This window comes from Streptomyces flaveolus (genome assembly GCF_044765825.1).
Lineage (GTDB): Bacteria > Actinomycetota > Actinomycetes > Streptomycetales > Streptomycetaceae > Streptomyces > Streptomyces flaveolus.
In genome coordinates, this window is record NZ_JBIWKU010000010.1 from 115,344 (window position 1) to 173,014 (window position 57,671).

Consider the following 57,671-nt stretch of genomic DNA (forward strand, 5'->3'; position numbering starts at 1 on the left):
CCGACGGCGAACAGGTTCTTCGTGCCGCGCACGCCCTGCTCGCGGCCCCTCAGGAAGCTGGTGGCGGCGGCCCGCACGGTGCCGATCGCCTCCTCGACGCCCTTCTGGGAGTCCGCGTCCCAGATGGCGATGTTGCCGGCCGGGAAGCCGTAGTTCTGTGCGGTGCGCTTGGCCAGGGAGTTCGGGACGAGGATCGCGGAGGTCCAGTGGCCCGGCAGTCCGCTCATCTTCGCCGCGATCCTGTCGAGCCAGGGGCCGAGGATGGTCATGTCACCGTCGTGCCGCCGGTCGCCGCCGGAGGCGTTCTCCTCGCCGTCCGTCACCACGATCTGGAGGAAGCTGTGCTCGCCGTACTCCTCCCAGATGTGTCCCAGGTCGTCCAGGGACTTGAGGGACGCCTCGATCAGGGCCGTGGCGCCGTTGTTGACCTTGTACAGGCCCCGCATGGACGGCAGGTGCTTCACGTCCATGTCCCAGACCAGGTTCTCCACCCGGTGGTCGAAGGAGTAGAGGCTGATCCGGGTCTCATGGCCGAGGCTGTCCGACTCGGCCTTCAGGCCGGCCACGAACTCGTCGACGACGCGGATGAGTTGGCTCTGGTGCTGACGCATGGAACCCGAACAGTCCACGACCAGCGCGACGTGATTCACCTTGTGCTGGATCCTGTTGGCGGACATGGTTCTGCTCCTTCTCCGAGGCTCCCCGACTGATGCTCGAACACTAGGGGGAGGCACTGACAACGCCGTCTGACACACGATCACCCGCCTCCCACCCGGCCGCCCGTCCGCCGCCGGGCGCGTCACGCGAGTGGCCGCGGCCTATTACGGGCGTGGAAAATGCGCCCGGAAATTCCTCGCCGACGCACCGCATCTGCGATGGAATGCGCCCGATAGCCCTCGTAAATGCGAGGCTGAGTTCTGCGGAGCGGGTGTCCGGTGACCACGGGCCGGACGTGCCCGGCCGTCCCGCGAAGGGCGGCTCGCGCCCTGTGCGGGACCGCGGCGGAAGCCGGCCGGCAGTCGGGCCTTGACCGACAGGCCCGCGGCACCGTATTTTCGACCGGACCGACTCGTGAGCTGCTGGAAGGAGGCGAAGTCGGATGTCGATCATCTCCGACCTGCATCGCCTCGCGCAGCGGACCGTCTGGGTCCCGGGTCGCGTCGCACACGGCTGCTGAACAGCCGATTCTTCCCGGCGTGCCGGATTCACGGCCCCGGTGCCTTCTGATCTCTTCACCCGCCCCCGGCGCGCCCTCGCGCGCTGATTTCCGGACGGGATTCTCACGCTTCAGCTGCGCCACCGAAAGAGAAAGCCCCTGAAATGGCGACGAGCATAATCTGTACGACCGCGCTCCGAAATGAGGATGTGCCATGGTAGAGGCACGGATCACGGTCAACGGGAAGAGCACACCGATTTCCCCGGCCGCACCCCGGACAACGGTCCTGGATTTCCTGCGCGAGCGTGGCCTCACCGGGACCAAGGAAGGCTGCGCCGAGGGCGAATGCGGCGCGTGTTCGGTCCTGGTGGCGCGCCCCGGGGTGAACAAGCCCACCGACTGGGTGGCGGTCAACGCCTGCCTGGTTCCGGTCGCGTCCCTCGACGGTCAGGAGATCGTCACCTCCGAGGGCCTCGCCACCCCCGGTGAACCCGGTACGCCGCCCGCGCTGCACCCGGTGCAGGAGGAGATGGCGGTCCGCGGCGGCTCGCAGTGCGGTTACTGCACGCCGGGGTTCGTGTGCAGCATGGCCGCCGAGTACTACCGGCCCGACCGCTGCGCACACGCGGACACGGACGCCGACGCGGCCGGCGGCACCGACGCCGAGCACGGCCCGAACGGTTTCGACCTGCACTCGCTGAGCGGAAACCTGTGCCGCTGCACCGGTTACCGCCCGATTCGCGATGCCGCATTCGCCGTCGGTGCCCCCACCGAGGACGACCCGCTGGCGCGGCGCCGCGAGCAGTCCCCGCCCGAGCCGGTCGCCACCGAATACACGCAGGGCGACAGCGCGTTCGTGCGGCCGGGCACCCTGGCCGAGGCGGTCCGGCTGCTGCGCGAGCGGCCCGACGCGGTGGTGGTCGCCGGCAGCACCGACTGGGGCGTCGAGGTGAACATCCGCTCCCGCCGCGCGGACTGCGTGGTCGCCATCGACCGGCTGCCCGAACTGCGGGAACTGCGCGTCGAGTCCGATCACATCGAGATCGGGGCGGCGCAGACGCTCACCGAGATCGAACGGCGCCTCGACGGCGACGTGCCTCTGCTGGCGGAGCTGTTCCCGCAGTTCGCGTCCCGGCTGATCCGCAACAGCGCGACCCTCGGCGGCAACCTGGGTACCGGCTCCCCCATCGGTGACAGCCCGCCGGTGCTGCTCGCGCTGGAGGCGTCGCTGGTGCTCGCCGACGCCGACGGTGAGCGGGAGGTCCCGCTGGCCGACTACTTCACCGGTTACCGGCAGAGCGTGCGCCGTCCCGGCGAGCTGATCCGCGCGGTGCGTATCCCGCTGCCGCTGTCGCCCGTCACGGCCTTCCACAAGATCGCCAAGCGGCGCTTCGACGACATCTCCAGCGTGGCGGTCGCGTTCGCGCTCGACATCGAGGACGGCGTCGTCCGCAAGGCACGCATCGGCCTGGGCGGCGTGGCCGCCACCCCGATCCGCGCCCTCGCCACCGAGGCGGCCCTGGAGGGCAAGCCGTGGGTGACGGAGACCGTCGAGGCCGCGGCGCAGGTGCTGCGGGCCCAGGGCACGCCGATGAACGACCACCGCGCCAGCGCCGACTACCGCGCCGCGATGCTCGGCCAGAGCCTGCTGAAGCTGTACGCACAGACCCGTGAGGCGGTGTCGTCATGAGCCATCTGTCCGAGCGACCCGAGAAGCCCGTCGTCGGCGTCTCCATGCCGCACGAGAGCGCCGGCCTGCACGTCACCGGCACCGCGCTCTACACCGACGACCTGGTCCAGCGCACCAAGGACGTGCTGCACGCCTACCCGGTCCAGGTCATGAAGGCCCACGGCCAGATCCTCGCGCTCCGCACCGAGCCGGCGCTCGCCGTGCCCGGTGTGGTGCGCGTGCTGACCAAGGCCGACGTGCCCGGTGTCAACGACGCCGGCATGAAGCACGACGAGCCGCTGTTCCCCGACGAGGTCATGTTCCACGGCCACGCAGTGGCCTGGGTGCTCGGCGAGACCCTGGAGGCGGCCCGGCTCGGGGCGGCGGCCGTCGAGGTGGAACTCGACGAACTGCCCTCCCTGGTCACGCTCCAGGACGCCATCGCGGCGGGCAGCTACCACGGCGCCCAGCCCGTGATGGAGGCCGGCGACATCGACGCCGGTTTCGCCGACTCGGCGCACGTGTTCACCGGGGAGTTCCAGTTCTCCGGCCAGGAGCACTTCTACCTGGAGACGCACGCGGCGCTGGCCCAGGTCGACGAGAACGGGCAGGTGTTCATCCAGAGCAGCACCCAGCACCCGTCGGAGACCCAGGAGATCGTCGCGCACGTGCTCGGCGTGCCCTCCCACGAGGTCACCGTGCAGTGCCTGCGCATGGGCGGCGGCTTCGGCGGCAAGGAGATGCAGCCGCACGGGTTCGCGGCCATCGCCGCGCTCGGCGCCAAGCTCACCGGCCGGCCGGTGAGGTTCCGGCTCAACCGGACGCAGGACCTGACCATGTCCGGCAAGCGGCACGGCTTCCACGCCACGTGGAAGATCGGCTTCGACGCGGACGGCCGTATCCAGGCCCTGGACGCCACCCTGGTCGCCGACGGCGGCTGGAGCCTGGACCTGTCCGAGCCGGTGCTGGCCCGCGCGCTGTGCCACATCGACAACACCTACTGGATTCCCCACGCGCGCGTCGCCGGTCGCATCGCCAGGACCCACACGGTCTCCAACACCGCCTTCCGCGGCTTCGGCGGGCCGCAGGGCATGCTGGTGATCGAGGACATCCTGGGCCGCTGCGCGCCGCTGCTCGGCCTGGACCCCATGGAGCTGCGGGAGCGCAACTTCTACCAGCCGGGCCAGGGCCAGACGACGCCGTACGGACAGCCGGTCACTCAGCCCGACCGGATCTCCACCGTCTGGCAGCAGGTGCTGGACAAGGCCGGCATCGCCGACCGCAAGCGCGAGATCGCCGCCTTCAACGCCGCGCACCCGCACACCAAGCGGGCGCTGGCGGTCACCGGCATCAAGTTCGGCATCTCGTTCAACCTCACCGCCTTCAACCAGGGCGGCGCGCTGGTGCTGATCTACAAGGACGGCTCGGTCCTGATCAACCACGGCGGCACCGAGATGGGCCAGGGCCTGCACACCAAGATGCTGCAGGTGGCCGCGACCACGCTGGGCATCCCGCTGCACAAGGTGCGCCTCGCCCCGACGCGCACCGACAAGGTGCCCAACACCTCCGCCACCGCCGCCAGTTCCGGGGCGGACCTCAACGGCGGCGCGGTGAAGAACGCGTGCGAGCAGCTGCGCGAGCGGCTGCTCCAGGTGGCCGCCTCCCAGCTGGGGGCGAACGCCTCGGACGTACGCATCGTCGAGGGCGTCGCGCGCGCCCTGGGCAGCGACAAGGAGCTGGCCTGGGACGATCTGGTGCACACCGCGTACTTCCAGCGGGTGCAGCTGTCGGCGGCCGGCTTCTACCGGACCGAGGGGCTGCACTGGGACGCGAAGACGTTCCGGGGCTCGCCGTTCAAGTACTTCGCCCACGGCGCCGCCGCGACCGAGGTGGAGGTGGACGGCTTCACCGGCGCGTACCGCATCCGGCGGGTGGACATCGTGCACGATGTCGGCGACAGCCTGTCCCCGATGATCGACATCGGTCAGGTCGAGGGCGGATTCGTGCAGGGCGCGGGCTGGCTGACGCTGGAGGACCTGCGCTGGGACACCAGCGACGGCCCGAACCGCGGCCGGCTGCTGACCCAGGCGGCGAGCACGTACAAGCTGCCGAGCTTCTCGGAGATGCCCGAGGAGTTCAACGTCACGCTGCTGGAGAACGCCACCGAAGAGGGCGCGGTGTTCGGGTCCAAGGCGGTGGGTGAGCCTCCGCTGATGCTGGCGTTCTCGGTGCGCGAGGCGCTGCGGCAGGCCGCCGCGGCGTTCGGGCCGGCCGGTATCAGCCTGGAGCTCGCCTCCCCGGCGACTCCGGAGGCCGTGTACTGGGCGATCGAGGCCGCCCGCAAGGGGGGCGCCCGGGTCGACGGCGATGCCCGTGAGGGCAGCGAGGTCTCCACCGGCACCAGTGCCCTGAGCAATGCCTGACATGACCTGGGTGGCCGCGGTCGCGCGGTTGCGAGCCCGCCGGGAAGCCGGCGTGCTCGTGACCGTCGCGGCCGTGCGCGGTCACGCCCCGCGCAAGGCCGGCGCCAAGCTCGTCGTGGGTCCGTCCGAGACGTGGGGTTCGATCGGCGGCGGCAACATCGAGGCGGTCGCGATCGACCGGGCCCGTGAGCTGATCGGCAAGCACGACGCGGAGCCGGAGCTGATGGAGTTCAAGCTCAACGACAAGGTCACCAACCGGCACGGCGTCCAATGCTGTGGCGGCGCCGTCACCGTCCTGCTCGAACCGCTGCCGGTGGTACCGGCGGTGGCGGTGTTCGGCGTCGGTCACGTCGGGCTGGAGCTGGCCCGCATCCTGGCCCGCCACCACCTCGATCTGCACCTGATCGACACCCGCCCCGACATGCTCACCGACGAACGGCTCGGTGTGCTGGCGGACGCGGTGGCGCAGATCCACGTGCACCACACGCCGCTGCTTCCGGAGGAGGTGCTCGAGGAGCTGGCGCCGGGCACCCACGTCCTGATCATGACGCACGACCACGCGGAGGACGCCGCGCTGGCCGACGCCGCCCTGCGCACCGCCGGTCTCGGCTCGATCGGCTTGATCGGCTCGGCCGCCAAGTGGACGCGGTTCCGGCACCGCCTGGCCACCGAGGGCGGCCACGACGCCGCCACCATCGACCGGATCAAGACCCCGATCGGACTGGCCGAGATCACCGGCAAGGAGCCCGCCACGATCGCGGTGAGCGTCGCTGCGGACCTGCTCCGGACCTTCGAACAGGACGGCCGCTGAGCGGTTCCGGTGATCGGTGCCGGCCGGCCCGGACCTCGAGTCAAGCAACAGGGACGACGGCGGACCGGCCTTGTAGGAGTCTACGAAGTGCCGGTCCCTGCCTGCGGGGTTTTCATGTTTTCCACCCCTAGCTGACGCCCCATCGCTGGCTGTGTACTCCTCACACAGCCGCTCTTCGCATGCCGATGAATTGTGAAGCCCGAGAGATGCGGCGGTGCCCCGCATGGGGCGGAGCATCCGGGGAAGCCCCCACCGTGTCCGAGAAGGAGTGACCGTGACCGCGCACACCCAAGAAGCGAGCATCCAGGACCTCAAGCGCGCCTGGATGGAAGAGGCGATCAGCCTGGCCACCAACAGCGTGAGGAACGGCGGCGGCCCGTTCGGCGCACTGGTCGCCAAGGAGGGGAAGGTCGTCGCGCTCGGGAACAACCAGGTCACCGCGACCCTGGACCCGACGGCGCACGCCGAGGTGAGCGCGCTGCGTGCCGCCTGCAAGGAGCTGAACACCTTCTCGCTCGAGGGCTGCGTGCTGATCACCTCGTGCGAGCCGTGTCCGATGTGCCTGTCCTCCGCGCTGTGGGCGCGCGTCGACGGGATCGTCTACTCCGCCGACCGGCACGACGCCGCGGTGGCCGGCTTCGACGACCGCAAGTTCTACGACCTGTTCGACAAGAAGCCGCAGTCGATGTGGCCGACGCGCGTCGAGCACCTGGACCTGCCGAACCGTACGGCCCCGTTCGACGCGTGGCTGGCCAAGTCCGACCGCGTCGACTACTGACCCGGCGTCAACGGCAGCCCGTCCGCGCGCCCGGGCAGCGGTGACCCCGCACATCACCGCCGCCCGCGCCGACGAACCCCTCCCCCTCCGCCGCCGCCCCACGTGACCAGCGCGCTGCCGGCCTGATCCTCGCCTTCACCGGCACCGGATCGACCACGAGGAGAAGCGGCTGCGCGCCGAGTGCGTCGAGATCACCATGCAGCTGCGCGAAGAGCCCTGGGGCGAACGCCTCGTCCAGGTCACCGACCCCAACGGCGTGATCGTCCAGTTCGTCGAGTGGATCGCACCGTCCTGACCCCGGTATCCGCCGACGCAACGCCCGCCCGGGCTTCCGGGCGGGCGATCGTCACGTGGTCGGCTACGGTGAGAACAACGACGTCCCGACCATCGACATCATCTCCGCCGAGATCGACTTCGTCGGCCACCTCGTCGGCTCCTGCAACGACCTGTGCGAGCGGCTCACCCCGTGCCCCCGCACCGAACGACGAAGGAAGCAGACCCTTGATTTTCATCACCGTGAAGTTCCGTGTCCTTCCCGAGCACGCCGACCGGTGGCCGGAGGTGGTGGAGGATTTCACCCGCGCGACGCGCGCCGAGCCGGGATGCCTGTGGTTCGACTGGTCCCGCAGCCTCGAGGACCCGGCGGAGTACGTTCTGGTGGAAGCCTTCCGGGACGACGAGGCCGGTGCGGCGCACGTGGGCTCGGCACACTTCAAGGCGGCGCAGCAGACATTGCCGCCCCACCTCGCCGAGACCCCCAGGATCGTCAACGTGAAGGTGCCCCAGGACGACTGGTCGCTGCTCGGCGAGATGGCCGTCGACGAAGGCTGACGCGGGGCACGGCATCACCGAAGGGGCGGAAACCGGCCGTACGGGCTTCCGCCCCTTCCGCCTGTCCATCCAGGCGGCGTACTTCCACCCTCGTGTGCCGAACCAGGGTGAGGCCGTGCTCTCACTTCCGGTCGGGGCCCAGCCAGGACGTGGCGGCCGGCAGCAGGCAGCGCACGCCCGGTTCGAGGGTCGGCTCGGGGACCGGCGCGAGCAGCGGCGAGCGGTTGTGGGGGATCTCCGGCGGGATGCCGTCCGTCAGGAGGTCGGCGCCGGCGAAGGCGCCCGGGCCGAGTCCGCCGAACGTCCAGTACACCGACGGCGCGCCGAGCGCCGTTCCGAAGGCACCGAAGTCCTCGCTGCTGGACACGGTCTCGGAGCCGACGGCCGCGGAAGGCTGAAGGGGGCAGAGCGAAGGCACTGCGGCCCGCGCTGGTCCGTGGCGCACCGCATGCAGCAGGCGGCCCCTCCCCCGGAGAGGAGGGGCCGCCTGATCATGGTCGTCTCCGCATACGCCGACGGCTACGCGGGATCCAGCACCGGCCGGTCGGGGAGCCCGCCGTTCTTCTCGCAGCCCAGCTCCTTGGCCATGGCCAAGGAGAAGGAATGGGCCACGGTCGCGTAGGCGTCCTTCAACGCCTCGACGTTGTCCTCGTCCTCCGTCGGCATGCCCCAGCGCTCCACGCCGATGTCGACGAGGGCCTCATTCATCCTGTTGGGGAATTTGTCACTCCGGCACGCGAACAGGACCGACGCCCTGTTCGCCGCGGCCAGGGTGCGCTCCCCCATCTTCAGCACGGTGAAATCCGGGGCCGGAGTTCCCGTCGAGTTGCCGTCATCCAGCCGCCAGGTGACCCGGACCGCGAAATCCGGCGTACCGTCGGCCGTGTAGATGCGGCAGACGTCGTCGCGTCCCCCGGTGGGGGCCGGAAAAGCCGCGACAAGGTCCGTCGCGGCCTGCGCGACGGTGGACTTCTCCCCCGTCGCCCCGAACCGCGACGACCCCATGATCACCTTCAGCGCCTTGGACGCCTGGGCGGACACGGCATCGCCACCGCACAGTTGCGTCCCCGCCACAGCCTTGTCGGCCGCCTCCTCGTCTCCGTCCCCACCACAACCGGCGACCCCGAGACACAACGAGCCGGCCACGGCCGTGGCAAGGAGTCCGAAGCGCACCGGCCTACGACTGATCACTATCCGCATCCTCACGTCTCCTCGGCCGCCGGCCTCAGCCGGTCTCCGGGTCGTTGCCCTGCTGGTTCTCCCGGTCGTTGCCGACCCCGTAGCCGATCAGCATCGATTCGCGCAGGTCCTGCCCGAACTTGCTGTTGGGGTCCACGCCGTTGTGCCGCAGGAACTCCTCCATCGGCGCCTCGGCCATGCCCTCGCCGGCGGAGTAGATCTTGGTCTTCTCCTCCCTGGTGAGCTCCTCCAGCTTCTCCTTGTGCTCGTCCACCGAGTTGTCGGAGATGTCGCCGACCATCTGGCCGATGAGCTGTTCGGCCGCACCACTGGCGGTGTCGGTCGCCAGCGGGATGAGCACCGCGGCCGTGCCCACGGCCGCGGTCGCGGGCAGGAAGGCGACGCCCGCCGCGATGCCCGCCGCGGCCCCGAACTCGACCCAGCCCGCCCGCTTGGCGACCGCCTTCTCGTAGTCCTCGTGGGTCTTGAGGTTGGTCGCCTCCACCTGGTCGGCCCGGGACTGGTCGAGCATGCCCTGCACCTCGGCGCCCACGCGCACGGTCGCCCTGGCGGCGCCCTCGTCGTCGATCTTTCCGTTCGGGCCCACGGTCTCTTCCAGCGCGCTGCGGGTGTAGACCTGCTCCGCGGTCGAGACCGTCGCGTAGGCGTCCGGGTGCTGACCCAGGGTGCTGAGGAAGCCCCGGACGACGCTCCGCCCGTTCCCGTCCGCGGTGTCCGCGAAGTCGAGGTGCCCGTCCGGGTTCTTGCCCGGCGCGAACACGCTGTCCGGATCGTTCTTGTCCAGCGCCCAGTTGATGTCGTCGATGTAGCCGGCGCCCATGACGCCCAGGCTGTCGGCCATCGCCTCGTGGTGCTCCTTGAGGAGCCCCGGGTCCGCGGCGTACTTCTCCATGACCTTCTGCATGACCGCGGCGTTGTCCTCGTCCCGCACCACGCCGGCGTCCGGGTGCCCGGCCGGGTAGCCGAGGGTCGCTGCCTCCAGGGCATGGCCGAGGGCGTCGGGCATCTGGTCGAGCGACGCCTTGAGCTCCTTCTCGTCGAGCGAGTTGACGTCGGGGAAGGACTCCCACTTCTCGTTGCCGAAGAAGTCGAGGTAGTTGTCGATCGCCTCGCCGTCCTTGTTCTTTCCGAGGTCGGCCGTGGCGCCGTGGTTGACCGTGCCGTCCTCGTTGTACGCGGTCGGGGGGTCGGTGAAGAACTTCTTCGCCGCTTCCGGACTGTTGCCGAGCGCTTCCAGCATGGCGGTGGCCGGGTCGTAGCCGGCTCCGTTCACGCCGGAGGGGTTGAACGGGTTCTTGAACGGACTGTTCACCACCTTGTTGTCGGCGAACATGTACGGGTCCTTCTGATGCAGCTGCGCCACGTGTTCGGCGATCGGGTTGAGGAACTTCGCGTCGTAGTTCCCGTACCGCATGATCCCGCCGAGCAACTGGTATCCGAACGGCCCGCCGTAGTCGTGCTTGGCCAGCGGAATGCGCTCCGTACCCAACTTGCGCAGCTCCGGACCCCACTTGTCGGTGAATTCCTTGTCGTGGGAGGCGGTGGCCAGGTTGAGGCCCAGGTTCTTCTGGAGCTCCTGGACGTCCTTGAGGCGCTCCTTGTCGACCTTGCCGTACTCGTACGTGTCCGTGGAGAGCTGGCCGAAGAACGCGAGCGACTTCTCGGGGCCGAGCTTCTCGTAGAAGCTCTTGGAGAAGTCCACCGACGAACTGTTGTCCCTCAGCAGCTCGTTGAGCTGCTGAAGTTCCGTGTGCGTGATGTCCCGGCCCTTGGCCGCCAGGGCGGCGGCGCGGGCGGCCTCCTCCTGGTCCAGCTTCGTGTACGTCGGAGCGCTGAAGTCCTTGCGGTCGGTGACGTTGGCCTCGAGGGTGTTCTTCAGGGCGACGTCGGTGTCGTTGCAGTTGTCGACGATGAGGTCGATCCTCTTCTGCCACGACTCGATGTTCTTCTTCTCCTCCTGGAGAAGACTGCTGTAGTCGGGGTCGTGCCGCGCCGCGGGGATCTCGGACAGCGGGTTCTTCGCGGTGACCTTGCCCTTGCCGTCCACGCGGATGCCGGCCGCGGGCCCCTCGTGGTCCCGGATGTTGACCAGGTCGTCCTTGGCCTTCTTGATGGCCGCGTGACCCTCTTCGAGGATCAGCTTCACACCCTTGGCCTCGGCCGCGGCGTCCGCGAACTCCTTGGCCGTCTTGCCGATGAACGCCTTGGTGACACCTGCGTTGACGCCCTCCCAGGACGCCTTGTCCGCCTTCGTCTTCATCCCGTCGGCGGCGTCGGTGGCGAGCTTGTCCAGCTTCCCCGCCATCTCCGACCAGTCGTCGGCGGCGGCCTTCAGCTTCGCCACCGGGGCGTCGATGATGTCCTCGTACTTCAGCATGTTCCGCGCTCCCCCGAGCCCTATTTCATGTATTCCGTAAGCACGGATATCCGCGTCAGATCGCCCTCGATCTTCGCCTCGTCCTCGGCGTGCCGAGCCTTGCTGTAATCAAGGTGATTCGAGATCTGCCCGCAGGCGTCCAACAGCGTCTTCAGGTGCGTCTGCCAGAAATCATGCACTTTCATCACGGCCGAACCGCTCACGAAGTTCCCGTTGGTCAGCGCCGTCGCCGCGTCGAACGTGGAGGCACGGGCGATGTCGCCCTCCTTCCCCAGCCGGCCCAGCAGGTCGTACGCGTCACTGCCGATGGCGCCGAGGTCGTCCCGATTGACCACCAGGTCCTGTCCGCCGCCGCCACCTCCGCCGCCTTCGGCCGGAATGCTGTCGATCTGCATCGCGGTGCGCTCGGCCGCCGCCGCGCGCAGTTCGGCCCATTCTTGCTCGAACGTCATGAATTCCCCCAAGTCCATCCGGGCAGGCCACTCCACCGTATTCGCGCGGCCACCGACCTGATCACCTGTCCCTTCTATCATCACCCGGCCGTACCGTTGACCGTGCGGGCGATGGCCAGGATCTCGTCGATCTGGAGGTAGCGCACGTCGGTCACTTCAGGTAGTCCAGGATCTCCGCATCGCTGTCCATCAGCTCGGCCAGGACGTCGTCGACCTTCAGCTCGGCCCGGTGCTGGGCGTCACGGATGGCCTCGATGGCAAGCTCCTGCTTGCTGCGACCCTCCACCTGACCGGTATCACACGAGCGCTGTCGAGCCGCGTCACCTGGAAACGTGGGCCGAGGATGGCGGCTCGCACCGCCTGCGGCGGTGCAGCGGAGACTTCCGCTTCGAGCGTCACCCGAGCGTCAAGGCGCACCGTCTTCGGACCACATCGCAGGTGGTGACACGGCCGACGCCTTACCCTCTGCCGCCCGCCTCTGGCTGTGACGCGTCGGGCAGCGGGAGCTCGATGCGGAAGGTGCAGCCCTGGCCGGGGGTGGTGACGAGGGTGAGGCGGCCGTTGTGGGCGGTGACGAGAGCGTGGGCGATGGCGAGGCCGAGGCCGGAGCCGCCGGTGGTGCGGGCGCGGGAGTCGTCGGTTCGGTAGAAGCGGTCGAAGACGCGGTCGCGTTCGGCGGGGGTGAGGCCCGGGCCCTCGTCGGAGACTTCGAGGACGGCCCGGTCGTCCACGGTGCCGACGCCGATGCGGATCGGGGTGCCGGGCGGGGTGTGGGTGACGGCGTTGCCGATGAGGTTGGTGACGACCTGGCGCAGGCGGGCCTCGTCGGCGACGGCGGGGGCGGTGGCGGGTCTTCCGCCGCCGGGGCCGGTGAGGGTGACGGGGCGGGAGACGTCCAGGGCGCGTACGTCGTGGAGGGCGTCGGCGGCCAGGGTGCGCAGGTCCATGGGGGCGAGGTCGAGGGCGAGGGCCGGTTCTCGGTCGGAGACCGCGTCCTCGTCAAGGCGGGCCATGAGGAACATCTCCTCCACCAGGCGGGTGAGGCGTTCGGACTCGGCGGCGATCCGGGTCATCGTCTGGTCGACGTCCTCGCGGGTGGGGAGGGCACCCATCCGGTAGAGGTCGGTGTAGCCCTTGATGCCGGCGAGCGGGGTGCGGAGTTCGTGTCCGGCGTCGGCGAAGAAGCGGTGGGTGCGGGCCTCGGCCTCGGCTCGGGCCTGGAAGGCGGTGTCGATCCGGTCGAGCATCTGGTTGAGGCAGGTGGTCAGGTGCCCCACCTCCGTATGGGGGGCGGCCAGTTCGGGGACGCGGTGGGAGTAGTCGCCGGCGGTGATGGCGGTCGCCGTCTCCTCGATGCGCGTCAGCGGACGCACCCCGGAGCGGACGGCGAACCAGCCGGCGACGGTGAGGACGGCGAGCAGGACGGCCCCCACGGTCAGGGAGAGGTTGCGGGTCTTGGTGGCGGTGCGGTCGACCTCGTCGAGGGAGGTGGCCACGACGACACCGCCCCCGCCCGCGGCCCTGTCGGGCGGGAACACCTGCGCCGGCTGGGTCAGGGCGATGACCCGCCACTCGTGGTCACCGCCCTTCGCGGGCACGGTGAAGGGCCGGCCCCCGTGGGCTACGACGGCCGCACGGTCCAGGGGCGGGAGTTCGGGACCGCCACCCGGCGGCGCGGTGCTCGTCTCGAACGTCGTGCGGGTGGCGCCGTCGTCGTCCAGATAGGTCACGGTGGTGTCGCCGAGGACGCTGAGGGCCTGCACGCTGGGCGGGGTCCCGGTGCCGGCGGGCGGGGCGAGGCGGGCGGCGATCTGCCCGGTGAGGACGAGCCGGTCGTCGACGCGGTCCTGGAGGTAGCCGTGCAGGGCCGCGGTGACGATCACGCCGGTGCCGAGGAGACCGACCGCGACCAGGGCTGTGGTCAGGCACAGCAGTCGGGTGCGGAGTGACAGCCTGCGCAGCCGTCGGTGTCCGGGCAGCCTCAGGGCGGCCCGCTTCACGCCCGGGGCTCGCGGATCACGTAGCCGACGCCCCGGACGGTGTGGATCAGTTTGGGCTCGCCCTTGTCGACCTTGCGGCGCAGATAGCTGATGTACGTGTCGACGATGCTGGGGTCGCCCCCGAAGTCGTACTCCCAGACGGCGTCCAGGATCTGGTTCTTCGTCATGGTCCGTTCGGCGTTGGCGACGAGGAAGTGCAGGAGGCGGAACTCGGTCGGGGACAGGTGCACAGTCCGGCCGGCCCGGGTGACGTGGTGGCTGTCGGGTTCCAGCGTCAGGTCGCCGACGGCGATCCGGGCCGGCTGCTCGCCCCGGGTGCGGCGCAGTACGGCGTGGATGCGGGCGATCAGTTCTTCGAGGTCGAAGGGTTTGGTGACGTAGTCGTCGCCGCCGAGCCGTAGGCCGTTCAGGCGGTCCTGGCGGGCGTCGCGTGCGGTGACGAAGAGGACGGGCACGTCGCCGCCGCGGCCGGGCAGGGGTGAGCGGGGCTGGGCCCGTAGGCGGCGGATCACCTCGAAGCCGTCCAGGTCCGGGAGCATCACGTCGAGCAGCACGAGGTCCGGCGTGCGGGCCGCGGCCAGTTCGAGGGCTTCCTGACCGGTTGCGGCGGCGTCGACGTCGAAGCCGGCGTAGCTCAGAGCGGTGCGCAGAAGTTCCCGGACGGTCGGCTCGTCGTCGACGACGAGCAGGTGGTGCCGGCCAGGGCGACCCACGGAGTGCGGGGGAGGTGCGGATGCCGCCATGGTGTGGATCGACGCCTTTGTTGAAGTGGGGACCGGGCTGACAGGGGCCTTCTCAGGAGATCACATGGAGCTCACGACACCGCGTCCGACGGGACGCGGTGGGCAGGTCGGGCGGCGGCCGACCGTCTGCCCGTGGTGCCGCGCCGCTGCGGGGTGGGGCCCGAACGCCGGGCCCGTCGGCCGTGCAAGCGGCTGCCGGCGTACGCGGCGAGGACCGCCAGGACGAATCCGGTCAGCGCGGACAGCCCCAGGCCGCCTTCCAGGCCCGCGGCCATGCCACCCATCTCGTTGCCCATGAGACTGACACCGATCCGCAGCGACCCCTGCGCGAGAAGAGGAAGCAGCAGGGCCGAGGCACCCACCGCGATGCCCGTGCGCAGGGCGATCTCCGCGTGGCGGTCGAGCAGGGCCTCGGAGTCCTCGCGCGGGGTGCGGGCGGGAGTGCGGGCGGAAGCCACGTACCCCGCGATCACCAGGAGGAGCAGCATGAGGGCCATGGCGAGCAGCCACACCGGTACGCCGGCGCCCGACCAGCCGCCGAGGTCGAGGGACTTGTCCGTGCCCGCCGCGTTGCCCTGAGCGGCGCCCGCGCCGCCGAGCATGCCGAGCAAACCGCCACCGCCTTCGGGCTGCAGCCGGTGCATGCCGGCCTGCCAGGAGGCGCCGAGGCCGGCGGTGAGCAGGACGGCGATCAGGTTGGGGCCGAGGAGCAGCAGCAGGCCCGCCGCCTTCGCCGCCTGGTCCCGGCCGGTCAGGGACGCGGCCCCGGCCAGAAGCGCGACGACCAGGGCCGAGGAGCACAGCACGGCTCCGATCCCGGTCACGGTGGAAGTGACGGCATGCCACTTGAGGCGCGGGCGGCCGAGGGCGAGGGGGCGTGGGAGGGTCGTACGACGGGCGGCGAGGCAGCCGAGGGCGAGTACGGCGCCGACCCCCAGCAGACCGAAGAAGACGGTCGCCGCGGTGTCGGTCTCGAACGTCACCGACGACAGCCCCTCGGTGAGACCTCCGCCTCCGAACCGGCTGAACGCTCCCGACGAGGCCCCGTTCCCGAAGCGCTCGGTCACCCTCTCCGGCAGCCGGGCCGTGCCCTGGGCCGTGCCGGTCAGGATCGGGAGGAGCACGGCCGTCGTCGCCAGCGCGCCGCCGCACCGGGCCCACAGCATCGCCGGGGCAGGCCGCCGCCGTCGGCGCAGGGGCCGGAAGAAGCCGATCGCAAGGACGGCCGTGCCGAGGAACGTCAGCATCAGGGGCGTCACCGCTGCCTCACCGGTCAGGCCGAGGCTCAGGCCGCCACTACCGCCGCCCAGTCCCCCGAGCAGCCCGCCGAGGCCGCCACCCAGACCGCCATCGAGCCCGCCGCCGCCGTCGGACCCGGCGGAGGGCGTCGATTCCACGGTGACGCCGCCGCCGACGGCCATGCTCACCATCGTCGGCACGAGGCGGGCGACGGGGGCGATCGCTCCGGCGCCGAGGACGGTGAGCGCCGCCCATGCGGCGGCTGTCATCGCCAGGACGGCGGTCGCGACAGAAAGGGCTCCTTCAAGGGCGTGGCGCCAGGGCGAGCCGGGTGGACGGAGGGACGGTGGAGCGGAGGACATGGGGCAGGCTCCTGTGGACGACATGACGGGGTACGGGAGAGGGGTACGGGGCGGCGGGAGAGGGCCGCCGCCCCTTGGACTCGGGCGGGGCTCTCGGCCCCGGTCCCGGCACGGGCTCAGTGGCCGGTGCCGGTTCCCGCGGGTTCGACGACGCTGTCGGGGCCTTGGGACGGCGTCTCGGCAGTGCCGGTCATGGCGTAGCTCCGGTCCCGCTCAAGCCGCTCGCCCTCCACGTCCAGGTCGGGCACGAGGCGGTCCAGCCATCGGGGCAGCCGCCACGCGCGCCGGCCGAGCAGGGCCAGGACCGCCGGGACGAGCGCCATGCGGACGACGAAGGCGTCGAAGAGGACCGCGGCGGCGAGCCCGAAGCCGACGGTCTTGAGCATCTGCTCGTCGGAGCCCATGAAGGCGGCGAACACCGAGATCATGATCACGGCGGCGGCGGTCACCACGCGGGCACTGTGCTCGAAGCCGCTGATCACGGAGTCCTTCGGCGACTGCCCGTGGACGTACGCCTCGCGCATCCGGGTCACCAGGAAGACCTCGTAGTCCATCGCGAGTCCGAAGACGACGCCCACCATGAAGATCGGCATCATCGACATCACGGGCCCCGGTACCGCGACCCCGAAGAGCGAGGACAGCCAGCCCCACTGGAAGACCGCGACCACCGCGCCGAGGCCGGCGAGGACGGAGAGCAGGAAGCCCAGAGCCGCCTTGAGTGGGACGAGGAGGGAGCGGAAGACGGCGATGAGCAGCAGGAACGCCAGGCCGACCACGAGTCCCAGGTACGGGACGAGGGCGTCGGACAGTTTCTGCGAGACGTCGACGTTCATCGCCGTGGATCCGGCGACCAGGACGCGGGCGTCGTGTTCACCGGCGACCGCCGGGTCGCGCAGCGCGTGCACGAGGTCGGCCGTCTCGGTGCTGGACGGCGCGGTCGCGGGCACGACCGAGAGGACGGCCGTCTCACCCGACTCGCTCAGCTTCGGCTGTCCGACCGCCGCGACGTCCTCCCGGGCGCGGATCTCCCCGGCGACATCGCGGGCGGTCTCCTGGGCACTGCTTCCGCCCTCGGCTTGGACGACCACGGTCAGAGGGCCGTTGTAGCCGGGGCGGAAGCCGTCGGCGACCAGGTCGTACGCACGGCGCTGCGTGGACGAGGCGGGCTTGGACTCATCTCCCGGAAGCCCCATCTCCAGGGAGGTCGCGGGAACAGCGATCGCGCCGAGCACGGCGATCCCGCCCAGGAGGACGGCGATCGGGCGCCGGACGACGAACCGCGCCCAGCGCACGCCCATGGCCGGATTCGGCCGGCCGTTCTTGCCCCGGCGGCGGGGGCGGGCGGGAGCGATGCGGCGTCCGCAGAGGCCGAGCAGCGCGGGGATCAGCGTGACGGCGATGAGGACCGCGATGACGACCGTGCCGGCGGCGGCGAGACCCATCTGTGTCAGCAGCGGGATGCCGACGACGCCCAGTCCCGCGAGGGCGATGATCACGGTCAGGCCGGCGAACACGACCGCGGACCCCGCGGTGCCCACCGCGTGAGCGGCGGCATCCTCCCGGTCCCTGCCCCGGGCGAGTTCGGCGCGGTAGCGGGACACCACGAACAGGGCGTAGTCGATGCCGACGGCAAGACCGATCATGGTGGCGAGCCCGCTCGTGGTCGAACCGAGGCCGAGCGGCTCCGCGAGCACCTTGATCGCCAGGCCGCCGATGCCGACTCCGAGGACGGCGGTGAGCAGCGGAAGCCCGGCGGCGAGGATTGAGCCGAAGGTGATGACGAGCACGACGGCGGCGACGGCCAGGCCCAGGGCCTCCGAGGAGTGTCCGCCGGACATCGCGTTGACCGCGTTGCCGCCGACTTCGACGGTCAGCTCCTGCGAGCCGGCGTGCTCGACGGTGCCCTGCAGTGCGTCGCGTGAGCCGTCCTCCAGTTGCGAGGCGGGCACCTCGTACGACACCTGCGCGTACGCGGTGGAGCCGTCAGCGCTCACGGACCGGGTGGCGTACGGGTCGGTGACCCGTACGACCTGCGGACCGTCCCCGAGCTCGCGGACCGTCTCCTGGACGGCCTTCTTCGCCTCGGGGTCGGTGATCTGGCCGCCCTCGGCGCGGAACACCACACGGGCCGTCGCGCCGTCGGCGTTCAGCTCGGGGAAGGCATCCTCCAGGAGGTCGTACGCCTGCTGTGCCTCCGTGCCCGGCATCGAGAAGTCGTTCGGCGGCGGGGCGGGAGCCCTCCCGGCCAGCACGCCCGTGCCCACGAGCAGTACGACCCACAGCAACGCGACCGGCCAGCGCCTCCGGAAGGAGAACCGGCCCAGCCTGGAAAGGAACGTGGCCACAGCAAGGGCTCCCAGTCAGGTCGAGGCTCATCGGAACAGCCACCGACGCTGTCACCCCGGCCTGAAAGGACCCGGAGAGATTCTGGGAGTTCCCTGAGAGATCCGCCGCCACGGCGAGGGCGGGGCGGCGGATCCCGGGCGAGGTCGCCCCGGAGAGGGCACGACTCACAGGAAGGTCACCGGGTCGCTTCGAGGTGGGCACCGATCTGCAGGAACGCCTGGACGAGCGGGGCGGGCGGCACGGAGGAGGAGATGACCTGGGAGCCGAAGTGGACGACGACGAGGTCGAGGCCGGGTGAGACGAAGAGCCGCTGGCCGTGGATGCCGCTGGCCATGTAGGAGCCGTAGGGATCGTTCAGGACCCACCACAGGTCGTGGTACGAGAGCGTGGCCGGCGAGTCGGGGGGCGCGGCGGGGAAGCGTACGCGGCGGGGGTAGCCCTCGGAGACGCCGCTGACGACGGTGGTGGCCACCTCCTCGGGCACCACCTGCCGGCCGCCGACCGCTCCGCCGCAGCGCATCATCTCGCCGAGGCGGGCGACGTCGCGCGCCGTGGCGCTGAAGCCGCCGCAGGCGGCCTCGACCCCGTCGCCGTCGAGGATGTAGTAGGCGTCCTCATCGGCCCCGAGCTTGGACCAGACGAGTTCGCCGAGCAGGGCCGAGGTGGTCAAGCCGGTGATGCGGCGCAGGACTTCGGCGAGCGTCTCGACATTGCCGTTCTCGTAGCGGAACTCGGTTCCGGGCGCGCCCGTGGCGCGGGCGGTCAGGAGGTGTTCGCGGATGCTGGTGGGCCCGTTGTAGCCGAAGGGGCGGAGCGGCGGGGCGATGACGGCGTAGTACCGCTGGGCCTCGATGGCCTTGTCGAAGGGCCGGCCGGCGTAGCTGACCTGGGTGCCCATGTGCAGCAGGTCCTCGACCGTGGACTCACCGAAGGCCGTTCCGGCGAGTTCGGGAACGTAGGTGGACGCGCGGGCCGACCGGTCCAGGAGCCCCTGGTGCGCGAGGATCGCCGCCACGAGGCCGAGGTAGGACTTGGCCGCCGAGGCGTTGAAGTGCGGCGTGTGCCGCTCGGTGCCGTGCAGGTACGTCTCGTGGACGACGGAGCCACGGTGCATCACGAGGAACGCGTCGGTCTGCGCCACCGCGAAGAGGTCCCGCAGCGTGAACTTGGTGCCGTCGCCCACGGCGATGTCGAGGGCGTCGAGATCTGTGGGCTCCTGGGAAAGGGCCCGGCCCGGTTCAGGGCCTCGCCACACGCGTCGGCTGGGCGAGAGCTCACGGCCGGCGGAGGTGAACCGCCGGATCCAGGCGGGGTCGGTGTAGCCGCGGGTCCACAAGAGATCACTCAGCGGGGCCATCTCGGTCATGCGTCACTCCAGACAAAGCATGTACTCATACGCGTCACGCGTTAACGTACAGCTAGTTCAGTTTCATGAACAGGCTCCAACGCGTCCGCAGGAGAGTCGACCCAAACCGTTGACCCAGCCCCGGACGGGCACTACGTTGCAAAATCAATCGATCGATATCAGACAGTCTGTACGGGACTGTAGGACTGCCTCGAATCCTTCTCCGGCTGCCGCGCGCCCCCGGCGCCGCCCCGTTCGCACCGCCTCCGCACCTTCCCCGCCCGAGCCGCAGGAGTGCCACATGGCCGAATCACCCCCGTCCGCCCCGCCGCTGGATGCCACCGGAGCACCCCCAGGTCCGGTGTTCGACCGACGGCGGGCATGGCTGATCACCGCGATGATCGTGACGTTCATGCTCATCAACTACGCCGACAAGTCCGTGCTCGGGCTCGCGGCCGTGCCGATCATGGACGAGCTCGGCATCAGCAACAGCGCGTACGGGGCGATCTCCAGTTCGTTCGCCCTGCTGTTCAGCCTGTCGGGTCTGGTCGTGGGCTTCGTCTCCGCGCGGGTCTCCAGCCGGGTCCTGCTGTTCACCATGGCCGCGCTGTGGGCGGTGGCGCAGCTGCCGGTGCTGTTCGTCGCGTCGGTGCCGGCACTGGTGGCCGGACGGGTACTGCTCGGCGCGGCCGAGGGACCCGCGGCGTCGATGTCGATGCACGCCCTGTACAAGTGGTTTCCGGCCGACCGGCGGGGCCTGCCCTCGGCGCTGCAGATCAGCGGCGCCGCGCTGGGCACGCTCGTCGCGGCGCCGGTCGTGACGTGGCTGATCACCGGCTTCGGCTGGCGGTCGGCGTTCCTGGCGCTCGCGGTGACGAGCCTGGCGTGGAGCCTGGTGTGGTGGAAGGCCGGGCATGACGGGCCGTACGGCCAGGGGAGCAATCCCGGTGGAGGCACGCACCCGCCCGCCGGCGCTCCGCACGGGTCGCCGAGCCGGGAGCGGCTGCCGTACCGGCGGCTGCTGCTGAACGGTACGGTGCTCGGGAGCATAGCGGCGGCGTTCGGCGCCTCATGGGCACTGGCGTTGAGCCACGCCTGGTTGCCCGTCTACCTCCGTACGCAGCTCGGCATGACGCCGGGCGGGGCAGCCACCCTGATCAGCGGCGTCTCCGCCTTCAGCCTCATCCTGCTGCTGGCTGTCCCGCCCCTGCTCGACCGGTTCCGTCGACGCGGCTTCTCCGCCCGGAGGTCGACGGGTGTCCCGCAGGGAGTCGCTGTGGTGGTCGCGGGCCTGGCCATGGCCACCTTCCCGTTCATCGACGCACTCTGGGCCCATCTCGCCCTACTGGCGGTCGCCTTCGGGGGGCACGCCATCGTCTTCCCCCTGCACTACATGACCGCCTCCGCTGTGGTGCCCCCGCTCCAGCGCGGCGCGGTGTTCGGCATCGTCGCCGCGACCGGCACTCTGCCGGGCCTCGTCGCCCCTTACGTCACCGGGCATCTGCTGGACTCCGCCACCTCGCCGAGTTCCGGCTACACCCAGGCCTATCTGCTCTCCTCGGCTGTCATGCTGCTCTGCGGCCTGGTGGCGCTGGTCACCATCCGGCCGGAAAGGGACGCGCGGCGACTGGGCCTGACGGCCGAGACCGGCCTTGCCGCCCGGCCGGCCGCCGGGACCTGAAGTCACGGACAGCGCCCGGCACCCGAGCGGCGGCGCGGCCGGCCTTCCGCACCGAGGACGGAACGTTCGGCGCATCGGCCCGGCCGCCGGCCGCTGCCGCCGGCTCAGGACGTCGGCTCGAAGCCGCTCGCCCAGTACCGGCCGCGCATCGCCAGGTCGAGCAGCATCCGCACGACCTCCTCGGCAGGCAGGGACGGGGTGTCCTGCTCCACCCACCAGCGCAGTACGGAGATCTGCTCCCCCACCCATACACGGGCGAGCAGTTCGGGGTCGATGCGCGGCCGTACCGCGTTGCGGTCCGCCCGGGCACGGAACTCCTCCGCCGTGGCCCGCGCGCAGGCGTCCGTGAACATCTGCAGCGGCTTGCCGTCGCCCTCGCCTCGCAGCACGATCCGGTACAGATCGCGTTCCTCGCGTGCGTGCCGCAGCATCTCCAGGACCGGCTTGCCGGTGAACCCGACCGCGCTGTCTGCGACGACCGGCTCGAGTCGTTCGGCGAGCCCGGCCAGGAGGTCGTCCGTCACACGGGCGAACAGGTCCTCCTTGTCGCGGAAGTGGGCGTAGAACGTGGCCCGCGCCACGTCCGCCCGTTCGGTGATGTCCTCCACGGTCAGCGCGGTGAATCCGCGCTCCAGCACCAACTCCACCAGGGCAGCCCCCAGGGCGCGGCGTGACCGCCTCGTCCGTCTGTCCTCGGCCATGGACCTCTCCTCGATCGTCGTCGCCCTGCTGCCCGCCCAGTCTAGAAGACCCTTGACACCTCAACGGTTACTGAACAAGCTGTATGTAAACGTTTGGATTGTAAATTTTCTACATCGGCGGCGTCCGGCCGCATCCCCTCTTCCGCCCCACCTTCCCTCTGGAGTAGGTCGTCATGAACCTCGGCACGTATCTGTCCCGCAGCGCCCGCTACTGGCCCGAGGCGCGGGCCCTGGTGTGCGGGGAGCGGTCCTGGACCTTCGCCGAGCTCGACCGCGCCACGAACCGCCTCGCCTCCGCCCTGACGGCCCGGGGCCTGCGCCCCGGGGACGCGGTGGCCTCGCTGGCGTGGAACCGCGGCGAGCTCGTGGAGGTGGAATTCGCGCTGTACAAAGCGGGGTTGACGCGTGCCCCGATCAACGCACGCCTCGGGCTGGGCGAGATCGAGCACATCCTGCGCTACGCCCCGATCCGGGCACTGGTCTTCGACGCGGCCCATCGCGACGACGCCCTCGCCGCGATCGCCGCGGCCGGCACCGGCTGCCTTCCCGTGCCGCTCGACGGCCCGGTGGAAGCCGGCTCGCACGAGGTCGGCTACGACGCGCTGCTGGCCGAGGGTGACGGCACCCCGATTCTCGTCGAGGTGGATGAAAACGAACCCTGTGTCCTGAACTTCACCTCCGGCTCGACCGGCGCGCTGAAGGCGGCGGTCCAGACGGTCGGGAACCGTCTCGCGAACATGCGCAAGCTGCTGATGGCGGACGAGTCGCGGCCGCGCCCCGGCACCCGCTACCTCGCCTGCGGCCCCATCACCCACGCCACCGGGATGGGCCTGCTGGCCGGTGTGTTCGGGGGCTCGACCACATATGTCCTGCCCGCGTGGAGCCCGCAGAGCTTCCTGGAAACGGTCGAGAAGGAAGGCATCACCACCACCTTCCTCGTGCCGGCCATGGTGAACATGGTCCTCGCCCACCCCGGAGCCGAGCGATACGACCTGTCCTCGCTGACGAGCGTGCGGATCGGCGGAGCACCGATCTCGCCGCAACGTCTACGCGACGCCGTGGAGTTCTTCGGCCCCGTGGTCGCCCAGGGCTACGGCCTGGGCGAGACCACGAGCGTGGTCGCGGGCCTGAGTGGTGACGAGATCGCCCACGCGGTGAAGGAGGACGCCGAACTCCTCCAGTCGTGCGGGCGGGCGACCTACGACACCGAGATACGCGTCGTCGACGAGGCGGGCCGCGAGCTCGGGCCGCGGGAGGTCGGCGAGATCATCGTGCGCGGGCCCGACTGCGTACGGGAGTACTGGCAGGAGCCGGAGCTGTCCGCGGAGACCTTCCGCGACGGCTGGGTGCAGACCGGCGACCTGGCGTGGATGCGGGAGGACGGTTACCTGTTCCTGGTCGACCGCAAGAAGGACATGATCATCTCAGGCGGCTTCAACATCTACTGCACCGAGGTCGAGGCCGCCCTCTACGAGCATCCCGCCGTCCAGGAAGCCTGCGTCGTCGGTGTCCCCGACGACCAGTGGGGTGAGGCGGTCAAGGCCGTCGTCGTCGCCCAACCGGGCGCGGCTCTCACCGCCGACGACCTGATCGCCTTCTGCGCCGAGCGCCTCGACAGGCTCAAGAAGCCCCGCTCCGTCGACTTCGTCGCCGAGCTCCCCCACAACCGCAACGGCAAGCTCGACCGCAAGGCCGTGCGCGAACCGTACTGGGCGAACACCGACCGCCGCGTCAACTGACCCTTCACCAACGGAGTTCCTGATGACTTTCTCGCTGCGCCCCACTTACGACGACCCGCGTACCGCCGCCCTGGTCGACCGGCTGCGCGACTACCTCGACGGCGAACTCGCCGAGTACGAACGCGAACGCGGCATCACCCCCGCCAGTCGACTCACCCGCGCCGACCTCGAACCGATCTGGCGCCGCAGCCGCGAACTCGGTTTCTACGGCATCCACCTGCCCCAGGAGTACGGCGGACAGGACCTCACCTACACCCAGCTCGCCGCCCTGAAGGAGGAGCTCGGGGCCAGCGGGCGCGTTCTGTCGCACTCTGTCCTGGGCGACATGGGCGGACCGCTGCGCGCGGGCGACATCCTCAAGCACGCCACCGAGTACCAGTTGAAGACGTACTTGCTGCCGCTGATCCGCGGCGAGCGCGCCTGCTGCTTCTCCCTCACCGAGACCGACGCCGGCTCCGACGTCCGCTCCATGACCACGACGGCCGTGCGCGACGGCGACGGCTACCGCCTCACCGGGCACAAGGTCTTCTCCTCCGCCGGCCCCTTCGCGGACTTCGCGATCGTCGTCGCCCGCATGGCGGGCACCGGCGAACAGGAAGGCGAGAAGCCGTCGTTCTCCGCCTTCCTCGTCGACCTCGACAGCCCCGGCTGCCGCGTCGAGGACGGCGCCACCCCGATGTCAGGCGAACACATCGAGAGCGACATCGTCCTGGACGACTGCTACGTCCCCGCCGCCAACCTCCTCGGCGAGGAGGGCAAGGGCATGCGCATCGCGCTCGGCCGCGTGACCACCAACCGCCTCCTGCACTGCCCCACCGTCCTCGGCGCCACCCGCCGGGCCGTCGCGCTGACTCTGGACCGGACCCGGACCCGGAAGGTCGCCGGTGGGCAGCCCCTGCTGATGATGCAGGCGATCCAGCACAAGGTCGCCGACATGGCCACCGACTTCTACGCGGCCCGCTCCATGACGTACGCCGCTCTCGCCGCGCTCGACGAAGGCCGCGAGGTCCACACCGAGGCGTTCATGTGCAAGCTGTTCGTCGCCGAGTCCGCCTTCCGCATCCTCGACGAGGCCGTCCAGATCCACGGCAAGGAAGGCCTCACCCAGGGCAACGAGATCGAGTACCTCTTCCGCAAGATCCGCATGTTCCGCGTCCTCACCGGCACCTCCGAGATCCAGCGCAACGCCATCGCCAAACTCCTGGCCTTCAACCACTGACCCGGAGAGCGCCCCGCCCGCTCCGAAAGGCACACCGGCATGACCTCCACACCCCCGGCTCCCCCGCGCTGGTCCGCCCTGACCGGCAAGCGCGTCCTCGACCTCTCCCGGCTCCTGCCCGGCCCTTACGCGACCTCGATGCTCGCCGACCTCGGCGCGGACGTCATCAAGGTCGAGGACCCCGCCGGCGGCGATCTCCTCCGCCTCACGCCGCCCCTGTTCGGCACGCTCAACCGCAACAAGCCCTCCATCGCGCTCGACCTGCGCACCGACGACGGCCGCGACACCTTCCTCCGCCTCGTCCGCACCGCCGACGCCGTCGTCGAGAGCTTCCGCCCCGGCGTCCTCGACCGCCTCGGCCTCGGCTTCGACACCCTGCACGCGATCAACCCGAAGCTCGTCCTGTGCTCCCTCACCGGCTACGGCCAGACCGGCCCCTACGCCGCCAAGCCCGGACACGAACTCAACTTCCTCGGCCTCTCCGGCTTCTTCGCCGTCCCCGGCCGCATCGACGGGGCGATCACCCGCCCCGGCGTCCGCATCGGCGACATGGCCGGCGCCATGCACGCCGCGCTCGCCCTCACCGCAGCACTGGCCGACGGCGGCGAGGGCCAGCACATCGACGTCTCCCTCAGCGAGTCCATCACCGCCTGGTGCTCCCTGTTCACCCTCCCCCTGCTGGGCATCGAAGACCCCCTGGCCGCCGGACTCGTCCAGGGCGACAACGACGTCTTCACCACAGCGGACGACCGCGTGCTGTCCCTCGCGACCTTCGAGGACAAGTTCTGGCACCGCCTGCGCACCGAACTCGCCCCCGAGTTCCCCGAACTGGACACGGCCGCATACGACCGCCGGACCGACCGCACCGCGGCCAAGGAGCAGGTGCACGATCTGCTGGGCCGGGTCTTCGCGGCGCGCGACTACGACTGGTGGCACAAGCGGCTCACCGAGATCGACGCCCCCTGGGCCCCGGTCCTCACCCGCCCCGCCGACCTCCTCGCCGACCCGCACGCCACGGCACGCGACCTCTTCGCCTGCCCGGACGGGGACACCTCCACACCCCAGGCCCGGTTCCCCGTCACCTTCGGCGCGGGCCTCGACACCTTCCGCCGCCCCGCGCCCGCCCTGGGCGAACACACCCAGGACGTGCTCGACGAACTCGACACGTCCGGCTGAGTCGATCCGGAGGTCACGGCGCCGCGTCCACGGTAGGTTAAGGAAAACCGCAGGTCAGTAGCCCGACGGATACAAAACGCACTCAGATCCATGTGCATTACGTGCGTCATGGGCGCTGTGCGCGACCCCTGACGCACGCGCGGAGGGCACGGGGCATCTTCACACCATGCTGACCTCCGACGTCGGCCTCTGGGCGGCGGTGTCACCGTCGCCCTGTTCCCAGGGCAAGGAGGCTCGAGCCACGCGGCTGCGTGTGAGTTCAGCTCGGAGCGATCGTCACGATGTCAGGTGCGATGTCCAGCACCAGGAGTGCCGCCGCCACGTGGGTCGGGTTGTCCTCCACCTTGACGGCCGAGAGCTCGTTGGCGCGTGAGACCCGCCGCTCGACGGTGTTGCGGTGCGCGTAGAGGTTGGCAGCCGCCCGGGTCGTACTGAAGCCGCACTGCACATAGGTGAGCAGTGCCTGCCGCAGCGCTGTGTCGGCTTCGGCCAATGGCCCGAGGGTGTTGATGACGAACAGGCGTGCGCCGGACCGGTCCTTTGTGAGCGCGTCGATCAGCTCGACGTCGGCGTAGGCGGTGAATCGCCGGTCGGACCCCAGCCGGATCACCAGCGCCTGCGCTGCGAGGGCGCCCTGGTGGCTGGAGCGGAATCCTTCGAGACCGCGCCCCGGCCTTCCCACCGCCGCGCGGACCTCGTCGGCCGCCGCGAGTTCCTTCTCCACGGGGTGAGGGTCCGGGACGGTTTCCCCCGAGAGCCAGATCCACCGCGACGTGGCGCTGGCGCGCGCCACCAGGGCGCTCCGGCCGGCGGCGGAGGAGCGCACGGCGGCGATCGCCTCGTCCAGGGCGTCGGCGTCCTGCGGATCATCGACCCAGAGGACGAGGCCCATGTGCCACCGCGTCATCCGGTAGCGCAGGCGCCCTTCGGCGAGGTCCTCCGCCATCGGTGCCCCACTGGCGATCAGCTGGATCAGCGCGATCCCCTCGGCATCCGTGTTCCCCATCGCCGCGGCGAGTCCGGCTTGCCGCAGGGCCGCGACGGAGTCGAGGGCGTACTGCACCAGCGACTGCGCCGTCACGTCCAGGACCCCGACGAGAAGGTCGGGGTCGGCGCAGTCCGCCACGCATTCCTCGAGCCAGCGCCGCCAGCCGATCCCGAGGGCCACACGCCAGGCGACGGCGAAGTCGGGCGCGATGCCCCGGGAGACGAGATCGTTGATGTACGCCGTGGTCCTCGGGCTGACGTAGGGCTCTACCCTCCGTCCCGGTTGCTGGACGTTTGCGGTCAACCATTGGACCAGGTCGGAGCGGTTGAGCGCGCGATCCTCCTCGACCAGCGATGCGTCCGCGAGGAGGGCGGGATCGTTCTGGGCGATGAGAGAGGGCCTTGCGAAGACGCCGACCAGGGCGTCCGTTTCCGTCAGCAGGCGCTGGCACAGTGACCTGATCGCGTCAGCCACCTCACGCGAGGGCGGGGGCCACAGCTCGTCCATGTTCTCAGTGTCCCTCTGCTCTCGGGGAGCCGAGGCTCCCGAAATGCCGTGTCACAGACAGATGAAGGGCTCGTCGGCGGCCTGGCCGACGGCGAAGGCGCGGGCTGCCGGCCGCCGCTGTTTACTACCACTAAACAGCGGCAGATTTACCACGCCCTCGTCGGCGCCACAAGGGGTTCGACGCCGTCGCCCCCTCCGCAGGGGCGCACCGACCGCCCCTGGCGCGCATGCCTTAGCCTCGTGTCACGGAGAGGACTCGTCCGGGTCGGCCCGTCACCTGACAGGCGCACGACCTCGGCCTCGGGACGGGCGGTGAGCACACCATGTCCATCGGTGACGGCGGGACAGCAGGCGGAGCGGAAAGGGGCGCCGCCGCCCTCGAAGCGTCCACAGGCGCGCAGCTGCGGAAGATCAGGCTCGACCGCGGGTTGTCGTTGACGGAGGTCGCGCACCGGGCAGAGGTCACCAAGGGTTTTCTGAGCCAGTTGGAGCGCGGGCTCACCAGCGTGTCCGTCCCGACGTTGCTGCGCGTCTGCGAGGTGCTGCGGATCGGGGTCGGGGAGCTGTTCGCGTACCCCGACGAGCAAGTCGTGGACGGTGGAAGCCGGATCGACATGGGCGGTGAGGGCGTGGCCGAATACCTGCTCACGCCCGCCGGCACCACGGCGTTCCAGGTCTTCCGTTCCGTGATCGAGCCAGGCGGAGGCACCGGAGGCCCCTATCGGCTCGACACCGCCACGATCTTCGCGATGGGACTGAGCGGCTCGACCCGTCTGATCGTCGGGGGCGAGACCCGGATGCTGTCGGCAGGGGCGTCCACCTCGTTCTCCGGACAGACGCTTCACCAGTTCGACAATCCGGGTGCGACGGTGAGCGAGGTCCTCTGGGTCCTGTCGCCTCCCCTGCTGCGCGCCGCGCGAGGACCCGCCTAGGTTCTGCCGTCAAATGTCGGGCCCACATCAGGAGCAATGCGAGGGCGATGGCTGTTTCGTAGGACTCGGCTGTCTTGTCGTAGTGGTTGGCGATCTCGCACCTGCTCCGCCCCAGGCCCGCTCGATGGCCACGTCGGACAGCGAGGGAACCGCCTGGCCAGATCCTTCCCCATGCCCTGCACGACATGGGGGTCCGGGAGCGGGTAGGTCTGGCCTCGCTGCGCCGCCGAGGTATCCGGGCCGTCATCCCGCAACCTTCTGACCATGTCGGACACCGTCTCCATGGAGGCCGAGCCGGCGGTCGTTCCCGCTGGGGATGCTGCACGATGCACAGGCCGATCGCGCCCCTGCGCTCGTGCGCCGACCGAGCCAACGCCATGCCGACTGCGGTGTTGGACGCCGCCGAGGAGTTCGACGTGGTGACCATCGGAGCGGGAATCGCCGGGACCAGCGCGGGCACCCCTCTCAGCCGAGAGCTCCCCGACAGGTCACCAGGCCCTGTCGCTGAATGTCAGGGCCACATCAGCAGGTCTTCCAGCCGCTTCCGCCCCGCAACGGCTCGGGCAGCAACGGCCGGACGAACTCCCACTCGGCATCAGACAGTTCATGGCGATAGATCACCCCACTGTGATCCACCAAGCAAGATCATTTGAAGGCATCGCCTAGAGCCGCTCGTAGACGGCTGGGCGGCGCGCTCGCAGGACGAGGGCCTGCACCGCGCCGGCCACTGCCGAGAGGGCGACGAGACCGCCGATCACCCATGCGCCCGCGACGGTGCCGACGAGGAGCGGGAAGTTGACGACCATCAGGCAGACCACACAGGCCAGGCCGAGGAAGGCGACGCCCGGGGCCACGACCGTACGCCACAACGACTGCCGCCCATCGGCGCGCCGGAAGAACCCGATGACCGCGAGGCTGGTGGCCGCCATCAGCAGGACGATGCCGAGGGTGGCGGCGCCTGAGAACCAGGCATAGAGGTCCTCGATCGGGTCGAGGCCGAGCGCGGCGACGACGAGCGTGGTGATGAACGCGACCGCCGAGGCAACGGCCGAGGACGCCGACGGCGCGCGGTGCCGTGAGTGGACGACGCCCAGCGACGCCGGAAGCGCACCGGCCCGGGACAGCGCGAACTGGTAGCGCGTCACGACGTTGTGGAAGGCCAGCACGCAGGCGAACTGGCTTGTGATCAGGAGGAGTTGCATGATGTCGGCCCAGACGGAGCCCACGTAGCTCCGCGTCAGCGTGAGGACCAGGCCCTCGGGGTCAGCCTGCGCGGCTCCGACCACCGCGTCGACGCCGACACCCACCACGATCGCCCACACGGTGAACGAGTAGAAGACCCCGATGACCAGGATCGCGACGTACGTCGCCCGCGGGACCGTGGCGTCGGGGTCCTTCGCCTCGTTGCGGAACACGGCCGTCGCCTCGAAGCCTATGAACCCGAAGATGGCGAACATGACGCCGAGCCCCAGGGAGCCGGTGCCCGCGATCGACGGCGACAGCGGCTCGGCCGTCAGGCCATGGGCACCGCCACGGCCCACGATGCCGAGGTCCAGGACCAGGAGCAGCAAGGATTCCAGCACCAGCACGGCACCGAGCACCTTGGCGCTCAGCTCGATGTCGCGGTAGCCGAGGAAGGCGATGACGCCCAGCGAGACGAGTGCCCACGACCACCACGGAGAGCCGACGTCGGCGTACCGCCGGATGACGTTGCTCGTCGCGACGCCGACGTAGGCGTTCACCCCGACGAGAAGCAGCGTGTAGGAGAAGAGCGCGAGGGTCGCGGCCGCGAGACCGGGGATCCGGCCCAGCCCCGCCTGGACGTAGGCGTAGAAGGCGCCCGCGTTGCGTACCCGTCCGGCCATCAGCGTGAAGCCGACCGCGAAGACCAGCAGCATCACGGTGGACAACGCGAAGTACAGCGGCATCCCCGGGCTGCCGCTCACGGCGAAGGCGAGCGGCACCCCTCCGGCCACAAGTCCGAGCGGCGCCGCCGCGGCGACGACCATGAACACGATCTGCGACACGCCGAGCCCACGGTTGAGCGGGTTGCCCGATCCCGCTTCACCGCCGGGTACTTCGACGTGCCCTGTCTTGGAGAGGTCGGTCATCGCGACCACCTTTCGGCTCACGGGCCGGTACCGGCTCGTCATGGGTGGGTGAAGGGGTGCGTGAGGCGGTACGCCCCCACGCGGTGAACCGGATCGGCTTTCGCGCAGCGGAGCGCGGAGATCCGGCTTCTGTCTCTCCGGCTCGGTCCTGAGAGAGGAGGTGGCTCCAAGCGGGACCGCGACGACAGCGGGTTCGGCCTCTGCGCACGACCACGGCCGCGTGTTTAGTGCCACTAAACACGCGAGGGGCAAACGAATATCACGCTGTCCTCGCCCCCGCAATGGCTGCGCAAAAGGCCGGCCGCCACGCCGAAGCCGCCCGTCGCACTGCTCCACCGAGGCCCGGTCTCGGCCTCGGTGGAGGTCGCGGCTCGAACGTCGGACACCGTACGGGCGCAGCGGCTCGGCCGGCCTGTGCATCGTGCACCGAGCCCTGGCAAAGGAGGTGCCCGCTGTCGTTCTCGCAGGCGGTCGCTGCTCGCGACAGTGAGGTGACCGCCACAGGAACAGCGAGGAAACGCCATGACAGCTGAGGTATTGGACGCCGTCGAGGAGTTCGACGTGGTGATCATCGGAGCAGGGATCTCCGGGATCGGCGCGGCCACCTATTTCAGCCGGGAGCTGCCCGACAAGTCGCTCGCCGTGCTGGAAGCGCGCGACGACATCGGAGGCACGTGGGACCTGTTCCGATATCCCGGCATCCGCTCGGACTCCGACCTCCACACGTTCGGATACGCGTTCAAGCCCTGGCGCCACGAAGCCGCGATCGCCGACGCTCCCCTCATCAAGGGGTACCTCCACGAGACCGTCGAGGAGAACGGCCTGGAGCGCGTCCTCAGGCTCGGCCACCGGGTCGTCCGCGCGGAGTGGTCCACCGCGGACTCACGGTGGACCCTCACCGTCCAGACGTCGGACCCCGCCACGGGAGCGACCCGGACCAAGACGATCCACGCGGGATGGGTCTTCGCCGCCACCGGCTACTACCGGTACGACGAGGGGTTCTCCCCGGAGTTCCAGGGTCGGGACGAGTTCGAAGGCCGGATCGTCCACCCGCAGCACTGGCCCGAGGGACTCGACTACAGCGACAAGAAGGTCGTCGTCATCGGCAGCGGCGCGACCGCGATCACGCTGGTGCCGGCCATGACCCGAGGGGCGGGCGCCGCCCGGCACGTGACGATGCTGCAGCGCACCCCCACCTACGTCATGGCACTCCCCCGTGTCGACAGGGTCGCCCTGGCACTCACGAAGCTGCTCGGGGAAGAGCGCGGGTACGCCGTGACGCGGTTCAAGAACATCTGGACCGAACACGCCGTCGTGAAGGGGCTGCGGAGGTTCCCCAAGGCAGGACGGGCCTACATCCGGCGCGAGAACGTCAAGCGCCTTCCCAAGGGGTTCGATGTCGACAAGCACTTCAACCCGCCGTACGACCCGTGGGACCAGCGGGTGTGCGTGGCACCGAACGGCGACTTCTTCGACGCGATCAAGGACGGAAAGGCCTCCGTCGTCACCGACGCCGTGGCCCGGTTCAGCAAGCGCGGAGTCGTCCTGGCGTCGGGCGAGGAACTGGAAGCCGACATCATCGTCACCGCGACGGGACTGAACCTGCAGCTCTTCGACGGCATGCCGCTCGTGGTCGACGGCCGCCAGGTCGACCTCGCGGACGCGCTCTGTTACCGCGGCATGCTGCTGAGCGGCCTCCCGAACTGGGCGATGGCGATCGGCTACACCACCTCGTCCTGGACGCTCAAGGTGAGCCTGATGTGTCGCTACTTCATCGATTTGGTCAGGCACATGGACGCCCGCGGATACGACACGGTGGTGCCGGTCGCACCGTCGGGAACGACCCGCAGGCCCGTCATGGACCTCCAGGCCGGATACGCCAAGCGCGGCGAGAAGCTCATGCCCAAGCAGGGTCTCGAGAAGCCCTGGCGGATGGCGATGTCCTACCCCGAGGACGCCAAGGCCCTGCGCGGCCCGGTGGCCGACGAGCACCTCAAGTTCGGCGCCCGCCGGGCGGCCGCCCAGTCGCCCGGCGGGAGGCGAGCCACCCATGCCTGAGACCAGCGGCTCCGAGAGCGCCGACCAGTACGCTGCCCTGCCGTCCGGGATGACGATCTGCTTCCGGGACCACGGCGACAAGGCCGACCCCGCGATGCTGCTCATCGCGGGACTGGGCGAAGACCTCACCTTCTGGACCGAATCGTTCGTCGGCTCCCTCGTCACCAGGGGCTTCCGGGTCGTCGCGATCGACAACCGCGACGTCGGCCAGTCGACGTTCGTCGCCGCTCCCCCTCCCGGACTCTGGCGTCAGATCGCCGCGCGTCCGCGCCGCGACGCGTACACGCTGGCCGACATGGCCCGGGACGCCGTCGGCGTACTCGACCACCTCGGGATCGCGCGGGCGCACCTGGTCGGACGGTCGATGGGCGGAATGATCGCGCAGACGATCGCGGCCACCGCACCCGAGCGGGTCCTGTCACTGGCCTCCCTCTACTCCACCACCGGGGCGCGCAAGGTCGGGCAGCCGTCCCTGTCGACGATCCGGCTCCTCGCCGCCCCGCCGGCGAGGAACAGAACCGAGGCGGTCCGTGCCCACCTGCGGCTCACCCGGCACGTCGCGGGAACGGGACACCCCATCGACGACGCGGCCGAGGCGGCCGTCGCGGCGCGCGGCTGGGACCGCAGCGCCGGTGAGCCGGCGGCCGGCACGGCGCGGCAGATCCAGGCGATCCAGCTCTCCGGAGACCGGACGGCCCAGCTGAGCGGGATCACCGCCCCGACGCTGGTCATCAACGGCGACCGGGACCCGCTGGTGCACCCGAGCGGCGGCGCCGCGACCGTCAGGGCGATCCGCTCGGCGCAGCACGTGGTCATCCCCGGCATGGGCCACCACATCCCCGAGTCCCTCGTCGACCCCGTCACGACCTACATCGCGCAGCACGCGAACCGCGTGGGCGAAGGAGGAAGCCATGTCCGGATCTCGTAAGCCCGACACCAGGGACACCACGGTCGACGTCGTGATCGTCGGCGCCGGCTTCGCCGGCCTGAGCGCCGCCGAACGGCTGGTGAGCATGGGGCGGTCCGTCCTGGTCGTGGAAGGCCGCGACCGGGTCGGAGGCCGCTCGCTCACCGGCGAGGTGGCAGGCGTGAAGGTCGACCTCGGAGCGACGTGGGTGTCCCGGCGCCACACCGCCATCCGGGACCTCGCGAACCGGATGGGGTGTACCACCACCGGCCAGTTCGACCAGGGGCGCAACGTCCTGTGGCTGGCCGGCCGGCGCCGCACCTACAGCGGCACCATTCCCAAGGTCTCCCCCGCGACCCTGGTCGACATGGCCCGCATGCAGGCGGCCGTGAACAAGCTGGTCGCGACCATCGACGTGAACGCCCCGTGGGAGACGCCCGAGGCCGGCCGGCTCGACGCCCTCTCGTTCGGCGAATGGCTCGACCGGAAGAACGCGCTGCCCAGCACCCGTGCGCTGATGACCATCGTCAGCAAGGTGCAGTGGGGCTGCACCCCGGGAGACGTCTCCCTACTGCACGTACTGCGCTACATCCGTGCGGCGGGCGGGCTCAACCACATGCTGGACGTCGAGGACGGAGCCAACGAGGACCGGTTCGTCGAGACCACCCAGGAGATCGCCAAGCGGGTGGCGGAGCGGCTCGGCGACCGCGTACGCCTGGACACGCCGGTGCGCCGCGTCACGCAGGACGACGACGGCGTCACCGTCAGCACCGACTCCGGCGAGATCCGCGCCGGGTACGCGATCGTCACGGCCGCGCCGGAGCACCGCGCCGCCATCGCCTTCGAGCCCGCGCTGCCCGAGCAGGCCGAAGGGCTCGCGCGAACCTGGCCCATGGGCGCGCTGAGCAAGGCGTTCGTGGCCTACGAGAAGCCGTTCTGGCGGGCCGACGGCTGTTCCGGCGAGGCGGTGACCGACACCGGAACCGTGTTCATCACCTTCGACGTGTCGCCCGGCTCCGGCGGACCGGGCGTCCTGATGACCTTCTGCGACCCCCGCGTCTTCGACGGCTTCGACCCCGAGACCCGACGCGACATGGTCGTACGGCAGCTCGTCGACCTCTACGGTCCGCAGGCCCACACCCCGATCGACTACCTGGACCACTGCTGGGGAGCGGAACCGTTCGCCCCGGGCGGCCCCCACCCCGCCGCCGGCCCCCACGCGACCACGAGCTACGGCAAGGCGCTGACCGAGCCCCACGGACGCGTCCACTGGGCCGGCACCGAGACCGCCGGCGAATGGGCCGGCACCATGAACGGCGCGGTCCTGGCCGGCCAGCGCACCGCCGAGCGCGTCCTCACCCTCCTGTCCCGCGACGTCCGACAGGGGGCGTCTCGATGAGGGAGGCGCTGTTCCTGCTGGCCGACCTGTGGATGATCTTCGTCGGCTACTTCTACGGCTGGAAACTCGTCCGCCGGTACGGCAACTACCTCCTCGGTCTCGAATTGATGGTCGTCGCGACGTCGGGCAGCAACTTCCTGCTCTGGTCGCTGCTCGGCGCCAAGAGCGACAGCGTCCTGTACGACGTGGCGTACTTCTTCGACGCGTTCTCCCGGTCGGTCGGCATCACGCTCATCCTGATCATGGGCCTGATGAAGGTCACCCACCGCTACAAGCCGAGCCGCAGCGTCGACGTCGCCGTGTTCGGAGTCGCGATCGTGGCCGGTCTGTTCCTCCGGCCGTTCCACGGCGCGGATCTCCACACCGGCGGCCTCGCGTTCTGGGTCGCCGTGTTCTATGTCGTCGTCAATCTCCTCACGGCGGTCTTCCTCGGGTACTTCGTCAAGCGGCTCTGGAACGCGGGCGCGAAGCGGCTCGCGATCTGGACGGGCCTGGTCAGCGCCGCCGGGTCCACCATCGCGTTGGCCTACGACTTCTTCCCGCTGCCGTTCGACGACGCGAACCGCACGATCTTCTACACCGCCGCGCTGGCGACGTGGGGCACCCAGGGATTCGTCTACTTCCGTGCCTACCGCACGCTGCACGACCGCAACGCGGCCTTGGATGCGACCCCGGCCCGCACAAGCAGCACCCTCGCATGAACCCCGAGAACGAATAAGGAGTCAGCATGGCGAAGAGGCACGTGTACGCGGTGGTGGACCCCGCCACCGGCAAGCTGGTCAAGGAGTACCCCACCGCGACGGACGAGGCCGTCGAGGGTGCGGTCGACGCGGCGGCGAAGGCCTACGCGCAGTGGTCGAGGCAGACCTCCGTGGAACAGCGCGCCCAGTTGCTGAACACCGTCGCCGCCCTCCACGACGAGCGCAGCGGGCACCTCGCCGAGATCATCCACCGGGAGATGGGCAAGCCGGTGGACGAGGGCGTCGCGGAGGTCGAGTTCAGCGCCTCGATCTACCGGTACTACGCGGAGAACGCGGAGAAGTTCCTCGCCGACGAGCCGATCGAGCTCCTCGAAGGGGAGGGCACCGCTTTCGTCCGGCGCCAGCCGGTCGGCGTGCTGCTGGGGATCATGCCCTGGAACTACCCGTACTACCAGGTGGCCCGGTTCGCCGCGCCCAACCTCGCGCTGGGCAACACCATCGTGCTCAAGCACGCGTCGCAGTGCCCGGAGTCGTCCGAGGCTCTCCAGCAGCTGTTCACGGACGCGGGCTTCCCCCAGGGCTGTTACGTCAACGTCCACGCCACCGGCGAGCAGATCGGTCGCGCCATCGCGGACCCCCGCGTGCAGGGCGTCTCCTTCACCGGTTCGGAGCGGGCCGGCGCGGAGGTCGCCGAGAAGGCCGGGCGCAACCTCAAGAAGGTGGTGCTCGAACTGGGCGGCTCCGACCCCTTCATCGTCCTGTCGACCGACGACCTGGACGCCACGGTCCAGGCGGCGGTCGAGACGCGGTTCGAGAACACCGGCCAGGCGTGCAACGCCGGGAAGCGCTTCATCGTCGCCGAGGACATCTACGACGCCTTCCTCGACAAGTTCACCCGGAAGGTGCTCGCCCTGACCGACGGCCTGACACCGCTCTCCTCGGTCGCCGCCGCCGAGTACGTCGAGGAACAGGTCGAGCGAGCCGTCGGCGAGGGGGCGACCTTCGTCTCCGCACGGCAGCGCGAGGGCGCCCACTTCCCGCCCGGCGTGCTGACGGGCGTCTCCCCGGCGTCGCCGTCGGCCGCCGAGGAGCTCTTCGGCCCGGTCGCGACCGTCTACCGGGTCGGCTCCGAGGAGGAGGCCGTCGACCTGGCGAACGGGACGCCGTACGGCCTGGGCTCCTACGTGTTCACGACGGACCGGGAGCAGGCGCTGCGCGTCGCCGACAGGATCGAAGCCGGCATGGTCTTCATCAACGGCGTCGGCCTCGAAGGCGCGGAACTGCCCTTCGGCGGGGTCAAGCTGTCCGGTTTCGGCCGCGAACTGGGCCGGGCGGGAATCGACGAGTTCGCCAACAAGAAGCTCATCCGCACCGCCCGGCCGTGATCGCCCAGCGCGCAGAAGGAAACCCGCTATGACCATCGAATTCGACGCTGCCGTCTTCAGGACGCCGAACGAACCGCTGACGATCGAGAGAGTGTCGATCCCCTCGACGCCTCCGCCCGGCGAGGTGCTCGTGCGGCTCAAGGCGAGCGGGGTGTGCCACAGCGACCTCCACGTCCTCCTGGGCGAATGGGAGGTTCCCTCGCCGATGATCCTCGGCCATGAGGGAGCCGGGATCGTGGAAAGGGTCGGCGAAGGCGTCACGACGGTGAAGGAGGGCGACCACGTCGTGCTGTCCTGGACGCCTTCCTGCCACCGCTGCCGCTACTGCATCAGTGGCAGGCCCGTCCTCTGCGACATGGTCAGCCAGCACTCGGCGAACCACCTGTCGTTCGACGGCCGGTCCCGGATCACGTCCGCCGGCGGGGGCGACGTGCTCAGCTTCGCGGGCCTCGGAACGTTCGGAGAGTACGCCCTCGTGCCCGAGTCGGGCGCCATCGCCATCCGGGACGACGCGCCGTTCCCGCAGTCGGCCCTGGTCGGATGCGCGGTCACGACCGGCGTGGGCGCGGCCGTCAACACCGCCAAGGTGCGGCCGAGCGACACGGTGCTGGTCCTCGGCTGCGGCGGCGTCGGCCTGAACGCGATCCAGGGCGCCCGGCTCGCCGGCGCGCGGAAGATCATCGCCGCGGACCTCTCCGACGAGAAGCTGGAGCAGGCACGCCTCTTCGGCGCGACCGATCTGATCAACAACGGCCGCGAGAACTTCACGGACCGGGTGCGACAGCTCACCGACGGACGCGGTGTGGAGATCGCCATCGAGGCCATCGGGCTGCCCCGCACCATCGAGTCGGCCTACGAGGTCCTGGCCCGAGGCGGCACGGCGGTGGTCGCCGGGCAGGTCGCGGACGGCCTGAAGGTCTCCATCGATCCCTTCGTCATGTCCGACCAGGAACTGTCGCTCATCGGCTCGAACTACGGATCGAGCAAGCCGGCTTCCGACTTCCCGTTGCTGATCGACCACTACATGAACCACCGCCTCGATCTCGACTCCCTGGTGACGAGCGTGATCGATCTGAAGGACGTCAACGAGGCGTTCGACCAGATGAAGCGCGGCATCGGCATCCGCTCGGTCATCACGTACTGAAAGGCAGGGGCGATCTCATGGCCCTGGAATCATCACGCTCGGCCTTCGAGCGAGCCCGCCGCAGCGTCGGCGGAGGAGTGGGGTCGGGCCTGCGCGCCGCGATGCCTCCCCATCCGCTCTTCGTGCGCGAGGCGCGGGGCGCGTACGTCTGGGACCTGGACGGCGACCGGTACACCGACTACGTGATGGCCTGGGGCCCGCTCGTCCTCGGTCACGGCGACCCGCGCGTGGTGTCCGCGGTGTCCGAGGTCGCGACGAGGATGCAGGTCGTCGGCACCGGCCACGCGCTGGAGTACCTCGCGGCGGAAGCGGTCCTGGAGGCCGTGCCGCACGGCGAGCGACTGCTGTGGAGCAACACGGGGACCGAAGCGGTGCAGGTCGCGCTGCGCCTCGCGCGCGCCGCGACCGGGCGGCGGCGCGTCCTCAAGTTCGCCAGGAGCTACCACGGTTGGCACGACACCGTGTACGCCGGGATGTCCGAGGACGACTGCGATCGCCCCGCCACCCCCGGTGGGCCGGGGCAGTCGGCCAGCGTGCTCGACGACCTGGTCGTCGCGCGCTTCAACGACGTGCGGCTGGCCGAGCGCCTGCTGAGCGAGTCCGTCGAGCGCGACATCGCGGCCGTGCTCGTCGACCCGGTGATGAGCAACGCCGGCGTCGAAGCACCCACACCGCAGTTCCTGTCCACGCTGCGGACCCTCTGCGACCGGCACGGCGTCGTCCTCGTCTTCGACGAGGTGATCGCCGGGTTCCGGATCGCCCGGGGCGGCGCGGCCGAGAAGTACGGCGTCCTTCCCGACCTGTCCGTCTTCGGGAAGGCGATGGCCGGCGGCTTCACCCAGAGCGCCGTCGTCGGCCGGGCCGATCTGATCGACCAGGTGACCTCCGGTGTCGTTCACGCCGGAACCTTCAACGCCAACCCGATCGCGCTGGCGGCCGTCGCGGCGACCATGCGCGCCCTGGCCGACCCCGAGGTCTACGAGCAACTCGAAGGGATCTCGTCCGAGTTCGACACCCTCGTCGGCGCCGTTCTCGGCTCATCGCCCGACTTCGGCAGCTTCAACCGGGTCGGCTCGCTCCTCCAGTACGTCCCCGCCGGTGGCGCCACGGGGCTTCACGGAACAAGCGGGCTCTGGGTGGTGATCCTCGAAGGGATGCTGCGGCAGGGCTTCCTGTTCATGCCGTCCGGCAAGGTCTTCCTCAGCACGGCACACACCACCGCCGACGTCGAGGCGACGGCCGAGGCCCTCGACCGGCTCCTGCGGAAGTCGTGACGCCCCGTCACGTCGCACGTAACCCCCACTCACTCCGGGCCAGGCCGCGTGTTCTGTTCCCCGCGGCCTGGCCCGGTCCACTTTCCCGGAAGAAACACCATGCTGAACCTCTCGGTCCTGCTCGAGGACTCCGCCCGCACGCACCCGCACCGGGACGCCGTCGTCCTCGGCACGACGCGACTCACCTACGCCCAGATCGACGCCGCCGCCAACCAGGTCGCCAACCTCCTGGTGGACCGCGGCGTCTGGCCCGGCGACAAGGTCGCGCTCAGTTGCCCGAACGTGCCCTGGTTCCCGATCGTCTACTACGGGATCCTCAAGGCCGGCGCCGTCGTCGTACCGCTCAACATCCTGCTCAAGGGCCGGGAGATCGCCTACCACCTCGCCGACTCGGAGGCGAAGGCGTACTTCTGCTTCGAGGGTGACGCGGGTCTGCCGATGGGTGCGAAGGGACACGCCGGGTTCACCGAGACGGCGGGCTGCGAGCACTTCTTCCTCATCACCGCCGACCCCGCGGCGGACAGCCCGATCGAGGGCGTCGAGACCCTGGGCGCCGCGCTGCGGGGCACCGCGCCGACGTTCGACAGCATCGGAACCTCGGGGGACGACCCGGCTGTGCTGCTCTACACGAGCGGTACGACCGGACAGGCGAAGGGTGCCGAACTCAGCCACACCAACCTGGTTCTCAACGCCCTCGCGTGCAACCGGCTGTTGGACAACCAGCCGGCCTCCGACACCCATCTGCTGGTGCTGCCACTGTTCCACTCCTTCGGGGCGACCGTGCAGATGAACGCCGGCTTCTCGACGGCGAGCACACTGGTGCTGCTGCCACGGTTCGACGCCCGGCAGGCGGTGTCCCTGATGCAGCAGGAGGACATCACCTTTTTCGCCGGCGTCCCCACCATGTGGTGGGGCCTGCTGCAGGCCCTCACCGACGACGTCGACGTCGAGCGCATCGTGAGGAACCTGCGCGTCGGCGTCTCCGGCGGCGCCGCGCTCCCCGCGGAACTCGTCAAGCAGGTCAGGGAGCGACTGGGCGTCCAGGTCCTGGAGGGCTACGGCCTCTCCGAGACCTCGCCGGTGGTGACCTTCAGCGATCCGGCGCGGGAGCCCCGGCCCGGGTCGATCGGCGTGCCGATCTGGGGCGTCGAGGTCAAACTCGTCAACGCGGACTGGTCGGAGGTCGGGGACGACGGCTCAGGCAGCGCCATCGGGGAGATCGCGGTCAAGGGCCACAACGTGATGAAGGGCTACCACGGCCGCCCCGAGGCCACCGCCGAAGCCGTCAGGGACGGCTGGTTCCGTACCGGCGACCTGGCCCGCAGGGACCAGGACGGCTTCTACTACATCGTCGACCGGGCGAAGGACCTGATCATCCGCGGCGGCTTCAACGTGTACCCGCGCGAGATCGAGGAGGTCCTGATGACGCACCCCGCGATCAGCCTGGCCGCGGTCGTCGGCGTGCCGCACGAGAGCCACGGCGAGGAGATCAAGGCGTTCGTCATCCTCGACCAAGGCGCCGAGGCCCGCCCCGACGAGCTGATCGCCTGGGGCAAGGAGCAGATGGCCGCCTACAAGTACCCGCGCATCGTCGAGGTCGTGCAGACGCTGCCGATGACGTCCACCGGAAAGATCCTCAAGCGCGAACTCACGTGACCGGCGCGCCAAGCGCACGGACACGGATGGGAAGGACGGCAGATGACAGTGGATGACGGCAGGCGGCGGGACACGTCCCCCGACGGGTCCGGTACGGAGCCGGACACGACACCCGGCTCGCTCGTGGCCGCCTGGAAGGCACGCGTGGCGAAGAACCCGGAGGGCACCGCGCTCCGCTTCTTCGACGGTGCCCTGACCGCGCGGGAGGTGGACGCGGCGTCGGACGCCCTGGCCGCCGCGTTCGAGGCCCGCGGGACCGGCCGGGGCGACCGCGTCGGGGTGTACCTGCAGAACGTCCCGCAGTACGCGCTGGTGCTGCTGGCCCTGTGGAAACTGGGGGCCACGGCCCTGGGACTCAACCCGATGTACCGGCGCCAGGAACTCCGCCGGATCATCGACGACTCCGGGGCGGTCGGCGTCGTCTGCGCGGACGCGGACGTCCACGAGACGCTCGGCACACTGGCGGGGAGCACGGTCCGATGGCTGATCAGCACGTCGGCGCTGGACTACCAGTCGAGGAACGACGCGCGGGCCTTCGCGACGACTGGGCGCCACGCGCCGGCGCCGGACGGCGACCTGGTGGCGCTGATCGGCGAGTTCGAGGGCCGCGGCCCCTCGCCCGTGGAACTGACCCGCGACGACGTCGCGTTCCTGACCTACACGTCGGGAACGACGGGGCCGCCGAAGGGCGCCATGAACACCCACGGCAACGTCCTGAGCGTGGTGGCGACCTGCGCTTCGTGGATGGGGGTGGGCGACGGGGACGTCGTCTTCGCCATGGCCCCGCTGTTCCACATCACCGGTGCCGTGGTCAACGCGACGATCTCCCTGCTCACCGACACCACGCTCGTCCTGGCGGGCCGGTTCCACCCCGAGGTCGCCCTGGACGCCTTCGCCGAGCAGGGGGTGACCTACACGATCGGCTCCATCACCGCGTACAACGCGATCTTCCAGCTGCCGCAGGCCGGACCGGAGCACTTCGCGTCGGTGAAGACCCTGTACTCCGGGGGCGCGCCGATCCCGCCGGCGACCGTCGAGCGGTTCCGGGAGCGGTTCGGCGTCTACCTCCACAACGGCTACGGGATGACCGAGACGACGTCCGCCGTCATCGCCGTACCGCCGGGGGACAGAGCGCCGGTGCATACGCCGAGCGGGACCTTGTCCATCGGCAAGCCCCTGCCGCACCTCACCGCGCGCGTCGTGGACCTGCACGGTGACCCGGTGCCGAGCGGGGAACAGGGCGAACTCGAATTGAGCGGGCCGCAGGTGGTGCCCGGCTACTGGGACAAGCCCGAGGCCACCCGCCGGACCATGCCGGAAGGCCGGCTCCGCACCGGCGACGTCGCCGTCATCGACGAGCAGGGCTGGGTCTACCTGGTGGACCGGCTCAAGGACCAGATCAACGTGTCCGGGTACAAGGTCTGGCCGCGCGAGGTCGAGGACGCCCTGTACGAACACCCCTCGGTCCTCGAAGCCGCGGTCGTCGGACAGCCGGACGCCTACCGCGGCGAGACCGTCGTCGCCTACGTCTCCCTCAAAGCGGGCCTGAACGCCACGGCCGAGGAGCTGATCGCGTTCACGCGTGAGCGGCTGGCGGCCTACAAGTGTCCCCGCACGATCCATTTCCTGGCCGACCTGCCCAAGACCCAGAGCGGCAAGATCCGGCGCGCTGAACTCCGCGGAACAGGCGCCACCGAGCCGTCCGCACCTTCGAAGGACTGATCCGTTGAACCAGAACAGCAGCGGTCAGGGCCGCTTCGCGGACCGTGTCGCCATCGTGACCGGGGCGAGCCGGGGCATCGGTCTCGCCGTCGCGGAACGGCTCGTCGCGGAAGGCGCCCGTGTCTGCCTGACCGCACGCAAGGCCGGACCGCTCGAAGAGGCCGCCGCCGCTCTCCCCCGGGACAGGGTCATCACCGTGGCCGGCAAGGCGGACGACCCCGAGCACCGCCGCGAGGTCTTCGACATCGTGGCGGGCGAGTTCGGCGGGCTGGACGTCCTGGTGAACAACGCGGGCGTCAATCCGGCGTACGGTCCCGTCGTCGGCCTGGACCTCGATGTCGCCCGCAAGGTGCTGGAGGTCAACGTCCTCGCCACCCTCGCCTGGGTGCAGGACGCCGTGGCCCACCCGAAGCTCGGTTTCTCCGAACGTCGGGGCTCCGTCGTGAACCTCTCCTCCGTCACCGGCGACACCCCGTCACCCGGCATCGGCCTCTACGGCGTGAGCAAGGCGGCGGTGTCCCACCTGACCCGGACCCTGGCCGTCGAGCTCGGCCCGGAGATACGGGTCAACGCGGTGGCCCCCGCCGTCGTGAAGACGCGGTTCGCCGAAGCCCTGTACGAGGGCAGGGAAGCCGAGGTGGCCGCCGACTACCCCCTGCGGCGACTGGGCGTGCCGTCCGACATCGCCTCCGCCGTGGCGTATCTGGCCTCGGAGGACGCCTCGTGGGTCACCGGCCACGTCCTCACCGTCGACGGCGGCCTCACGGTCGCCGGCGGCACCGCGTAACGCCCCCCGCCACCCCCGAAAGGACTGCCATGACTTTCACCCACCTTCCGCCCGAGGTGGCGGAGCTGGCGGAGCGCACCCGTCGCTTCATCCGCGATGTCGTCGTCGACGCCGAGCCCGTACCGGGCGGGCGCCTCGACCAGGCCGCCCGCGACCGGCTTCAGGCCGCGGCGAAGGAGGCCGGCGTCTTCGCGCCGCTCGTGCCGGAGGAGTACGGCGGCCAGGGCCTGCCCATCGAGCACTGGTCGCCGGTCCTCCAGGAGGCCGGCTACTCGCCCATCGGCCCCAGCGCGCTCAACTGCATGGCCCCCGACGAGGGCAACATGCACATGCTCCACCTCATCGCTACCGAGGAGCAGAAGAAGCGGTATCTCGCGCCGCTGGCCGCGGGAGAGATCCGGTCCTGCTTCGGCATGACCGAGCCCCACCCGGGCGCCGGATCCGACCCGGCGGCGCTGCGCACCACGGCCGTGCGCAGCGACGGCGGCTGGATCATCGACGGCCACAAGCGGTTCACCAGCGGGGCCGTCGGTGCCGCGTTCTGCATCGTGATGGCGCGCACCCCGGCCGTCGACGGCTCCCCCGAGGGGGCCACCATGTTCCTCGTCGACCTGACGAACCCCGGGATCCGGGTCGGCGAGGCGATCCACACCGTCGACCGCGCCATCGACGGCGGCCACCCGCACCTGTACCTGGAGAACTGCCTCGTCCCCGACGACGCGGTCCTCGGCGAGGTCGGACTCGGCTTCCGGTACGCGCAGGTGCGGCTCGGCCCCGCGCGGCTCACGCACTGCATGCGGTGGCTGGGGCTGGCACGGCGAGCACACGACATCGCGCTCGACCGGGCAGGGAAGCGGGAGCTGTTCGGCGGTCCGATCGACTCGCTCGGCCTGGCCCAGCACCTGATCGCCGAGTCCGTGATCGACCTCGAGACCTCCGACGCGGTCATCACCAAGACCGCCGCTCTGCTGGGCGCCGACCCGAAGGCGGGCTCGGCGATGTCCTCGGTGGCGAAGGTGCACTGCTCCGAGGCGGTCTTCCGGGTGATCGACCGAGCGATCCAGATCTGCGGCGGCGACGGCGTCTCCGACGGGCTCCCGCTCGCGCAGTACCTGAACGAGGTCCGCCCGTTCCGCATCTACGACGGCTCCAACGAGACCCACAGGTGGGCCATCGCCCGCCGCGCCTCCGCCGCCCGCAGCGCCGCCGTCCGGGCCGGCGAACCCCACCGGGGCGCCGCCGTCGTCAGCCGGGACGGGGCCGCGTGATGCACACCGTCCCCGACGGCGTGGAAGTCGTCGCGAGCCTTGAGCACGCCCGCCGCCTCGACAGCCCTCCGCTCCTGGTCCTCGACGCGGTCACCGGCTTCCTCGATGCGCACGGCATCGGCTGCGGCCCGCTCGCGTGGCAGCGCATCGGCGACGGGCAGTCCAACGTCACCTACCTGATCGAGCGCGGCGGCGAGTCCGTCGTCCTGCGCCGCGGCCCGCGCCCGCCGCTGCCGAAGTCGACGCACGACATGGTGCGCGAGGCCCGCATCCAGAAGATCCTCGGCGCGCACGGGGTACCGGTGCCGGAGATCATCGCCGTCTGCGAGGACGAGGACGTCCTGGGCGTGCCGTTCTACCTCATGGGCCGGCTCGACGGGACAGTCATCACCGACACGGTCCCTGCCCAGCTCTCCCCCGCCGGGCAGCGCCGGGCCACCAGTGAAGCGGTCGTCGACACCCTCGTCGCCCTGCACCGCATCGACGTCACCCGCGGCGACCTCGCCTCCCTGGGCCGCCCCGAAGGGTATCTCCGCCGCCAGGTGGAGCGGTTCCGCGGCCTGTGGGAGATCAACACCACCCGCAGCCTGCCCGCGGTGGACCGCATCGCCGACTGGCTCGCCCGCAACCTGCCGACGAGCCGGGCGGCCTCGGTGGTGCACGGCGACTACCGCATGGGCAACCTCATGTTCGCCCGCCAGGCCCCGGCCAGGGTCCTCGCGATCCTGGACTGGGAGATGGCCACGCTCGGTGACCCGCTCGCGGACCTGGGGTACCTCACCGCCACCTGGTCCGAGGCAGGCAGTCCTCCCACCCCCCTCGAACTCACCACGGTGACCCGGTCGCCCGGGTACCTCACCCAGCGCCAGCTGGCGGAGCGCTACCGGTCCCGCACGGGCCTCGACCTGACCGCGCTCCCCTGGTACCAGACCCTCGCCCTGTGGAAGGCGGCGATCTTCTGCGAGGCCATCCACACCCGCTGGCGGCGGGGTGAGCGCCCGAACGACACGGCCTTCGGACCGTCACTCGAAACGGGTGTCCCACGGCTCCTGGAGCGGGCCGGGCGATACGCCGGCCTGACGGCGACCACCCGCCTCTGACACCCGACGCGTCCCGCTGCGGGGCTCTTCACCGACCTCGCCGCGGCCAGCCGCCCTGCTCCGGCATCACGCCGAGGCCGCTGCTCGTCGACGGGAGCCGACGCGACCTCCTCCGCGGAGGCCGCGCCACCGTCGAGGTCCCGCGGTCGCAGCCATGGAGTTCCGCCCGGTACGGAGCACGGCCCCCGGACTCCCTCGCTCGTCCTCGACGGCCGCCACCGCCCCCGCGCCCCCTCGCGCGCCGTGTCCGTCTTCCTTTTCTTCAGAGAGAGGTCCCGTGCCCTCCGCTTCCTCCCGGCTCCCTTCCCGTGACACCCGGATGCCGGTCACCGTCAACGCGCTGCCGCTCGCCGTCGGTGTCCTGCTCTCCTGCTCCACGCCCCTCGGAGAGATCTCCGTGTACGGACGTCTCACCCTCGGCATCGCGTGGGCACTCACACAGCTCGCCGTCCTCATCGGCGGGACCTGGTGGTACGAGAACCGGGCCGCGTCCTCCTTCGAAGCGGCCTCGGCCACGACCGCCGCTTCGCGTTCGGCCGGGGGCGCGTGGTGACGACGTACCTCCTGAGCGCCGGCTCGCCCGACCTCATCGGCTCCGCCGCACGGGGCGCGGTCATCTGCGCCTTCCTGGTCTTCATCGGCCTATGCCTGCTGTGGGTCTTCACCCTCGCCACCCAGGACGACGACCCGGAACGCCTCTACGTCGCCGGCCGGTCTCTCCCGCCCGTCTTCAACGGCGTGGCTCGGCAGCGCGCGTCCCTGGGAGCGAACGACACACCGCCGGCATACGGCGCCGGAACCGACTCCTCACCTGGGTGCCCCTGGGGCGCGCGTCGACTCCGACAAGACGTCGTGAGCGGACAGCTCCGCCGTGCCCTCGACGGGCCTGTGCATCGTGCACCGGGCCCGGGCCAAGCAGGTGCCCGCTGTCGTTCTCGCCGGCGGTCCCGGCTCGCGACAGTGAGACGACCACCACATGAACGACGTGTGAACGACCTGACCGTCGCACCCGCCCGACCGTCACGAGGAAGACGCGCGGGAGTCCCCAGAACGGAATGCCCGGCGGTTGATCGAGCGGTCGATCAACCGTGACCCAGATCGAGGGAGAGGACGCACATGACGACCCAGAGGAAGGCCCAGGCCCTGACGTCCGTGGCCAACGACACGCCGGCGGAGGAGATCCTCAAGATCGTGACCCGTGACGGCGGCGTCATCATCAAGGGCTTCCTGACGCAGGAGCAGATCGCCCGCTTCAACGCCGAGATCGAGCAGCCGCTGCGGGCGCTCGCCCCGGGGTCGACCCACGAGAACGAGATCGTGGCCGCGTTCCACGGCAGCAACACCAAGCGCCTCACGAACCTGGTGACGCACAGCCCCACGTTCCGCAGCGAGGTCATCGACCACCCCCTGGTCCACGAGATCAGCGACCTGGTCTTCCTCCAGGAGTCGGGTACGTACTGGATGACCACCGCACAGGTGATCGAGATCGGCCCCGGCAACCAGGCGCAGATGCTGCACCGGGACCTGGAGAACTGGTTCCCGTTCATCGGCATGGGGCCCAAGGGCCCGGAGGTCACCATCAACTTCCTGGTTGCCCTGACCGACTTCACGGAGGAGAACGGCGCCACCCGCGTCATCCCCGGAAGCAACCACTGGAGCGACTTCGAGGACCGCGGGACCCCCGAGCAGACGATCCCCGCCGTCATGAACGCCGGGGACGTCCTTCTCATCAGCGGCAAGACCGCGCACGGCGGCGGGGCGAACCGGACCGGCGACGAGTACCGGCGCGGCCTCGCCTTCACGTTCAACGCCGGCTTCCTCACCGGCGAGGAGGCGTACCCCTTCCTGGTCGACAAGGAGCTCGCCAGGACGCTCTCGCCGCGAGTCCAGCGCATGCTCGGCTTCCGCTCCCAGTACCCCACGGGCTCTCCCGGCCTGTGGCAGGTCGACTACGCCGACCTCGGCGACCACCTCGGCCTCTGAGGGCCGGACCGACCAGAGGCCGCCGTAGCCGTCCGAGGAGCGCACGTCATGGCTTTCCCGTACATTCGCACTATGGGAACCGAGGTCGATGCGTTCCTCGGCCGGCTGGCCCGCCACCTCAGACCACAGGTGACGAAGCTGGCGGTCCTAATGCTCCGGCGCCTGAACGACGAGTTCCCCGAGCTGTGGGAGAACGCGGACATCGAGGCCCTGACCCTGGAGGAGACGGCCCAGCACGTCACCGTCCTGCTGGATCTCCTGGAGAACCGCCCCAGCGCGAGCGTGCCGGGGGCTCCTCCGGCCGCATTGGACATCGCCCGCCTCTACGCCCGGCGGGGAATCCCGGTGAGCCGGCTCCTCCGTTCCTACCGGCTCGGCCACCTCAGCCTGCTCGAACAGGTACAGGCCGAAGCTCCCCGCCTCACCGACGACTGGCACATGATCAACCTCGCCACGGTGAGGCTGGTCGCGATCGGTTTTGCCTACGTGGACCGGTCCTCGGAGGAGGTCGTCGCCGCCTACCAGGAGGAGCGCGACCATCTCCTTCAGCGTCGGCTCGCCCTCACCGACAGGGCGAGCAAGCGGATCGGGACCACGCTGGATGTCACCCGCACCGCACAGGAGCTGACGGAGGTGGGCACCGAGGAATTCGCCGATCTCGTCACCGTCGACCTCTTCGACTCCACCCTCGACGAAACGGGCACGGGTTCACCGGAGGCTCTGACGCAGCGCAGAGTCGCCCAGCGCTCCGTCCTCGACGGCTGTCCGGAGTCCCTGCTCCGCATCGGCGAGGCCCACTCCTACCCCGACGACTCGGCACCGGCTCGCACACTGGTCACCGGGCGATCCGTCCTGCACCACATCGCGGGGACCGAGATGCCCACGTGGGTGGCGCCGTCGGAGTCCCAAGGCTGAGTACTGCGCGACCTCGGTCTTCACTCCGTACTCCTCGTCCCTTTGCACGCCCGTGGAGACACCCTCGGCCTGGTGCAGTTCGTACGCCACCGCACCTCGGCGCCCTTCGACGACGATCTCCTGCTGGCGCAGGAGATCGTCTCCAGGGCGGCGGTGTCCATCGACAACGCCCGCCGGTACACCCGTGAACGTTCCACCGCGCTCACCCTCCAGCGAACCCTGCTGCCGCGCCACACGGTGAAACAGTCGGCCGTCGAAACGGCCTCGCGTTACCTGCCCGCCGGGTCCCGCGCGGGTGTGGGCGGTGACTGGTTCGACGTCATTCCGCTGTCCGGGGCCCGCGTCGCGCTCGTCGTCGGCGACGTGGTCGGACGCGGCCTGCACGCCGCCGCCACCATGGGCGGGCTCCGCACCGCCGTCCGTGCCTTCGCCGACATCGACCTCATGCCCGACGAACTCCTCACACATCTGGACGACGTGGTCATCCGGATGCAGCGCGAGGAGTCCCGGGACGAGGGTGAGACCAGCGCCACCTGCCTGTACGCGATCTACGACCCGGTCTCCCGCCGGTGCTCCCTGGCCAGTGCCGGGCATGTCCCACCGACCGTGGTGGCTCCCTCGGCCGCAGGCGAGGCCACCCGGACCTCCAGGGTGGTCGAGACGCCCGAGATGCCAATCGGGCCGCCCCTCGGCCTGGGCGGGCTTCCTTTCGAGACGATCGAGGTCGAGCTGCCGGAGGACAGTCTGCTGGTCCTGCACACCGATGGGCTGATCGCCGGCCGCACGCGAGACGTGGACCTCGGACTCTCCACGCTGCGCGAGGTCCTCGCCTCAGCGCCGGACTCGCTGGAGGAGACCTGCGACCGGCTGCTGGCCGCACTGCTGCCCAGCCACCCCGCCGATGACGTCGCCCTGCTCGTCACCCGGACCCGTGCCCTCGACCCGGACCACGTCGCCACGATGGACCTCCCGTCCGATCCGGCGGCCGTGTCCGGGGCCCGCCGCTTCGCCTCCGGCATCCTGGCGGCCTGGGAGCTGGAAGACCTCTCCTTCACCACGGAGCTGGTCGTCAGCGAACTGGTGACGAACGCGATCCGCTACGGCAGGGCCCCCGTCCAGCTGCGGCTGATCCTCCAGTCGACGCTCACCTGCGAGGTCTCCGACGCCAGCAGCACCGCCCCGCATCTGCGCCGCGCCCGGATCTTCGACGAAGGCGGACGCGGCCTGCTCCTGGTGGCCCAGCTCACCGAACGCTGGGGTACACGACACGGCCGCGACGGAAAGGTCATCTGGGCCGAGCAGGCTCTCCCCCCGAACGGCGCGTCGATCACCGCGGGACTGTGACGCCGGTCCGGCCGACTTGTTCGTTCGACTAAGTCGATATAGTGGGCGTATGGCTCATGTTTCCGCGGCGGAGCGCCGCCCCCAGTTGATCAAGGCGGCCATCGACCTCATGACCCGGGAGGGCGTCGCCGCGGGAAGCACCCGCGCCATCGCCGCGGAGCTCGGCGTCGCGCAGGCCACCGTCCACTACACCTTCGGCACGAAGGAGGATCTCTACCGGGCGGTGATGGACCAGATCACCGACGAGCTGGTCGCGCAGGTACAGCGGGCGGCGCCGGAGGACGCGGGCTTCGAGAAGACCTTCAGCGCCTTGGCGGGGGCCTTGTGGGGCACCGTGCGCGAGCCGACGACGCACCACCAGCTGCTCAGCGAACTGACCATGTTCGCCCTGCGTGTGCCCGGCCTCAACGAGGCCCGGCAGAGCCACTATCAGCGGGTCATCGAGGTGACCGCACAGGTGATCGCCGAAACGGCGGACAGGACGGGACAGAAACTGGCCGAGTCCCCGGAAACAGTGGCTCGGTTCTTCCTCTCCGGCTTCGACGGACTCACCATGCAGGTCCTGCTGTCTGTGCCGGACGAGGCCACGGAGCGGACGGGTCTCAGGGCGCTCGTCGCCGCGACCGTGGCGCTGGCCAAGGGGGATCTCGACCTCCCGGACGTACCGATGGCCTGACACGACGCGGAAACGGTTGTGGGCGCACCTTCCCAGGTGCGCCCACAACCGTTTCCGCCTCCTCGTGAGAATCAGCCGGCCCAGACGTCCTCGACGTAGCGCCCGGACTCGACGAGCTCGGCGAGCCAGGCCACGGCCTGCTCATCGCTCGCGCCGGTCCGTTCGCGGTAGATCGCCATGAACGCTTCCCGTACGGCCGGTGCCATACGGCGGCCGTCGCCGCAGATGTAGACGCGTCCGTCGGACTCCAGTACCGACCACACCTCCTCGCTCTCGCGGGCGATGCGCTCCTGGACGAAGCGGGCGCCGTTCTCGGGGGCGTGCATGAAGGTGGGGCGCATGCTGACGGCGCCGGCCGCCTCGGCTGCCTCGAACTCCTCCCGGTGGAGGAAGTCCACGTCGGGATGGTCGCAGCCGAAGTAGCAGAGCAGGGTGCCGGTCGAGCCGGCGTGATGGCGGTCGAGGACCGCGCCGCGGAAGGGCGCGAGGCCGGTGCCCGCGCTGATCAGGATCACCGGTACGGAGGTGTCCTCGGGGAGGCGGAAGGACTCGCTGCACGGCAGGACCCGGGCCTGGATCACGTCGCCCGCGTTCACGGTCTGCAGGAAGTGCGAGGCGATGCCCCGGAAGGTGCCCTCCCCCGACCGGTGGGGCGCGGCGAGCAGGGACACCATCAGGTCGGCCTCGCCGGGCCGGGCCGCGGCGGACGACGAGATCGAGTAGTGCCGGGGACGCAGCACCGGCAGCAGCTCCAGGAAGCGTTCGAAGGGCAGTTCGCACGCGCGGTAGCGCTCCAGGAGGTCCAGGACGCTGAGCCCTGCGAGGGTCACCTGCTCCCGGAAGGTCTCGGGATCGTCGGTGGCGAAGGCGGTGAGCGGCTGCTTCTCGGGCGGGCAGGAAGTGTGCTCGGCGAGCACGGCGACCTGCTCCTGGGTGGCCGCGTCCTGCAGCTCGACGAAGTCGGTGAGCAGGCGGCGCAGGGTCAGCGGCCGGTCGACGGGCAGGGCGCCCCGGCTCCGGCGGCGGGCGCGCAGCCGGACGGTGCGGTCCAGGTCCAGGCCGAAGCGATCGGCGACACGCTGGACGAGGGCCTCGGGGTTGCTGGGCAGGACGGCCAGATGATCAGCGGTGCGGTAGCTGACGCCCTCGGGCAGACGGAGCCGCAGGAACCGCTTGGAGCGCCCCAGTTCGTGGTCGGTGTCGACGAGTTCGTACGCTTCGAGGACCTCCATCGGCTGGACGCCGTGGCGCTCGGCGAGACCGCCGAGGACCGACTCCGAGGTGTCCTCCAGCTCGTACAGCCCTTCTGCTTCCGCCTCGGGTGCGGGGGCGGCCGCTTCGCCGGCGACCGCTTCGCCGTACTCGTCCAGCAGGACCGTCCACAGGTCTTCCGTCCACTGGTCGACCGCTCCGCCGAAGTCGCCGGAGGCGTCGGCGGCGCCGCGCTCCAGAAGCGGGACGGCACCGGCGGCGGACAGACGCTCGTCGATCAGGGTGGGGATGCGCTGGTAGGTCGCCGCCCAGTTGCGGTCGCCGACACCGAGGACGGCGTACCGCAGCCCCGTCAGCGAGCCGGGGGCAAGGTTCTCCAGAGCGGCGACGAACTCGGCTGCGTCGTCGGTGGGGCGACCGTTGTAGGAAGCGGCGACGATGACGACGGGGCCTTCGGTGCCGGTCAGCCTTTCCGTGTACGCGTTGAGGGCGGCGACGGACGGGGTGAAGCCGTGCTCCTCGCCGTCGCCGCCGAGGTCGCGGACGATACCGGCGCAGGTGCCGAGGTTGGATCCGTGCAGCAGGGTCAGCGCGGTGCCGCTCGCACGGCGCGTCACGGTGGCGGTCCGGCCCGCGACGGGATCCGCCGCCGTCACGGCGGGCAGCCGCCGTTCGTCGCTGGTGCGGCGGGCGAGCCGGAGGCTGAACCCGTCGGGCTTGATGGTCAGCGTCGACTTGATCTTCAGCTGGTAGTCGGTGTGGTCGATCAGACGGTAACGGTGCACCAGCAGGCCCAGCAGCAGGGTGGCCTCGTGCAGCGCGAACTGGCGGCCGATGCAGGCCCGCTCGCCGTTGCCGAACGGCTTGAAGGCGTGCACCGAGCGGGCCGCCTCCCGCTCGGGAGTGAAGCGCTCGGGATCGAACAGCTCGACGTTCTCCCCCCAGGCCGCGTCACGGTGAAGGGCCGAGGTGATCACCATCAGCGACTCCCCCTTCCGCACGGGGTACTTGCCGCCGATGACGGTGTCCTCGATCGGCTCGACGGCGTACCCGGGCGCCGTCGGCCACATCCGAAGGCTCTCGTTGAGGATTTGACGGATGTAAGTGAGCTTGCCGATGTCGCCGTACTGGGGATCCGGGGAGTCGGTGTCACCCCACAGGGCGTCCACCTCGGCCTGGGCCCGGGCGAGCACCTCCGGATGCTTGGTCAGGTAGTACAGGGCGAAGGAGAGCGCACTGCTGGTGGTCTCGTGGCCGGCGATCAGGAAGGTGATCACCTGGTGGCGGATGTTGACGTCGTCCAGCAGCTCGCCGGTGGCGGGGTCCTCGGTGTGCAGCATCAGCCCCATCAGGTCGTCCGTGCTGGTGTCGCCGGAGGCGCGGCGCTCCTTGATCACCTCGTCGACGAGGTCCGTCATCAGGTCGACGTCCTTGCGGAACTGCTCGACCTTCTTCCTCTTGAACAGCTCGGAGCCCGGCATGGACTCGCCCTTCTCCTGGGCGAAGACGAGAGCCCGGGCCATCGCGTCGACGAACGGATGCAGGTCGTTGCGCCGGAAGGACTGAAAGTCGTAGCCGAAGCCGCACAGACCGATCGTGTCGAAGGTCAGCCGGGTCATCTCGTCGGGCACGTCCACCGTCTGCACCCCGGCCAGCCGGTCCCACTTGCCGATCAGTGAGCGGGCGACCTTCAGCATCGGGGCGTGGTAGCTGCGCATCGCGCCCAGCGAGAACGCGGGCATGAGGATGTCATGGGCCTTGCGCCAGTTCGGTTCGTGGTTGTAGGCGGTGAACAGACCGTCCCCGGCCAGGGCCCGAACCTCGACCAGGTCGGCGTGGACATGCTTGCGGAAGCGGGTCTCGTCCGACAGTTCGGTCACGAGGTCCAGGCCGCCGATCATGACGGTCTCCCTCCCGAAGATCCGCAGCCGGTACACGGGCCCGAATTCCTTGAACTCCTTCAGCAGGTAGGCCAGGAAGTCCGCGCCCGCGGGAACGTTGAACGCGTGGCCTACGAGGGGCAGCGGGGGGCGCTCGGGGATCGCCCGCGCCGTACCTACGGACACCTGAGTCATGAGCGTGCCTTTCGTTGCACTCCAGCAGTCGCCAACCACGTTACACGCGACTTTGTCGGGTGAACATGTCGGTTGACTGTATTGAATGACACAGCCACGGGGCGGAACTCGGAACCTCCCGCCGACGTCCGGCGGAAGCGGCTTGACAGATGACCTCGTCAATAGACACGGTTATACGACATGGTCAGTCGACCATGTCGAGCGCATGAGCTACGTGCGCGCTTCTTCCCACCGAGCACATCGAGGTTTCCGCATGAACACCATGCAGGCCGGACGGCTGCGCCTGGACACCCGCACCTTCGCCGTCGAAGAGGTCCCGATCCCCGTCCCCGGCCCGGGCGAGGTCCTCGTCGAGGTGCGGGCGGCGGGCGTCTGCCTGTCGGACGTCCACCTGATCGACGGCAGTCTGAGCCCCTTCTTCCCCACCGACGCGGTCACGGAGGCGGGCGCCGTCACCCTCGGCCACGAGGTGGCCGGTGTCGTCCACACCCTCGGCCCGGACGTGAAGGGCGGCTGGACGCCCGGGCAGCGCGTGGTCCTCCAGGCCGGAGAGGCGTGCGGCGACTGCGGCGGCTGCCTGCGCCGGATGACGTGCCACCGACCGCTCACCCGCGGCCTGGACTACGACGGCGGCTGGGCGCAGTACACGATCGCCCGCGAGGGCACGCTGCTGCCCATCCCGGACGACCTGCCCTTCGACCAGGCCGCGATCATCCCCGACGCGGTCTCCACCCCGTACGCCGCGATCGTGGGAACCGGCGCCGTCCGCCCCGCCCAGGCGGTCGGCATCTGGGGCGCGGGCGGCCTCGGCGCCCACGCCGTACGGCTCGCCCGGATGGTCGGCGCGGCCCCGATCATCGCGATCGACCCGCTGCCGTCGGCCCGCGAGCGAGCCCTCGTCTTCGGCGCGGACGTCGCCCTCGACCCGCTCGCCCCGGGCTTCGCGGAGGCGGTGCGGGAGGCGACGGCCGGGCGCGGCCTCGACGTCGCCTTCGACTTCGCCGGCGTGGGCGCCGCCCGCGCCCAGGCCGCGTCGGTCCTCGGCCCGTTCGGTTCGCTCGTCCTCGCCGGACTCACCCCGGAGCCGGTCACGATCGCCGACAGCATCGGATTCTGCTTCAACGTCAACCAGGTCCGCGGCCACTACGGCTCCGAGCCCGAGCACGTGGAGCAGCTCGTCGGCCTGGCCTCGGCCGGACGCATCGACCTGGCCCCCTCCATCACGGCCCACGTCCCGCTGGCCGAGGCCGCGGATGCCGTCGCCCGCCTGGAGAAGAAGGTCGGCGACCCGATCCGCCTGGTGCTCACCCCCTGAGCGGGAGGGGCGGCGGCCGGCTCGCCGCGCCCGGCACGGGCGTTCCGGCCACCGCCCCCACCGTCAGGCGCCCGGCTCGCCGTCCAGCGCCGCGACCATGCCGGCCACGATCACCGTGTTGAAGACGAACGCGATGGTCGCGCTGGCCGCCACCGTCCGGCGCATCTCCCGCGACATCACCGCGACGTCCGTCGTACCGAATGTCGTCATACCGACAGGGCGAAGTACACGTAGTCGGCCCAGGCCGGCGCCCGGCCACCCGGGAAGTCCAGCGCCACCTCGTCCTCCACGAGGTCGTCGGCAGGGAACGCAACCGCGAAGGCGACCAGGACGCAGGCCCAGGCGGCGACGAGACCGAGCGCCGTCAGCACCCGCGCGGTCGCCGGGAGGGCGGACCCGGATGCCCGGGACGCCAGACCGCCGACACCACCAGCGCCGCGGCAGGGCAGCCGACGGCTCAGCAGCCGGTGCCTCAGCCACTTCCGCCACACAGCTGAGGGTTCAACCCGTCGGCCGCCCGTCACGCATGACGATCCATCAGAAACCGCGCCGCCTGTGCGTCGAACGTGCGTCACGTGCGGCACGTGCGTCGAATATGCGTCAAGATATCGCGCCTGACGCACGTGACACCCATAACACACACTCGGAGAAATGCCAGGTCAGCGGCCCTTGTCGGCGGGCTCAAGGATCGCGACGCACTCGACGTGATGCGTCATCGAAAAGATGTCGGCCTGGACGCTGCCGGTAAAGTGCCAGGTCAGGGAGTCTTCCGAGTCCGGCTTGAGAACCGGCGGGCACCCAGAGCGTCAAATGAGCGTCACAGCCGTACGTCAATTCGACCTCGGTGATCATACGCCCGTGGCAATTACGCCTCTTGGTGCAGCGGAGCGCTCAGCATGTGCATTGGGCGGGTGCCGGTGCGGATGACCGTGAAACGGTACGGGTGACCCGAACGACGAGCGGGTGCACACTCATCCCTCGGTGCTCCGCGATGGCCGGCCGCGGAAACAAGGGCGATGACCGCCACGAGCGACAGTAGTACCGAGAAGACACTACTGCGGACGCGACCTCGGGAACGAAGCCCGCGACTCCACTGCACCCCGGTCGGCGGCGGAGCCCGGTCAGAAGGGAGAGGAGGGAGGTCCAGCAGGTTCTCGGTGCGGGTGAGCGAATACGCCTGAGCGCGGGTGAGCAACACTGCCTTTTGCAACCTGCTTTTTCGAGCCCGGCCGTTGGTGAGCCGACGCTGGCCAGTTGCCACATGAACGGCATTGTTGTCGCCGTGGCCGTGTCGGCAAGCGACCGCGCCGTGCTCCGGGCGCACTCCCGAATGAGGGTGGTGTCTCCGCAAGCTCGCCGATTGCGATGGCACCGCTCAGAGCAATACGTACCGACTGGATGGTATCCCGTGCCGGAATGCCTCTAAGCTTCGGGCGTCCCGCCGGCCGTCACGGGCCGGACCAGACGAAAAGGAGGCCGCTATGGCCGTCGATCCCACGGGTGCGGCGCTCGCCGGACTGAGCGCGCACACCCCGGACGGGCCCTTCGTCATGCTGAACCTGTTGCGTTTCGCTCCCGGCGGACGGGCGTCGTACGCCGAGTACTCCCGGCGTACGGCCGAGTTCCTGCACCGGTACGGCGGCGAACTGTTGTATGCCGGGGACGGCGGCACCCCCCTGGTCGCCGAGGACGGCCAGGCGTGGGACGCCGTACTGCTCGTTCGCTACCCGAGCCGGGAGGCATTCGGCCGCATGGTGGCCGATCCCGGATACCAGGAGGTGACCGCGCTGCGGAGCGGCGCCCTCGCCGAGGCCGTGCTCCAGCCGACCGTGCCCTGGGAGGGTCGGCGGCCACGCTGAGCCCCACGTCATGCCGCGTACCGCGGCGGGGGCCGGGCCGCGCCCCCGCCGCGCACCTCAGTCCAGGTCCGCCTTCGAGGACAGCGCGTCGCGCAGATTGGCGCG

The 57,671-nt window shown here is 70.3% G+C and carries 41 protein-coding genes and 6 pseudogenes (2 of these 47 cut by a window edge); 30 read left to right on the forward strand and 17 right to left on the reverse strand.

Annotation, left to right across the window (positions count from 1 at the left end; translation table 11 throughout):
* A protein-coding gene (locus ACIRG6_RS27645; protein WP_403324913.1) for a vWA domain-containing protein crosses the window boundary here: on the reverse strand, positions 1-677 show its 5' portion. Its footprint begins 382 nt before the window's first position; 677 of the gene's 1,059 nt are visible here — the first part of the coding sequence; its start codon is at positions 675-677; its stop codon lies off the left edge, out of view.
* Positions 678-1,370: 693 nt separating this feature from the next.
* Between ACIRG6_RS27645 and ACIRG6_RS27650 the strand changes: the two genes are divergently transcribed.
* The 6 genes and pseudogenes from ACIRG6_RS27650 to ACIRG6_RS27675 all read left to right on the forward strand — a co-directional run bounded on the left by ACIRG6_RS27650 (position 1,371) and on the right by ACIRG6_RS27675 (position 7,668).
* Positions 1,371-2,846, forward strand: coding sequence for a xanthine dehydrogenase small subunit (locus tag ACIRG6_RS27650; protein ID WP_364820065.1), 1,476 nt, complete (start codon positions 1,371-1,373; stop codon positions 2,844-2,846).
* A complete protein-coding gene (xdhB, locus tag ACIRG6_RS27655) occupies positions 2,843-5,248 on the forward strand; it encodes a xanthine dehydrogenase molybdopterin binding subunit (RefSeq protein ID WP_403324914.1) in 2,406 nt (801 codons plus the stop codon). Before ACIRG6_RS27650 ends, xdhB begins: the two co-directional genes overlap by 4 nt.
* Position 5,249: 1 nt before the next feature.
* Entirely contained in the window at positions 5,250-6,059 is an 810-nt protein-coding gene (gene xdhC, locus ACIRG6_RS27660) for a xanthine dehydrogenase accessory protein XdhC (RefSeq protein ID WP_225631558.1), read from the forward strand.
* 268 nt (positions 6,060-6,327) lie between these two features.
* Positions 6,328-6,837: a nucleoside deaminase gene (locus tag ACIRG6_RS27665; RefSeq protein ID WP_364677655.1), complete on the forward strand. Its 510-nt coding sequence runs from the start codon at positions 6,328-6,330 to the stop codon at positions 6,835-6,837.
* Positions 6,838-6,929: 92 nt separating this feature from the next.
* A pseudogene (locus ACIRG6_RS27670) lies at positions 6,930-7,132 on the forward strand (VOC family protein); the annotation flags it as partial.
* 206 nt (positions 7,133-7,338) lie between these two features.
* Positions 7,339-7,668, forward strand: coding sequence for a putative quinol monooxygenase (locus tag ACIRG6_RS27675; protein ID WP_364677653.1), 330 nt, complete (start codon positions 7,339-7,341; stop codon positions 7,666-7,668).
* A 121-nt stretch (positions 7,669-7,789) separates the two neighbouring features.
* On the opposite strand, the gene ACIRG6_RS27680 is transcribed toward ACIRG6_RS27675, so the two are convergent.
* From ACIRG6_RS27680 to ACIRG6_RS27725, 10 genes and pseudogenes are all read right to left on the reverse strand, one after another.
* Positions 7,790-8,035 (reverse strand): hypothetical protein, encoded by a 246-nt coding sequence (locus tag ACIRG6_RS27680; RefSeq protein ID WP_364677651.1) that lies wholly within the window; start codon positions 8,033-8,035, stop codon positions 7,790-7,792.
* 152 nt (positions 8,036-8,187) lie between these two features.
* Positions 8,188-8,868, reverse strand: a complete 681-nt coding sequence (locus ACIRG6_RS27685; protein ID WP_364677650.1) for a hypothetical protein — start codon at positions 8,866-8,868, stop codon at positions 8,188-8,190.
* A gap of 25 nt (positions 8,869-8,893) precedes the next feature.
* Complete coding sequence (locus tag ACIRG6_RS27690; protein ID WP_364677648.1) at positions 8,894-11,245, reverse strand: hypothetical protein; 2,352 nt, start codon at positions 11,243-11,245, stop codon at positions 8,894-8,896.
* Between the two features lie 20 nt (positions 11,246-11,265).
* Positions 11,266-11,697: a hypothetical protein gene (locus ACIRG6_RS27695; RefSeq protein ID WP_364677646.1), complete on the reverse strand. Its 432-nt coding sequence runs from the start codon at positions 11,695-11,697 to the stop codon at positions 11,266-11,268.
* 151 nt (positions 11,698-11,848) lie between these two features.
* Positions 11,849-11,980: pseudogene (locus tag ACIRG6_RS27700) on the reverse strand (ribbon-helix-helix protein, CopG family); the annotation flags it as partial.
* Between the two features lie 175 nt (positions 11,981-12,155).
* Positions 12,156-13,697, reverse strand: a complete 1,542-nt coding sequence (locus ACIRG6_RS27705) for a sensor histidine kinase (RefSeq protein ID WP_364677643.1) — start codon at positions 13,695-13,697, stop codon at positions 12,156-12,158.
* Positions 13,694-14,440: a response regulator transcription factor gene (locus ACIRG6_RS27710; RefSeq protein WP_364677642.1), complete on the reverse strand. Its 747-nt coding sequence runs from the start codon at positions 14,438-14,440 to the stop codon at positions 13,694-13,696. Before ACIRG6_RS27710 ends, ACIRG6_RS27705 begins: the two co-directional genes overlap by 4 nt.
* Before the next feature lie 71 nt (positions 14,441-14,511).
* Positions 14,512-16,065: a streptophobe family protein gene (locus tag ACIRG6_RS27715; protein WP_403324915.1), complete on the reverse strand. Its 1,554-nt coding sequence runs from the start codon at positions 16,063-16,065 to the stop codon at positions 14,512-14,514.
* A 92-nt stretch (positions 16,066-16,157) separates the two neighbouring features.
* A complete protein-coding gene (locus ACIRG6_RS27720; protein ID WP_403324916.1) occupies positions 16,158-18,386 on the reverse strand; it encodes an MMPL family transporter in 2,229 nt (742 codons plus the stop codon).
* Between the two features lie 176 nt (positions 18,387-18,562).
* The gene (locus ACIRG6_RS27725) at positions 18,563-19,753 is read right to left on the reverse strand and encodes a serine hydrolase domain-containing protein (RefSeq protein ID WP_364677637.1); all 1,191 of its coding nucleotides are present in this window, start codon (positions 19,751-19,753) and stop codon (positions 18,563-18,565) included.
* A gap of 280 nt (positions 19,754-20,033) precedes the next feature.
* Between ACIRG6_RS27725 and ACIRG6_RS27730 the strand changes: the two genes are divergently transcribed.
* Positions 20,034-21,413 (forward strand): MFS transporter, encoded by a 1,380-nt coding sequence (locus tag ACIRG6_RS27730; RefSeq protein WP_403324917.1) that lies wholly within the window; start codon positions 20,034-20,036, stop codon positions 21,411-21,413.
* Positions 21,414-21,517: 104 nt separating this feature from the next.
* On the opposite strand, the gene ACIRG6_RS27735 is transcribed toward ACIRG6_RS27730, so the two are convergent.
* A complete protein-coding gene (locus ACIRG6_RS27735) occupies positions 21,518-22,114 on the reverse strand; it encodes a TetR/AcrR family transcriptional regulator (RefSeq protein WP_364677634.1) in 597 nt (198 codons plus the stop codon).
* Positions 22,115-22,287: 173 nt separating this feature from the next.
* On the opposite strand from ACIRG6_RS27735, the gene ACIRG6_RS27740 reads away from it, so the two are divergent.
* The 3 genes from ACIRG6_RS27740 to ACIRG6_RS27750 are packed head-to-tail and all read left to right on the forward strand — an operon-like array spanning position 22,288 to position 26,248.
* Positions 22,288-23,853 (forward strand): class I adenylate-forming enzyme family protein, encoded by a 1,566-nt coding sequence (locus ACIRG6_RS27740; protein ID WP_365020488.1) that lies wholly within the window; start codon positions 22,288-22,290, stop codon positions 23,851-23,853.
* Between the two features lie 22 nt (positions 23,854-23,875).
* Positions 23,876-25,072, forward strand: coding sequence for an acyl-CoA dehydrogenase family protein (locus tag ACIRG6_RS27745; protein WP_364677630.1), 1,197 nt, complete (start codon positions 23,876-23,878; stop codon positions 25,070-25,072).
* A 39-nt stretch (positions 25,073-25,111) separates the two neighbouring features.
* Positions 25,112-26,248 carry a CaiB/BaiF CoA transferase family protein gene (locus tag ACIRG6_RS27750; protein ID WP_403324918.1) on the forward strand — a complete coding sequence of 379 codons (1,137 nt, stop codon included), beginning with the start codon at positions 25,112-25,114 and terminating at the stop codon, positions 26,246-26,248.
* Between the two features lie 259 nt (positions 26,249-26,507).
* On the opposite strand, the gene ACIRG6_RS27755 is transcribed toward ACIRG6_RS27750, so the two are convergent.
* A complete protein-coding gene (locus ACIRG6_RS27755; protein ID WP_403324919.1) occupies positions 26,508-27,743 on the reverse strand; it encodes a PucR family transcriptional regulator in 1,236 nt (411 codons plus the stop codon).
* Between the two features lie 323 nt (positions 27,744-28,066).
* Here ACIRG6_RS27755 and ACIRG6_RS27760 point away from each other — a divergent pair, with 323 nt between their 5' ends.
* Together ACIRG6_RS27760 and ACIRG6_RS27765 are read left to right on the forward strand one after the other, a co-directional pair.
* The gene (locus tag ACIRG6_RS27760; RefSeq protein ID WP_364677625.1) at positions 28,067-28,675 is read left to right on the forward strand and encodes a helix-turn-helix domain-containing protein; all 609 of its coding nucleotides are present in this window, start codon (positions 28,067-28,069) and stop codon (positions 28,673-28,675) included.
* Between the two features lie 215 nt (positions 28,676-28,890).
* Positions 28,891-28,980 (forward strand): annotated as a pseudogene (locus ACIRG6_RS27765) (IS5 family transposase); the annotation flags it as partial.
* 357 nt (positions 28,981-29,337) lie between these two features.
* On the opposite strand, the gene ACIRG6_RS27770 reads toward ACIRG6_RS27765, so the two are convergent.
* Entirely contained in the window at positions 29,338-30,786 is a 1,449-nt protein-coding gene (locus ACIRG6_RS27770) for an APC family permease (RefSeq protein WP_365020482.1), read from the reverse strand.
* A gap of 522 nt (positions 30,787-31,308) precedes the next feature.
* Between ACIRG6_RS27770 and ACIRG6_RS27775 the strand changes: the two genes are divergently transcribed.
* The 16 genes and pseudogenes from ACIRG6_RS27775 (at position 31,309) to ACIRG6_RS27850 (ending at position 51,105) form a co-directional block, all read left to right on the forward strand.
* Positions 31,309-32,844, forward strand: a complete 1,536-nt coding sequence (locus tag ACIRG6_RS27775) for a flavin-containing monooxygenase (protein WP_403324920.1) — start codon at positions 31,309-31,311, stop codon at positions 32,842-32,844.
* On the forward strand, positions 32,837-33,772 hold the full coding sequence (locus ACIRG6_RS27780) for an alpha/beta fold hydrolase (RefSeq protein WP_403324921.1): 936 nt from the start codon (positions 32,837-32,839) through the stop codon (positions 33,770-33,772). Before ACIRG6_RS27775 ends, ACIRG6_RS27780 begins: the two co-directional genes overlap by 8 nt.
* The gene (locus ACIRG6_RS27785; RefSeq protein ID WP_364677619.1) at positions 33,756-35,150 is read left to right on the forward strand and encodes a flavin monoamine oxidase family protein; all 1,395 of its coding nucleotides are present in this window, start codon (positions 33,756-33,758) and stop codon (positions 35,148-35,150) included. Before ACIRG6_RS27780 ends, ACIRG6_RS27785 begins: the two co-directional genes overlap by 17 nt.
* Entirely contained in the window at positions 35,147-35,851 is a 705-nt protein-coding gene (locus ACIRG6_RS27790; protein WP_403324922.1) for a transporter, read from the forward strand. Before ACIRG6_RS27785 ends, ACIRG6_RS27790 begins: the two co-directional genes overlap by 4 nt.
* A gap of 26 nt (positions 35,852-35,877) precedes the next feature.
* Complete coding sequence (locus ACIRG6_RS27795; RefSeq protein WP_364820101.1) at positions 35,878-37,236, forward strand: NAD-dependent succinate-semialdehyde dehydrogenase; 1,359 nt, start codon at positions 35,878-35,880, stop codon at positions 37,234-37,236.
* Positions 37,237-37,264: 28 nt separating this feature from the next.
* Positions 37,265-38,380: a Zn-dependent alcohol dehydrogenase gene (locus ACIRG6_RS27800; RefSeq protein WP_364677614.1), complete on the forward strand. Its 1,116-nt coding sequence runs from the start codon at positions 37,265-37,267 to the stop codon at positions 38,378-38,380.
* Between the two features lie 17 nt (positions 38,381-38,397).
* Positions 38,398-39,654, forward strand: coding sequence for an aspartate aminotransferase family protein (locus ACIRG6_RS27805; RefSeq protein ID WP_403324923.1), 1,257 nt, complete (start codon positions 38,398-38,400; stop codon positions 39,652-39,654).
* A 99-nt stretch (positions 39,655-39,753) separates the two neighbouring features.
* A complete protein-coding gene (locus ACIRG6_RS27810; protein ID WP_364820106.1) occupies positions 39,754-41,310 on the forward strand; it encodes a long-chain-fatty-acid--CoA ligase in 1,557 nt (518 codons plus the stop codon).
* Between the two features lie 42 nt (positions 41,311-41,352).
* Complete coding sequence (locus ACIRG6_RS27815; RefSeq protein WP_364820109.1) at positions 41,353-43,032, forward strand: class I adenylate-forming enzyme family protein; 1,680 nt, start codon at positions 41,353-41,355, stop codon at positions 43,030-43,032.
* A 4-nt stretch (positions 43,033-43,036) separates the two neighbouring features.
* Positions 43,037-43,819, forward strand: coding sequence for an SDR family oxidoreductase (locus ACIRG6_RS27820; protein WP_364677608.1), 783 nt, complete (start codon positions 43,037-43,039; stop codon positions 43,817-43,819).
* A gap of 29 nt (positions 43,820-43,848) precedes the next feature.
* The gene (locus ACIRG6_RS27825) at positions 43,849-45,087 is read left to right on the forward strand and encodes an acyl-CoA dehydrogenase family protein (protein ID WP_364677606.1); all 1,239 of its coding nucleotides are present in this window, start codon (positions 43,849-43,851) and stop codon (positions 45,085-45,087) included.
* Positions 45,087-46,187, forward strand: coding sequence for a phosphotransferase family protein (locus ACIRG6_RS27830; RefSeq protein WP_364677741.1), 1,101 nt, complete (start codon positions 45,087-45,089; stop codon positions 46,185-46,187). The genes ACIRG6_RS27825 and ACIRG6_RS27830 overlap by 1 nt, the downstream gene beginning before the upstream one ends.
* Before the next feature lie 277 nt (positions 46,188-46,464).
* Positions 46,465-46,740, forward strand: a complete 276-nt coding sequence (locus tag ACIRG6_RS27835) for a hypothetical protein (protein ID WP_403324924.1) — start codon at positions 46,465-46,467, stop codon at positions 46,738-46,740.
* A gap of 563 nt (positions 46,741-47,303) precedes the next feature.
* A complete protein-coding gene (locus tag ACIRG6_RS27840; RefSeq protein ID WP_364677605.1) occupies positions 47,304-48,170 on the forward strand; it encodes a phytanoyl-CoA dioxygenase family protein in 867 nt (288 codons plus the stop codon).
* A 48-nt stretch (positions 48,171-48,218) separates the two neighbouring features.
* Positions 48,219-50,429: pseudogene (locus ACIRG6_RS27845) on the forward strand (ATP-binding SpoIIE family protein phosphatase).
* A 49-nt stretch (positions 50,430-50,478) separates the two neighbouring features.
* Positions 50,479-51,105, forward strand: a complete 627-nt coding sequence (locus tag ACIRG6_RS27850; RefSeq protein WP_364677602.1) for a TetR/AcrR family transcriptional regulator — start codon at positions 50,479-50,481, stop codon at positions 51,103-51,105.
* Between the two features lie 71 nt (positions 51,106-51,176).
* Here the strand turns inward: ACIRG6_RS27850 and ACIRG6_RS27855 are convergent, their stop codons facing one another.
* Positions 51,177-54,392 (reverse strand): bifunctional cytochrome P450/NADPH--P450 reductase, encoded by a 3,216-nt coding sequence (locus ACIRG6_RS27855; RefSeq protein ID WP_403324925.1) that lies wholly within the window; start codon positions 54,390-54,392, stop codon positions 51,177-51,179.
* A gap of 253 nt (positions 54,393-54,645) precedes the next feature.
* Here ACIRG6_RS27855 and ACIRG6_RS27860 point away from each other — a divergent pair, with 253 nt between their 5' ends.
* Entirely contained in the window at positions 54,646-55,707 is a 1,062-nt protein-coding gene (locus ACIRG6_RS27860) for a zinc-binding dehydrogenase (RefSeq protein WP_364677598.1), read from the forward strand.
* Between the two features lie 63 nt (positions 55,708-55,770).
* Here ACIRG6_RS27860 and ACIRG6_RS27865 read toward each other — a convergent pair.
* Positions 55,771-56,149: pseudogene (locus tag ACIRG6_RS27865) on the reverse strand (DUF1345 domain-containing protein); the annotation flags it as partial.
* Positions 56,150-57,188: 1,039 nt separating this feature from the next.
* Here ACIRG6_RS27865 and ACIRG6_RS27870 point away from each other — a divergent pair.
* The gene (locus tag ACIRG6_RS27870) at positions 57,189-57,566 is read left to right on the forward strand and encodes a DUF1330 domain-containing protein (RefSeq protein WP_364820123.1); all 378 of its coding nucleotides are present in this window, start codon (positions 57,189-57,191) and stop codon (positions 57,564-57,566) included.
* Positions 57,567-57,623: 57 nt separating this feature from the next.
* Here the strand turns inward: ACIRG6_RS27870 and ACIRG6_RS27875 are convergent.
* A pseudogene (locus ACIRG6_RS27875) lies at positions 57,624-57,671 on the reverse strand (alpha/beta hydrolase domain-containing protein); it runs 1,301 nt beyond the window's last position.

Excerpts from the sequence above, each read along its gene's own strand:
- ACIRG6_RS27650 (WP_364820065.1), top strand. The coding sequence starts at position 1,371 with ATGGTAGAGGCACGGATCACGGTCAACGGGAAGAGCACACCGATTTCC.
- xdhB (WP_403324914.1), top strand. The coding sequence starts at position 2,843 with ATGAGCCATCTGTCCGAGCGACCCGAGAAGCCCGTCGTCGGCGTCTCC.
- xdhC (WP_225631558.1), top strand. The coding sequence starts at position 5,250 with ATGACCTGGGTGGCCGCGGTCGCGCGGTTGCGAGCCCGCCGGGAAGCC.
- ACIRG6_RS27685 (WP_364677650.1), bottom strand. The coding sequence starts at position 8,868 with ATGCGGATAGTGATCAGTCGTAGGCCGGTGCGCTTCGGACTCCTTGCC.
- ACIRG6_RS27690 (WP_364677648.1), bottom strand. The coding sequence starts at position 11,245 with ATGCTGAAGTACGAGGACATCATCGACGCCCCGGTGGCGAAGCTGAAG.
- ACIRG6_RS27695 (WP_364677646.1), bottom strand. The coding sequence starts at position 11,697 with ATGACGTTCGAGCAAGAATGGGCCGAACTGCGCGCGGCGGCGGCCGAG.
- ACIRG6_RS27710 (WP_364677642.1), bottom strand. The coding sequence starts at position 14,440 with ATGGCGGCATCCGCACCTCCCCCGCACTCCGTGGGTCGCCCTGGCCGG.
- ACIRG6_RS27715 (WP_403324915.1), bottom strand. The coding sequence starts at position 16,065 with ATGTCGTCCACAGGAGCCTGCCCCATGTCCTCCGCTCCACCGTCCCTC.
- ACIRG6_RS27725 (WP_364677637.1), bottom strand. The coding sequence starts at position 19,753 with ATGACCGAGATGGCCCCGCTGAGTGATCTCTTGTGGACCCGCGGCTAC.
- ACIRG6_RS27730 (WP_403324917.1), top strand. The coding sequence starts at position 20,034 with ATGGCCGAATCACCCCCGTCCGCCCCGCCGCTGGATGCCACCGGAGCA.
- ACIRG6_RS27735 (WP_364677634.1), bottom strand. The coding sequence starts at position 22,114 with ATGGCCGAGGACAGACGGACGAGGCGGTCACGCCGCGCCCTGGGGGCT.
- ACIRG6_RS27740 (WP_365020488.1), top strand. The coding sequence starts at position 22,288 with ATGAACCTCGGCACGTATCTGTCCCGCAGCGCCCGCTACTGGCCCGAG.
- ACIRG6_RS27745 (WP_364677630.1), top strand. The coding sequence starts at position 23,876 with ATGACTTTCTCGCTGCGCCCCACTTACGACGACCCGCGTACCGCCGCC.
- ACIRG6_RS27750 (WP_403324918.1), top strand. The coding sequence starts at position 25,112 with ATGACCTCCACACCCCCGGCTCCCCCGCGCTGGTCCGCCCTGACCGGC.
- ACIRG6_RS27755 (WP_403324919.1), bottom strand. The coding sequence starts at position 27,743 with ATGGACGAGCTGTGGCCCCCGCCCTCGCGTGAGGTGGCTGACGCGATC.
- ACIRG6_RS27760 (WP_364677625.1), top strand. The coding sequence starts at position 28,067 with ATGTCCATCGGTGACGGCGGGACAGCAGGCGGAGCGGAAAGGGGCGCC.
- ACIRG6_RS27770 (WP_365020482.1), bottom strand. The coding sequence starts at position 30,786 with ATGACCGACCTCTCCAAGACAGGGCACGTCGAAGTACCCGGCGGTGAA.
- ACIRG6_RS27775 (WP_403324920.1), top strand. The coding sequence starts at position 31,309 with ATGACAGCTGAGGTATTGGACGCCGTCGAGGAGTTCGACGTGGTGATC.
- ACIRG6_RS27780 (WP_403324921.1), top strand. The coding sequence starts at position 32,837 with ATGCCTGAGACCAGCGGCTCCGAGAGCGCCGACCAGTACGCTGCCCTG.
- ACIRG6_RS27785 (WP_364677619.1), top strand. The coding sequence starts at position 33,756 with ATGTCCGGATCTCGTAAGCCCGACACCAGGGACACCACGGTCGACGTC.
- ACIRG6_RS27790 (WP_403324922.1), top strand. The coding sequence starts at position 35,147 with ATGAGGGAGGCGCTGTTCCTGCTGGCCGACCTGTGGATGATCTTCGTC.
- ACIRG6_RS27795 (WP_364820101.1), top strand. The coding sequence starts at position 35,878 with ATGGCGAAGAGGCACGTGTACGCGGTGGTGGACCCCGCCACCGGCAAG.
- ACIRG6_RS27800 (WP_364677614.1), top strand. The coding sequence starts at position 37,265 with ATGACCATCGAATTCGACGCTGCCGTCTTCAGGACGCCGAACGAACCG.
- ACIRG6_RS27805 (WP_403324923.1), top strand. The coding sequence starts at position 38,398 with ATGGCCCTGGAATCATCACGCTCGGCCTTCGAGCGAGCCCGCCGCAGC.
- ACIRG6_RS27810 (WP_364820106.1), top strand. The coding sequence starts at position 39,754 with ATGCTGAACCTCTCGGTCCTGCTCGAGGACTCCGCCCGCACGCACCCG.
- ACIRG6_RS27815 (WP_364820109.1), top strand. The coding sequence starts at position 41,353 with ATGACAGTGGATGACGGCAGGCGGCGGGACACGTCCCCCGACGGGTCC.
- ACIRG6_RS27825 (WP_364677606.1), top strand. The coding sequence starts at position 43,849 with ATGACTTTCACCCACCTTCCGCCCGAGGTGGCGGAGCTGGCGGAGCGC.
- ACIRG6_RS27830 (WP_364677741.1), top strand. The coding sequence starts at position 45,087 with ATGCACACCGTCCCCGACGGCGTGGAAGTCGTCGCGAGCCTTGAGCAC.
- ACIRG6_RS27840 (WP_364677605.1), top strand. The coding sequence starts at position 47,304 with ATGACGACCCAGAGGAAGGCCCAGGCCCTGACGTCCGTGGCCAACGAC.
- ACIRG6_RS27850 (WP_364677602.1), top strand. The coding sequence starts at position 50,479 with ATGGCTCATGTTTCCGCGGCGGAGCGCCGCCCCCAGTTGATCAAGGCG.
- ACIRG6_RS27855 (WP_403324925.1), bottom strand. The coding sequence starts at position 54,392 with ATGACTCAGGTGTCCGTAGGTACGGCGCGGGCGATCCCCGAGCGCCCC.
- ACIRG6_RS27860 (WP_364677598.1), top strand. The coding sequence starts at position 54,646 with ATGAACACCATGCAGGCCGGACGGCTGCGCCTGGACACCCGCACCTTC.
- ACIRG6_RS27870 (WP_364820123.1), top strand. The coding sequence starts at position 57,189 with ATGGCCGTCGATCCCACGGGTGCGGCGCTCGCCGGACTGAGCGCGCAC.